A 54,194-nucleotide genomic window follows, 5' to 3' on the forward strand; every position below is an offset into this window, starting at 1 on the left:
CCGGATTCGACCAGTTTGAGGATATTCGCCTTGGCGGCGGCGGTGACGACGGGGCCGTAATCGACATCGTTGCCAGCGGTATAGGGGCCGACCTTCAGCTTTTCGATGCGCGGGATCAGCTTTTCGATCAGCCGGTCGGCGGTTTCATCCCCAACCGGAACCGCGACCGAAATCGCCATGCACCGCTCGCCCGCAGCGCCGTAACCGGCACCGACCAGCGCATCGGCGGCAAGGTCCATATCGGCATCGGGCATGATGATCATATGGTTCTTGGCACCGCCGAAGCACTGCACGCGCTTGCCGTTGGCACAGCCACGACCGTAGATGTATTCGGCAATCGGGGTCGAGCCGACGAAGCCGATGCCCGAAATGATCGGGTTGTCGAGGATGGCGTCGACCGCGTCCTTGTCGCCGTTGATGACCTGCAAAACGCCATCGGGAAGGCCTGCTTCCTGGAACAGTTCGGCCAGCATCAGGGGAACGGACGGATCACGTTCCGAGGGTTTCAGGATAAAGGCGTTGCCGCAGGCAAGGGCGGGGCCCATTTTCCACAAGGGGATCATGGCGGGGAAGTTGAACGGCGTGATTCCGGCTGCAACGCCAATGGGTTGGCGCATGGAATACATGTCGATTCCGGGGCCCGCGCTGTCGGTGAATTCACCCTTCAGCAGATGTGGTGCGCCGATGCAGAATTCGATGACTTCCAGCCCGCGCTGGATGTCGCCCTTGGCGTCCGGCACGGTCTTGCCATGTTCGCTTGACAGCGCCTCGGCCAGTTTCTGCATGTCGCGGTTCAACAGGCGGACGAATTCCATCATCACGCGGGCGCGGCGCTGCGGGTTGGTGGCACCCCATTTGATTTGCGCTTGGGCGGCATCTGCCGTGGCGGCGTCAAGTTCGGCCTTGGTCGCAAGTGCGACGCGGGCCTGCACTTCGCCGGTGGCGGGGTTGAACACATCGGCAAAGCGGCCCGAAGTGCCTGCGACGTGCTTGCCGTTGATCCAGTGACCGATCTCTTTCATGGCGTCCTCCATTTGTCTGGCTGCACAATAGCCTTGCGGAAATGCTGGTAACAGGGGCAAGATTTCAAAAGGGCTTTGCAGAAATGCAGTGTGTGGCGGTAGGTGCGCGCCCGACCTGCGGGGTGGGTGCACGTATACGTGCGCCCGCCCCGGGGGGCGGGTCGGGCGCGCACCGTGGCTTTGGGCCACGGCGCAAGACAAGTCGTGGCGCGATGAGAGGAACGACAATGGACTGGGACGACCTGCGTATCTTCCTTGCCGTGGCCCGCAGCGAAAGCCTGTCGGCGGCGGGCAAGCGGCTCAAGATCGACCCCGCCACGGTGGGCCGCCGCATCGCCCGCCTTGAAGAGGCCATGGGCGCACGGCTTTTCGCCAAATCACCGCAAGGTTACGCCCTGACCGAGGAAGGCACCCGCCTGCTGTCCCACGCCGAACGTGCCGAGGCGGCGATGGAGGGCGCGCGCGAGGCTTTGAGCGGACCCGAGGGGCTGTCAGGCCAGATCCGCATCGGTGCGCCGGACGGTTGCGCCAACTACCTGCTGCCGCAGGTTCTGGCGGCTATCTGCGATGCAAATCCGGGGCTGGAAGTGCAGATCGTCGCCCTGCCGCGCGTGATCAACCTGTCAAAGCGCGAGGCCGATATGGCCATCGCGGTCAGCCGCCCCACGGCGGGCCGCCTGACCGTGCAGAAGCTGACCGATTACCACCTGCACCTTGCCGCGCACCCCGACTATCTGGCCCGTCATACCAGAATCGCAAAGCCCGAAGATCTGCGGTCGCACCGCATGGTCGGCTATATCCCCGATATGATCTTCGACAAGGAACTGGATTACCTGTCGGAAATCGGGGCGGCCAGCGTGCCCTTGGCGTCGAACTCGGTTTCGGTCCAGCTCAATTGGCTGCGCTGCGGGGCAGGGGTCGGGATCGTGCATGACTTTGCCCTTCCTGCCGCGCCGGGGTTGGTCAAGATCATTCCTGAACAGGTCAGCCTGACCCGCGCTTTCTGGTTGGTCCGCCATGCCGATGACGGGCGGGTAGAGCGGTTGAACCGCTTTGCCGATCTGCTCGTCAGCGGTATCCGGGCTGAAATGGCGCGGCTGGAGCTTTTGGCCTGACTTCCCGTTTTGACAATCGTTTCTTGACAGACTCGGGGCAGCGGGCCGACCCTGATGCGGCAGCACATGGAACGGGAGGTCGATGATGCACGTCCAGCAGATCCTGAAATCGAAATCCGATGACGGTGTCGTCACGGTCCCGCCGGGCACCAGCCTTGCCAAGGCCGCCGAGATACTGTCGACGCGCCGGATCGGGGCGCTGATCGTCTCGCCCGATGGCAAGCGCGTGCATGGCATCCTGTCGGAACGCGACATCGTACGCGAGTTGGGGCGGCGCGGCGTGGCCTGCATGGCCGACACCGTCGATTCGGTGATGACGGCCAGCATCACCAGCTGTCGCCGCGACGACAAGGCGGACGAGGTGCTGCAGAAGATGACCGACGGGCGCTTTCGCCACATGCCGGTTCTCGAGGGTGACCAGATGGTCGGGCTGATCTCGATCGGGGATGTGGTCAAGGCGCGGCTGATGGAGCTTTCGATGGAAAAGGATGCGTTGGAGGGGATGATCAAGGGGTTCTGACCGGCGCTTTGGCCTTGCCTTCGCGGGCGCAATAATGTTGCGTGCAAGCCGACAGACAGGGCAGGGGGACCCATGCGTATCGGCCTTTATCCGGGAACCTTCGATCCGATCACGCTGGGTCATGTCGATATCATCCAGCGGGCGATGGCGCTGGTCGACCGTCTGGTGATCGGGGTTGCGATCAACCGCGACAAGGGGCCGATGTTCACGCTGGAAGAGCGGGTGGCGATGGTCGAAGCCGAATGTGCCGCGATTGTCGCCAAGACGGGCGGCGAGATCGTCGTGCATCCGTTCGAGAACCTGCTGATCGATTGCGCCCGCGACGTCGGGGCAAGCGTTATCGTGCGCGGTCTGCGCGCGGTGGCGGATTTCGAATATGAATTCCAGATGGTTGGCATGAACCGCGCATTGGATGCCAGCATCGAGACCGTCTTCATGATGGCCGATGCGCGGCGTCAGGCGATAGCATCCAAACTGGTCAAAGAGATTGCGCGGCTTGGGGGGGATGTGTCGAAATTCGTCACGCCGCCGGTGGTGGATGCGCTGAAGAAGAAGCTGGGATAAACGAAAAAAGCGGAGGGTTTTTACCCTCCGCTTCGGCAGCCTGTGCCGGTATTCCTCATTTACCGTAGACGGTCGCCCAAGCGATCCGGCTCGCATCTTCGGGGAAAATCCCGAGGTCGAGCGCCACGTCGCGCGGCAGGCGGGCGATCTCGTCGCGGGTGCGCCGATAGGCAGCCCGATTGGCGGCGGCGGCTTTCAGCGTTTCGATCATGGTCAGCATTTTGTCATTCCTTTGCATCGCCAAGGGCTTTTCGGTTGTCCCTTCGGCTTGCTCAATAGATGGGCTGGAATGGTGGCGCTAACAACGCACAAGGCGCGGATGCCGTTATGCGCTTGGCGCATGGCTGTAGCTGAAAACGCAAAGCGGAATTTGACGCAAATTCCGCGACGAAATCTGACGCAGATTTCGGTTCGCACCGGTTGCAAGCGGAGTTTGCGTCAAACTCCGCCGCGTTTTCTGCGTCAGAAAACGCCCCGCCGCGGAACGGCGGGGTTCTTTCGTCAGATCAGCTTGCCCATCGCTACGGCCGTATCTGCCATGCGGTTGGAAAAGCCCCATTCATTGTCATACCACGTCAGGATCGACACGAAGGTTCCGTCCATCACCTTGGTCTGGTCCATGTGGAACACCGACGAATGCGGGTCGTGGTTGAAGTCGGACGAGACGTTCTTGAATTCGGTATAGCCGAGGATGCCTTTCAGCGGGCCGGACGTTGCCGCAGCCTTGATCGCGGCATTCACCTCTTCCACGCTGGTGGCGCGTTTGGCGATGAACTTGAGGTCGACCACCGAAACGTTCGGCGTCGGCACGCGGATCGCGAAACCGTCAAGCTTTCCCTTCAACTCGGGCAGCACCAGACCCACGGCTTTGGCCGCACCGGTCGAGGTCGGGATCATCGACAGGGCCGCCGCGCGACCGCGATACAGGTCCTTGTGCATCGTATCCAGCGTCGGCTGGTCGCCGGTGTAGCTGTGGATCGTGGTCATCATGCCCTTTTCGATGCCGATCACGTCGTTCAGCACCTTGGCGACCGGCGACAGGCAGTTCGTGGTGCAGGACGCGTTCGACACGACCAGATCGGCGGCGGTCAGCGTTTCATGGTTGACGCCGTAGACGATGGTCTTGTCGGCGCCGTCACCGGGGGCCGAGATCAGCACGCGCTTGGAGCCGTTCTCCAGATGCGCCATGCATTTTTCCTTGCTCGTGAAGATGCCGGTGCATTCCATCACGATATCGACATGGCCCCAGGGCAGTTCGGCGGGGTTCTTGATCGCCGTCACCTTCATCGGCCCGCGTCCGGCGTCGATCCAGTCTTCGCCGGTGGTCACGGTGCCGGGGAAACGGCCATGCACCGAATCAAAGCGCAAAAGATGCGCGTTGGTTTCGACCGGACCCAGATCGTTGATCGCCACGACCTCGATATCGGTGCGGCCCGATTCGATGATGCCGCGCAGAACGTTACGCCCGATGCGGCCGAAACCGTTTATGGCAACCTTGACGGTCATGGCTTTCCCTTTCGTCTGGCTTCATGGCGAATCCCGCCACCTGCGATAGCGCTAACATCGCGAAACGGTGTCGGATTTCAACCCGAGTCTGTCGTTAATGCCGCCAGAATGACAGGAAATAAATCAGTTCAGCCAGCTTTCGCACCAGGAAGAACGAAGCCGCCCCGCCGTTCAGGGCCAGATCAAGCAAAAGGGCGCCGATCACCATGGCGCCCAGTATCACTGCGTTGCGGTCGCTCATGACCCCTCCGGTTACTGGAGGAGCCGCCCCATCACACCGGCCACGTCGGCCATGCGGCAGGAAAAGCCCCACTCGTTGTCATACCACGCCAGCACACGGACGGTGCGGCCGCCGACCACCTTGGTCTGGTCAGGCGCGAAGATAGACGATTGCGGCGTGTGGTTGAAGTCGATCGACACTTTGGGTTCGGGATCATAGGCCAGCACCATGCCCATGTAGCCCGCTGCCGCCTCGCGCACGATTTCGTTCACGTCATGGGCGGTCACGGTCTTGCCGGCGACAAAGGTCAGATCGACCGCGCTGACATTCGGCGTTGGCACGCGGATCGCCGACCCGTCGAGCTTTCCGGCAAGTTCGGGCAGCACCTCTCCCAGCGCCTTGGCAGCCCCCGTGCTGGTGGGGATCATCGCCATGGCGGCGGCGCGGGCGCGGTAAAGGTCGTCGTGGCGGCGGTCGAGCGTGGGCTGGTCGCCGGTATAGCTGTGGATCGTGGTCATGATGCCGCTTTCGATGCCGATGGCGTCGTTCAGCACCTTGGCAAGCGGGGCGAGGCAGTTCGTGGTGCAAGACCCGTTCGAGACGACCAGATGATCGGGCGTAAGCTGGCGATGGTTCACGCCGTAGACCACGGTCTTGTCGGCCTGTTTGGCGGGGGCCGATACCAAGACCCGTTTCGCCCCGCGCCCCAGATGCACGGCTGCCTTGTCGCGGGCATTGAACTTGCCCGAACATTCCAGCACCACGTCCACCCCCTCCCAGTCGAGGGTTGCGGGGTCATAGGAAGACATCACGCGGATCGGCCCGCGACCGAGGTCGAGCGCGCCATTGCTGACCTTTACCACGCCCGGAAACCGGCCATGCACGCTATCGTATTTCAAGAGATGCGCGTTGGTCTCGAGCGGCCCCGTGGCGTTGATTGCCACCACCTGCACATCGTTGCGCCCCGATTCCGCGATATGCGCCAGCGTGCAGCGCCCGATGCGTCCGAAGCCGTTGATCCCGATGGTGATGGTCATGCCGATGCCCTCTGCGCGTGTTGTCACGTTTCGTCATAGTCGCGCCTTGCTGTGCTGCAAGTACAAAAGCGACATGATTTCAACATGTTACCGCAAACACCGACGGTTTGCGCTAACAGCGGCGAACCTTTGCAAAAGCTGCGCGCTGTTCTAGGTAGAAGCGGTATAGCAAGGGAACGGCAGCATGAGCGGACTTCTGGCACTTCTCGACGATGTGGCGGCCATCGCCAAGGTCGCCGCAGCCTCGGTCGACGATATCGCCGGAGCGGCTGCCAAGGCGGGGGCCAAGGCGGCGGGGGTGGTGATCGACGACGCCGCCGTGACGCCGAAATACGTGCACGGGTTTGAAGCCGACCGCGAATTGCCGATCATCTGGCGCATCGCGCGCGGGTCGTTGAAGAACAAGCTGGTCATCCTGTTGCCCGTGGCGCTGCTCTTGGCCAATTTCGCGCCTTGGGCAGTCACGCCCTTGCTGATGATCGGGGGTGCCTACCTTTGTTTCGAGGGGGCCGAGAAACTGTATCACGCGCTGGTGCCGGCCAAGGACCACGCGGTCGAGGCGGATTTCGACACCAAAGACCCGGCGCATCTGGAAGAGGAAAAGGTGGCGGGTGCGATCAAGACCGATTTCATCCTGTCGGCCGAGATCATGACCATCGCGCTGGCCGCTATCCCCGATTCCAATTTCTGGACCGAGGCGATCACGCTGGCCATCGTCGGGACCGTGATCACCGTCGGTGTCTATGGCGCGGTGGCGCTGATCGTGAAGATGGATGATCTGGGGCTGCACATGGCCGCGACCGGTCGCACGGGGGCGGGGCGGGCCTTTGGCCGTGGCCTTGTCAAGGCGATGCCGGGGTTCATGTCTGTGCTGTCGACCATCGGCACGGCGGCGATGCTGTGGGTGGGTGGCAATATCATCACCCACGGGCTGGACGTGCTGGGCTGGCCGTGGATTTACGACAGCATCCACCATCTGGCCGAGGTTGCGGCCCATGCGACGCCGGTGCTGCCGGGCGTGCTGGCCTGGGCGGTGACCGCCACATTTGACGGAGCCTTCGGCGTGATCCTGGGGCTGTTGCTGATTCCTGTTGCAACGCGGGTGATCGGCCCCGCAATCGCAGCGGTCACGGGAAAGAAAAAGGCCGCGCATTAAGCGCGGCCTTTGGGTCGATTTCAGGCAAAGCCCTAGAGCATCGATTTCGCCATTGCCACGGTGTGTTCTGCCGTGATGCCGAATTCCTTGTACAGCCGCTCCATCGGGGCGGATGCGCCAAAGGAGGACATACCGATGAAACCGGATTTGGCCTCGCGCCCGCCTTGGCCCAGAAGCCAGCGGTCCCAGCCCATGCGGACGCCTGCCTCGATTGCCACGCGCACCGGACCGGGCGGCAGCACCTTGCGGCGGTAAGCGTCATCCTGCGCGGCGAACAACTCCATGCAGGGCATGGATACCACGCGGGTGCCGATGCCTTCGGCTTCCAGCGCATCTTTGGCTTTCAGCGCAATCTCGATTTCCGAACCGGTCGCCATCAGGATCACCTGACGCTTCGCCACGGCTTCGGCCAGCACATAGGCGCCTTTGGCGACCATGTTGGTGTTGGTGTGGGTTTTACGCACCGCAGGCAGGTTCTGACGCGACAGGGCCAGCACCGTCGGGCGCTTGGTTTCGGTCAGCGCGACCTCCCATGCCTCGGCGGTTTCCACCATATCGGCGGGGCGGATCACCAGCGTGTTCGGCGTTGCGCGTGACATCGCCAGATGTTCGACCGGCTGGTGGGTCGGGCCGTCTTCGCCCAGACCGATAGAGTCGTGGGTCATGACGTAAACCACCGGCACGCCCATCAGCGCCGAAAGCCGCATCGAGGGGCGGGCATAATCGGTAAAGCACATGAAGGTGCCGGCATAGGGGCGCACGCCGCCATGCAGCGCCATGCCGTTCATCGCCGCCGCCATGCCATGTTCGCGGATGCCGTAATAGACGTAGCGGCCCTTGCGGTCCTCGGGGCTGAACACGCCCAGATCGGCGGTCTTGGTGTTGTTCGAACCGGTCAGGTCGGCCGACCCGCCGAGCGTTTCGGTCATCACCGGATTGATCGCCGCCAGCACCTTTTCCGATGCCGCACGGGTGGCGAGCTTCGGGGCGGTTTCGGCGGCGGTTTTCTTCACCGAACGGATCGCCGCCGCCAGCTTGGCCGGAGCGGTGCCTGCGAAGATACGGGCGAATTCCGCCTGCTTGGCCGTCGAAAGTGCGGCAAGACGTGTGTTCCATTCGGCATGGGCAGCCGCGCCACGCTTGCCCATCGCTTCCCACGCCGCTTTCACATCGGCGGGGATTTCGAAGGGGCCATACTCCCAGCCGTAAGCCGCTTTTGCCGCCGCCATCTGCGCGGCATCGGTCAGTGCGCCATGGCCCTTTGACGTGTCCTGCGCGGCATGGCCAAGCGCGATATGCGTCTTGCAGGCAATCATCGTCGGCTTGTCTGACCGCTTGGCCGCCGTCAGGGCGCGGTCGATGTCTTCGGGGTCGTGACCGTCGCAGGACAGCACGTTCCAGCCCGACGCCGCAAAGCGCGCTTTCTGGTCGGTCACATCCGACAGCGACACCTTGCCGTCGATGGTGATGCCGTTGTCATCCCACAGCACGATCAGGCGGCTCAGTTGCTGCTTGCCGGCCAGCGCAATCGCTTCCTGCGACACGCCCTCCATCAGGCAGCCGTCACCGGCGATCACATAGGTCCAATGGTCGACGATCTTCGACCCCCAGCGCGCGCGCAGGTTTTCTTCGGCAATCGCAAAGCCCACCGAATTGGCGATGCCTTGGCCCAAAGGGCCGGTCGTGGTTTCGACACCCGCGACATGGCCATATTCCGGATGGCCCGCCGTAATGGCACCCCATTGGCGGAAATTCTTGATCTGCTCGAGCGTCACATCTTCATACCCTGTCAGGTAGAGCAGCGCATAGATCAGCATCGACCCGTGGCCCGCCGACAGGATGAATCGGTCACGGTTGGCCCAGCGGGGCGCTTTGGGATCAAAGCTCAGATGCTTGTCGAAAAGCACCGTCGCCACATCCGCCATGCCCATCGGCATGCCCGAATGGCCCGAATTCGCGGCTGCCACCGCATCGAGCGTCAGCGTGCGGATGGCGCAGGCGCGCTTCCAATGATCGGGATGCCGGTCGCGAAGGGTTTGGATGTCCAAGGCCATGATCCTGTCTTCTAGCTTTCGGAAAACTTGAATGCTGCATAGCAGCCCAAGCGGCGAGTTCAAGCAATCTGGCCAAGTCTTTCAAGTGTAAGGACAAGCTTTGAAAGGGAAAGGGATGAGTCTGCGGCAACCTTTCGGTTAATATCTTTTGAACGGGGTAGTTCCGCCGATTCGCAAGTTGCCTCTGGCATGGCGCGGGCGGCTTGGTGATAAGACCGAAAAGAACCATGACGACAGGCAAAGACGAAAGGGCATTCCATGCAGGACCTGGCCGAACTTGAACGCCGGATCAACGCCGCCCTCCAGCGCATCGGCGCGGGGCTTGACGCATCGCCCGGCCCGTCGGAGGTGGCCCCTGCGGCGGCGCCCGGAACGGTGGAAATCGACCGGCTGACTGCCGAGCTTGAAGCGGCACGTGCCGAAACCGCGGCTTTGCGGCTGCAACTGTCGGCCGCGGCGCAACCGGCCCCCCGCAGCGTTCCGGCCACAGAGCTGGAGGCGCGGGTCGAACAGGTAACGCGCCAGCTTGACGTGCAGGGGCTAGAGTTGCAGCGACTTCGCAAGAACGTCGTGCAACTGCGTGAAAACCTTCGCACTTTGCGCCGTGCTGCGACCGAACGGCTGGCCGACCCTGAACAGATCAACCGCGCCATGCTGGCCGAGCTTGAATCGATCCGCGTCACGCGTTTTGCCGAAATCGCCGAGCTTGACGAAATCATCGCCGAGCTTGACCCCCTGATCGCGCCCGAGGTGCCTGAACATGCCTGAACTGACCATCACCATCGGTGGCCGCAATTTCACCGTCGCCTGTCAGGCCGGCGAAGAACATTTCCTGCAAACCGCCGCCGCGATGCTGGATGCCGAAGCGCAGCCGCTGACGGCGTCACTCGGGCGTCTGCCGGAAGCGCGGCTGTTGCTGATGGCGGGGCTGATGCTGGCTGACCGGACGGCGGCGGTCGAGGATGAAAACCGCAGCCTCAGGGCGCGTCTGGCCGAGGCGGAGGGGCGCGGCGCGCCTGAACCGCACCGGATCGAAGTGCCGGTGATTCCGCCGCAAGTCACCGAGACGCTTGCCGAAATCGCCGCAAGGGCCGAGGCGCTTGCCGACCGGATCGAAGACAGGCGGTCGGGGCAGGCGTGATTTTTCGCAGAAAAATCGTGCGCCTATATGGAAAAGGCCCGCGTCACAGCGCGGGCCTTTTGCCGTAAAGCCAACAGTATCAGCCGTTTGCGGCGCGAATCTTTTCGGCGGCGTCCTTGTCGAAGGTCACGCCCTTCGCCTCGAACAGCGCGTCCAACTCGCCCGACAGCGTCATCTCGGTGACGATGTCGCAACCGCCGACGAATTCGCCCTTGACGTAAAGCTGGGGGATAGTCGGCCAGTCGCTGAAATCCTTGATGCCCTGGCGCACTTCGGCGTCCGCCAGCACGTTCACATCGGCAAAATTCACGCCCATGTAGTTCAGCACCCCCGCCACACGGGACGAGAACCCGCATTGCGGCATCATCTTGGTGCCCTTCATGAACAGAACGACATCGTTCTTTTCGATCGTCTCGCGGATCTGGTCGGTAGCGGTGGTCATGGCGCGTCCTTGGACTTACGTTTCATCAAACGGATATATGGCCAAAGGCGGGCCAAAACAACCAAGGGAAAAGCGATCAGCATCGCCGCAATTCCCAAATTCTCACCGATCAGGCGCAACAGCTCCGAATAGAACACGGTGCGCTCGGACACTTTTTCAATCCGGCGCCTTGGTCGTCAGCGCCAGCGCATGCAATTCGCCATGCGCGCCATCCATCTTGCCCTTGAGCGCGGCATAGACCGCACGCTGCTGCTGGACACGGTTCATGCCCTTGAAGCTTGCGTCGATCACTTCCGCCGCGAAATGCTGCCCGTCGTCGCCTTCGACCGTGATCTTGGCGTCGGGAAAACTTTGCCGGATCAGGTTTTCGATATCGCGTGCGTCAACGGCCATTCCGGTCTCCTGTGCTTGGGCCAAATTTAGGCGTGCGGGGCAGGGGCTGCAAGGGTCATTGCGGCCCATTCCGCCCGCAGCATCCCGTAAAGCATCACATCCACCGTGCGGCCAAGCACAGGGCGGAACCAGTGCTGCAAAAGGCGGCCTTCCAGCCGGAAGCCCGCGCGGGTGTATATGGTCTGCGCCCGCAGGTTCTCGCCCGATGCATCGAGCCAGAGTTTCGCGGCCTGCAACTCGGTAAAGGCATGGTCCACCAGCACCTTCACGAAAGCCGACCCCTCACCTTTGCCCGCGCGGGCGAGCGCGAGGCGGCGCAACTCGACCCGCCCCGAAAGATCGCCGATCTCGCAAAACAGCGCATATCCGGCGGGGCCTGCGGTGTCTTCCCAGATGAGCAACCGCGTTGCGGGGTCCGGCAGGTAACGGGCGAGGGCGGCCTCGTCCTCGTCAGTGATGAAGGGCGCGTAATCCGGCCGCTGCGCGAGCGACCGGATAAAGGCGAAGTCGTCAGGCGTGGCGGGGCGCAGCCTCACGCCACCGCTTTCGCAAAGGCGCTGCGGTAGAGGTTGGACAGCTCCGCCAGCGCGGCGCTTTCCGCGCCGAAGGCCACGGCGTCGCCGCCGAAGCTGCCGACCACGGCCACGGGAACGCCCGCCGCCTTGCCCGCTGCGACAAGCTTTTCGGCGTTGGTCGGGTCACAGGCGACCAGATAGCGCGCCTGATCCTCGCCGAACAGGAAGCCTGCTTCGGAGACGGGCAGGGTGACACCCAAGCCCGCGCCTTCGGCCATTTCAAAGGCGGCAAGTCCGAGGCCGCCATCGGCCAGATCGGTTGCCGCCCGCAGCAGGGCGCGGTTGGCCCGCAGGAATTCGCCGTGCTTGCGCTCGTCGTCCAGATCGACCGGTGGCGCATCGCCCGCCTCGATGCCGAACATCTCGGCCAGCACTGCCGACTGGCCCAGATGGCCATGCGTCATGCCGATCAGTACGGCGGCATCGCCTGCCACGGGACGCCCCGCGATCAGCTCGTCAAGGCTGGTCAGGATACCGACCGCGCCGATGGTGGGCGTGGGCATGATGCCCGACCCGTCGGTTTCGTTGTACAAGGACACGTTGCCAGACACGATGGGCATGTCCAAAGCCGCGACCGCAGCGCCGATGCCTTTGATTGCACCGACGAACTGGCCCATGATCTCGGGCTTTTCGGGGTTGCCGAAGTTCAGGTTGTCGGTGGTGGCAAGCGGTGTCGCACCCACGGCGCAAAGGTTGCGATAGGCTTCCGCCACCGCCTGCTTGCCGCCCTCGAACGGGTTGGCCTTGACATAGCGCGGGGTCACGTCGCTGGTAAAGGCAAGCGCCTTGCCGGTGCCGTGCACCCGCACCACACCCGCGCCAGCGCCGGGTGCTACGACAGTATCGGCCATCACCATGCTGTCATATTGTTCGTAGACCCACGCCTTGTGGGCATAGCTGGGCGACCCGATCAAAGCGCGCAACCCGTCGATCGCGCCGATCTTCGGCACGTTTTCCAGCGGTGCGGCGGCAGGGGTTTCCACCCATGGGCGGTCATATTCCGGGGCGGAAGACGACAGTTTCGACAGGGGCAGGTCTGCCTTGATCTCGTTTCCATGCAAGATCAGGAAGCGGTCTTCGGGGATCGTCTCGCCCACGATGGCGAAATCGAGGTCCCATTTGACAAAGATCGCCCGCGCCACGGCTTCGAGTTCGGGCTTAAGGACCATCAGCATCCGCTCTTGGCTTTCCGACAGCATCATCTCGTAGGCGGTCATGTTCGGCTCGCGCTGCGGCACGTCATCCAGTTGCAGCTTGATGCCCAAGCCGCCCTTGTCGCCCATCTCCACCGCCGAACAGGTCAGGCCCGCGGCCCCCATGTCCTGAATGGAAATGACGGCACCTGACGCCATGAGTTCCAGACAGGCTTCCAGCAGGCGCTTTTCGGTGAAGGGGTCGCCGACCTGCACGGTGGGGCGCTTTTCCTCGATCGTGTCGTCGAATTCGGCGCTTGCCATCGTGGCCCCGCCGACCCCGTCACGCCCGGTCTTGGCACCCAGATAGACGACCGGCATGCCCACGCCGCTGGCGACCGAGTAGAAGATCTTGTCGGCATCGGCCAGACCGGCGGCAAAGGCGTTGACCAGACAGTTGCCGTTGTAGCTGCGGTGAAAGCGCACCTCGCCCCCGACGGTGGGCACGCCGAAGGCGTTGCCGTAGGATCCCACGCCTTCGACCACGCCCTTGACCAGATGGCTGGTCTTGGGGTGTTCGGGCACACCGAAGGACAGCGAGTTCATCGCCGCGATGGGCCGCGCGCCCATGGTGAAGACATCGCGCAGGATGCCGCCCACGCCGGTCGCAGCCCCCTGATGCGGTTCGATGTAGCTGGGGTGGTTGTGGCTCTCCATCTTGAAGATCACCGCCTGACCGTCGCCGATATCGACCACGCCCGCATTCTCGCCCGGTCCGCAAATCACCTGCGGGCCGGTGGTGGGCAGGGTGCGAAGCCAGCGTTTCGACGACTTGTAGGAGCAATGCTCGTTCCACATCGCGCTGAAGATGCCAAGCTCGGTAAAGGTCGGCTCGCGCCCGATGATCGCGAGGATGCGCTGATACTCGTCGGGCTTCAGCCCGTGGGATGCAATCAACTCGGGTGTGAGGCTGGGTTCGGTCATGCTGGCATCCCCTGCAAAGATCGTCGTCCTGCGTCGCGCTTTAGCGCCAAGCCCCCGAAAGGGAAAGGGGCCAAGCCGCCCGAGGTGGAAATTGCGACTTGTGGGTTGCCGCGCCACCGCTTTGCCCGTTGCCGGATTTTTCACCATCCGCCAGTGGTTGTGCCGCCGTGCCGGGCAAATCCGGGCCTTGGCTGCGAAAGCAAAAAAAAGGCCGAGCATAAAGCTCGGCCGAAGTCCAACAGGGAGGTATGAGGCAGCAAGAGAAGTCTCAATCACTGCCTCGCCGATGCAGATAGGGGTTCGGGGCATTTGCTGCAAGCTTAACAATGCTGCAATCGCAGCATTGCCGCTATGCGTTTGCTGCATGGCTGGGCGCGCTGCCTGAATTCTTGGCAGAAAAAGAACGGCTTAGGCTCCTTCGCGCTTGCGAAGGAAACGCTTACGCCTGCTCGCGCTTGCGGTATTTGAAGATTTCCTCGGTCACGAATTCGCGGAAGGCCGCGACGCGCTTGGAATGGCGCAGCTCTTCTGGGTAGGCGAGGAACACCGGCACCTCGCCGCTTTCCACCTCGGGGAGCACCCGCACCAGATGCGGCAGGTCTTCGGTGATGTAATCGGGCAAAACGCCGATGCCGATATGGTTGATCACACCCTGCAAGACGCCGAAATAGTTGTTCACCGTCAGCATCGACGGGATGTCATTCGACATCAGTTGCTGCACAAGGTTGGCCCCCGCCGCGACCTGCGCGGTTCCGGGGTGCTGGCAGATCAGGCGGTGGCTGTGGAAATCGGCCATCGTCGCGGGGGTGCCGTTTTCGGCCAGATATTCGACCGTCGCATAAAGCCGCATCTTGATGTTCATCAGCCGCTTCCTGATCAGGTCGGCCTGCGACGGTTCTTTCATCCGGATCGCCACATCGGCCTCGCGCATCGGCAGGTCGAGCACGCGCTCTTCCAGCATCAGGTCGATCTTGAGGCCGGGGTATTTGCGGTACAGCGCGGTCAGCCGCGGGGCGAGCCAGAGCGTGCCGAAACCCGTGGTCGTGGTCACGCGCAACTCTCCGAACACCTCGTCCTCGCTGTCGCGGATGCGGGCGGCGGTGGCGTCAAGCCGTTTGACCATCTGTTGCGTGGCGTCGAACAGCAATTCGCCCTGTTCGGTCAGGATCAACCCGCGGGCGTGGCGGTGGAACAGCGTGACGTTCAGGCTTTCTTCCAGGGCGCGGATTTGGCGGCTGACCGCCGATTGCGACAGGTGCAGCACATCCCCCGCATGGGTAAGCGACCCTTTGTCCGCCACCGCGTGGAAAATCCGTAACTTGTCCCAATCCATCGACATCGCTTGCCCTTACCTGAACTGCCCCCACCGACACCCGAGCCCCATGTAAGCAGTATAGCAGCCATGTAAATCCTGCATAGGTCCGGCGTGGGCGCAAAGCCGCCGATGCGCTTAGTTTGTGCAGTTCCGTACCAGTCCGCCGCGATGCGCGCCGCAACCCGCTTTCGCAGGGCGGGCAAACTGCCTATGGTTTCACCCAAGGGCAACACGGCGGGCAGGGGGCAGACATGGCGGTAGGGGTTTTCGACAGCGGGCTTGGCGGTCTGACCGTCTATGATGCCGTCACGCGGCGCCTGCCCGATGTGCCATTCGTCTATTTCGGCGACAACGCCCACGCGCCCTACGGTGTGCGGACGCATGACGACATCTTCAACCTGACCTGCGCCGCCGTGACGCGCCTCTGGGATGAAGGCTGCGATCTGGTGATCCTTGCCTGCAACACGGCTTCCGCCGCCGCCTTGAAGCGGATGCAGGAGACTTGGGTGCCCAAGGACAAGCGCGTGCTGGGCGTCTTCGTCCCGCTGATCGAGGCGCTGACCGAACGGCAATGGGGCGACAACAGCCCCCCGCGCGAGGTTGCGGTGAAACACGTGGCGCTTTTCGCCACACCCGCCACGGTCGCCTCGCGCGCCTTCCAGCGCGAACTGGCCTTTCGCGCGATCGGGGTCGACGTCGAAGCCCAACCCTGCGGCGGCGTGGTCGATGCCATCGAACAGGGCGACGAGATCTTGGCCGAGGCGCTGGTGCGGTCCCACGTCGAGGCATTGAAGCGCCGAATGCCGACGCCCGAGGCAGCGATTCTGGGCTGCACGCATTACCCGCTGATGCAAAAGGTGTTTCAGGAGGCCTTGGGCGAGGGGGTCAAGGTCTACTCGCAGGCGAATCTGGTGGCCGAGTCGCTGGCAGATTATCTGGAGCGGAGGCCCGAGTTTCTGGGGGCAGGGCGCGAGTCGAAGTTCCTGACCACGGGGGATGCGCGGGCGGTATCGGATCGGGCGACGCAGTTCCTGCGGAAGAATGTGGCGTTCGAGAGGGCCTGATGCGCTAACCCCGCTTTAACCATCCGTGCTGCACGGTGACGGGGAGCCGTCATTTATTGTAGTAACAAAAATGCAGATCGAGTATGATGCCGCCAAGCGTCAGGAAACGTTGGCACTGCGCGGAATCGACATGGCCGACGCTCGGGTGGTGTTTGCTGGCCCATGCGTAACGGCCGAGGACGGGCGTTTCGAATATGGCGAACCGCGCTTCCTGACCGTCGGCTTCCTGCGGCAGCGCATGGTGATCGTCGCATGGACCCCGCGCGGAGATAACTGCCGTGTGATCAGTATGAGGAAAGCAAATGACCGCGAAATTTCCCGATACGCCGTTGCGCTCCGAGCCATTTACGGATGATTACGATCCCGCTTCGAAGCCGGATGACGATATTCCCGATCTGTCCACCCCCTATTGGGTAGAGCAATTCGCCAAGGCAACTGTCCAGCGCGGACGGCCAAAGGAGCTTGCGCCCAAGGTTTCCACGACCATCCGGCTCGACCCCGATGTGCTGGCGGCGTTCAAGGCCGAGGGGCCCGGCTGGCAATCACGGATCAATGAAGCCCTGCGCCGCGCGGCTGGCCTCTGACCCCTTGCCCTTTCCTCCCCTTTCCCGCATCACACGGCCATGCCTTTCGAGGGGAGCATCCCATGACCGCCAACATCGCAATCCTTGGCGCTTCCGGCTATACGGGGGCAGAGCTTGTCCGGCTGATCGCCACCCATCCTTCGATGCGCATCACGGCGCTGAGCGCGGACCGCAAGGCGGGGATGGAGATGGCCGAGGTGTTTCCCTTTCTGCGCCACCTGACCCTGCCGCGCTTGCAAAAGATCGACGAGATCGACTTTTCCGGCATCGATCTGTGCTTTTGCGCGCTGCCGCATGCCACCACGCAAGCCGTGGTCAGCAAGCTTCCGCGCGACCTCAAGATCGTAGACCTGTCCGCCGATTTCCGGCTGCGCGATGCGGCGGAATACGAGAAATGGTATGGCCAGCCCCACACCGCGCCCGATCTGCAAAAGGAAGCGGTTTACGGGCTGACCGAGTTTTACCGCGACGATATCCGCAGCGGGCGCCTGATCGCGGGCACGGGATGCAATGCGGCCACGGGGCAATATGCGCTGCGCCCGTTGATCGCGGCGGGGGTGATCGATCTTGACGACATCCTGATCGACCTGAAAGCCGGGGTCAGCGGGGCAGGGCGGTCGCTCAAGGAAAACCTGCTGCATGCCGAATTGTCGGGTGGAACGCACAGCTATTCGGCGGGCGGCAAGCACCGGCATCTGGGCGAGTTCGATCAGGAATTCTCGAAAATCGCCGGTCGCCCCGTGCTGGTGCAGTTCACCCCGCATCTGTTGCCGATGAACCGCGGCATCCTTGCCACCACCTATGTCAGGGGCGACCCTGCCACGGTTCACGCCACGCTGGCGCAGGCTTACGCTGACGAACCTTTTCTTCGGGTGCTACCCTTTGGCGCACTCCCCTCGACACGCGACATCGCAGGGAGCAACTTTTGCCATATCGGCGTGATCGGGGACCGTATCGCGGGTCGCGCCGTGGTGATAGCAGTCTTGGACAATCTGACCAAAGGCTCGTCCGGTCAGGCGATCCAGAACGCGAACCTGATGTTGGGTATCGAGGAAACGGCGGGGCTGATGCTGGCGCCGGTGTTTCCGTAAGCAAGGGCTTTGGCCCGAAGGGTGTGACATGGCCGGAATGAAAGGTCTGAAGAAGCAGCGCCGCATCCAGATCATCGCCCTTGCGGCGGTGCTGCTGGTGGGGTCAACCGCCCTGATCGGCTATGCCATGCAAGACGGGATCAACTTCTTCCGCTCGCCCAGTCAGGTGTTTGAAAATCCGCCCGGCGATGGCGAGGTGTTCCGCATCGGCGGTCTGGTCGAGGAAGGCTCGCTGCAACGCGGGCAGGGCGAGACGATCACCTTCAAGGTGACCGATACGAAATCGTCGGTTCCCGTCGCCTATACCGGGGTTTTGCCCGATCTCTTTGCCGAGGGGCAAGGCATGGTGGGCACGGGCCGCATGGTTGCAGGCACCTTCGAGGCGAGCGAGATCCTGGCCAAGCACGATGAAACCTATATGCCGTCCGAAGTCGTGGATGCGCTCAAAGAACAGGGCGTCTACGTCGATCCGAACCCCGGAAGCTGACCGCCCCACCTGACCGCTCGCTCGGCTAGGCCTGCATTAACCGGCGCGTTGCATGCTGCCCTTCCTGACCGGAGAGGCACATGGACATCATCCAGATCGCTTTGGACATCGCCCGCAGCGAAGGCGGCTATGTCAACGACCCCGCCGATCCGGGCGGGCCGACCAACCGTGGTGTCACGCTTGGCACGCTGCGCCGTCTGCGGCTTGACCTGAACGGCGACGGACGGTCCGATATGGCCGATCTGCACGCGCTGACGCTGGAACAGGCCGCCGATGTGTTCCTGCGCGACTATTACCGCCGCCCGCAGATCGACCGCCTGCCCGAAACCCTTCAGGCGCAGGTGTTTGACATGCAGGTGAACGCAGGCGCGCAAGCGGTTCGGATTCTTCAGAAATTGCTGGTCCGTATGGGCTTTGCCTGCGCCGCCGATGGCCGTATCGGGGCGCAGACGGTGCAGCAGGCTTTCGCCGCCGCTGCCGCTGCACCCGACCATCTGGCCGATGCCTACGGCGTTGCCCGCCGGAATTTCTATTATGCCTTGGCCGATGCCCGCCCGAGTTTACGCAAATTCGCCCGCCGCAGCGAGGGCGGCAAGGGTGGCTGGATCACCCGCGCCGAGGGCTTCTTTGCGCCCCGCTATCACCTGACCGAAGCACAACACCGCGAAAGGACCGCCAAATGGGCGTGATCGACCGACTGCTTTCCTCTGGCGAAGCCACCGCCGCGCTAAAGGTGCTGACCGATGCGCTGTCCGCCGAGATGCCGCCCGCCGCCCGAAAGGCAGGGCGTTACAACAGCATGGTCGATGCGATGAACCGCCTGCCGCGCCCGCTGCTGGCGCTTGGCTCGCTGCTGCTGGTGGCCTATGCGATGGTCGATCCTGCGGGGTTTTCGCAGCGCATGACCGCGCTGGCAGGCATGCCCGAGGCGCTGTGGTGGCTGATCGGGGCGGTCATAACCTTTACCTTTGGCGCCCGCGAAACCCATTACCTGCGGGCGGGCAAGGCGGTGGAACCGCCCGAAACCACCGCAATCGACGCAAATCCGGCGCTGGACGACTGGCAAAGCACCCGACCCTGACGCGCTGTCCTTGACCTGTCTGGTGGGCTCTGGCATTGCCAAAGGCAACCAGACAGGACTTGATCAAATGAATCTCTTCTCGGATATCCGGGACCTCGTGATCGCCTCGCTTCACGCGATGGCGCAGGATGGCCAGCTTCCCGCGGGCCTCGATTTCGCCAATGTTGCGGTCGAACCGCCGCGCGATGCGGCGCATGGCGACATGGCGACCAATGCTGCGATGGTGTTGGCAAAACCCGCCGCGATGCAGCCCCGCGCGATTGCCGAGGCCTTGGCGGCGCGGCTGATGGCCGATCCGCGCGTTGCGGGGGCCGACGTGGCGGGGCCGGGGTTCCTGAACCTGCGGCTCAATCCGGTGATCTGGCAGGGGCTGGTGCGGTCTGTGCTGACGCAAGGCACGGCTTATGGCCGCTCGACGCTGGGCGCGGGGCTCAAGGTCAACGTCGAATTCGTCTCGGCCAATCCGACGGGGCCGATGCATGTGGGCCACACGCGCGGCGCGGTGTTCGGCGATGCGCTGGCGCGTCTGCTCGCCTATTCCGGTTGGAACGTCACGCGCGAATATTACATCAACGACGGCGGCGCGCAGGTCGATGTGCTGGCGCGGTCGGCTTTTGAACGCTACCGCGAGGCGAACGGCCTTTCGCCCGAAATCCGCGAGGGGCTGTATCCGGGCGATTACCTCATTCCGGTGGGCGAGGCGCTCAAGGCGAAATACGGCACCAGCCTGCTCGACCAGCCTGAATCGGTCTGGCTGCATGACGTGCGCGATTTTGCATCCGCCATGATGATGGAGGAAATCCGCGGCGACCTCGCGCTTCTGGGCGTGCGGATGGATGTCTATTCGTCGGAAAAGGCGCTGTATGGCACGGGCGAGATCGAAGCGGCGATTGACACCTTGCGCGGGCTGGGGCTGATCTACGAAGGCGTGCTTGAACCGCCAAAGGGCAAAGAGCCCGACGATTGGGAACCCCGCGTGCAGACGCTGTTCCGGTCAACGGCGCATGGCGACGATGTCGACCGTCCGGTGCAGAAATCGGATGGCGCATGGACCTATTTCGCGCCCGATATCGCCTATCATTACAACAAGGTGCGGCGCGGCTTTGATGCGCTGATCGACATTTTCGGCGCCGATCATGGCGGTTACGTCAAGCGCATGAAGGCCGCCGTTTCGGCGCTGTCGAATGGCCGCGTGCCCTTGGATATCAAGCTGATCCAGTTGGTGAAGCTGTACAAGAACGGCGAGCCGTTCAAGATGTCCAAACGCGCGGGCACCTTTGTGACGCTGCGCGATGTGGTCGAACAGGCGGGGGCCGATGTCACCCGTTTCGTCATGCTGACCCGCAAGAACGACGCGCCGTTGGATTTCGACTTTGCCAAGGTGTTGGAACAGTCAAAGGACAATCCGGTCTTTTACGTGCAATACGCCAATGCCCGCATCAATTCGGTGCTGCGAAAGGCGCGCGAGGCTGGCATCGCGGTCGATGACGCAACGCTTTGCGCCGCCGATCTGGCAGGGCTGACGCATGAGGCCGAGCTGAAAATGGCCAAGCAACTGGCCGAATGGCCCCGTCTGGTCGAGATCGCGGCGCGCAACAACGAACCGCATCGCGTGGCGTTCTACCTTTACGAACTGGCGTCCGATTTCCACGGGCTGTGGAACCGCGGCAATGACGACACCAGCTTGCGCTTCATCCAAGAGGGCGAAACGGCCACGTCACAGGCGAAAATTGCCCTTGCAAGGGCCGTTTCGGTTGTGATTTGCGCCGGTCTTGGTATTCTCGGCGTTACTCCGGTCGAGGAAATGCGCTGAAAAACAAGCGTCCGACCAGCGTGAACGGGCAAGCGTGGCAGCAAGAGCTGGCGCGCAAAGGGCAGGGCATGGCGGACGTGGACTTCGAAGACTTCGATGATGGCTACGGCGCAACCGAAGGGCAGGCGGCTGCCCGGTCGGCGCGGTTTTCCCATCTGGTCAATCTTGCCGGTGCGGTATCTTCTGTCGCTCTGGTGATCGGGCTTGGAGTCTGGGGCTACCAACTGGCGGTGCGCGATGTGACCGGCATTCCGGTGATCCGCGCGATCGAGGGGCCGATGCGCGTGGCCCCCGATAATCCGGGGGGTGAGGTGGCCGCGCATCAGGGCCTTGCCGTCAATGACGTAGCCGCGATCGGAACGGCGGCGCCTCCGCCGGAAACGTTGATCCTTGCCCCGCGCCCTGTCGAGCTGACCGAAGAGGACGAAGCCGCCGAAGAGCTGAACGGTGCCGCCCCTGCCGCCCCTGTGGCCGATACCGCCCTTGCGCCGGTGGCCGATCCCGCCCTTGCGCCGGTGGTCGTGCCCGTCGCTCCGCTTGTTGCCGACGAACGGCAAGGGGCCGATCCCGATGCGGTGGCCAAGGCGCTTGCCGAAGCGCTGGCCACCGACCCCGAAGCCGCGCTGACCGAGGATGAAGCCGCGGGCGAAACTTTGGTCGAAGATATCGCCGTAGCCGACCCGGCAGCGGACGCCGCGTCCGAGGCGCCGGTATCCGCACCTGCCACTGTAAGGCCACGCGCACGGCCTGCCACCCTGATGGCTGCAGCACCTGCGCTTGATGCCGCACCCGCGCTGGGAGAGGTGCCCGCTTCGGCTGCACCCGCTGCCGAGGTCGATCCCGCGATGATCAGCGCAGGCACCCGCCTCGTGCAACTTGGCGCCTTCGACACGGCCGATCAGGCCCGCGCCGAATGGGTAAAACTGGGCAGCCAGTTCGGCGCTTCCTTTGCAGGCAAGGCGCTTGTCGTGCAATCGGCCGAAAGCGGGGGGCGCACCTTTTACCGCCTGCGCGCCCATGGTTTCGCCGACGAGACCGAGACCCGCAGTTTCTGCATGACCCTGCTCGAGCAGAACGTGGCCTGTATTCCGGTCGAACAGCGATGACTGCCCCCGCCACCGGCGCCACGATCTTCGGCTGTTCCGGCACGGCGCTGACGCCCGCCGAACGTGCGTTCTTTCGCGATGCCGACCCGTTCGGCTTCATCCTCTTTGCCCGTAACGTCGACACCCCCGACCAGTTGCGCCGCCTGACTGCCGACCTGCGCGATGCGGTTGGTCGCGATGCGCCGATCCTCGTCGATCAGGAGGGTGGGCGCGTCCAGCGCCTGCGCGCGCCCCATTGGCGCGAGTGGCTGCCGCCGCTCGATCAGGTGCAAGCCGCCGGTGCGATGGCGGGGCAGATCATGGCGCTGCGCTCGCGGATTATGGCTGCGGAACTTCGCGCCGTGGGGATCGATGCCAATTGTGCGCCATGTGCCGATCTTGCGTTGCCCGAAACCCACCCCTTCCTGCAAAATCGCTGCTATGCTGGCGATCCGGCGCGCGTGGCCGAAATTGCCCGCGCCGTGGCCGACGGGTTGCTTGCGGGCGGCGTCTTGCCGGTGATCAAGCATCTTCCCGGCCATGGCCGCTCGACCGCCGACACGCACCATGACCTGCCCACAGTGACGGTCAGCGCCGAAACCCTGCGCGATACCGATTTCGCGCCGTTCCGCGCCTTGAACGACCTGCCGATGGCGATGACCGCGCATATCGTCTTTGCCGCGCATGACGCCGACCACCCCGCCACGCAAAGTGCCGCGATGATCCGTGTGATCCGCGACGAGATCGGGTTTTCCGGTCTTCTCATGACTGATGATCTGAACATGCAGGCGCTTGCCGGAACGCTTTCCGACCGCACCGCCCGTTCGATTGCGGCAGGTTGCGATATCGCGCTGCACTGCAAGGGCGACATGGCCGAGATGCAGGCCGTGGCTGCCGCGGCTGGTCGCATGGGCCCCGCCACCGCCGACCGCGCCGCGAGCGCCCTGTTGCGCCGCCGCGATCCTGCACCTGCCGACCTTGCAGCCCTTGCCGCCGAATTCGCCGCCCTGACAGGCCTTGCCGCATGACCGAGGATTGGACCGCAGCCGAACGCCAGTCACCGGCCGAACGCCTCGCCTCCGAGGCGCTGATCGTCGATGTCGACGGCTTCGAAGGGCCGCTTGATCTGCTGTTGACGCTGTCGCGCACGCAAAAGGTCGATCTGCGCCGCATCTCGGTTCTGCAATTGGCCGAGCAGTATATGGTGTTCGTCGAGCGCGCCCGCGCCCTGCGGATCGAACTTGCCGCCGATTATCTGGTGATGGCCGCATGGCTGGCCTATCTCAAGTCGCGCCTGCTGTTGCCCCCCGAACCCGGCGATGATGGCCCGACCGCCGAGGAGTTGGCCGCGCACCTCGCCTTTCAGCTCGAACGGCTTGAAGCGATGCGCGAAGCCGCCGCCCGCCTGATGGCGCGTGACCAGTTGGGGCGCGATATCTTTGCCCGTGGCATCCCCGAAGATGTCACCCGCAATCGTGTCGTCACCTATGAGGCGACGCTGATCGACCTGATGCGTGCCTATGCCCGCATCCGCACCAAAGACGAATTCCGCCCCTTTGTCATGGACCGCGACCAAGTGTTCACGATGGAACAGGCGCTTGACCGGATGCGCGGGCTGATCGGCTATGTCGGGGATTGGTCCGACCTTACCTCGTTCCTGCCCGAAGGTTGGGACGCAACGCCGATGCGCCGCCGCTCCAGCACCGCCGCGCATTTCGCGGCGATCCTCGAAATGGCCAAACGCGGTCAGGTCGAATTGCGGCAAGGCGAAACCTTCGCCCCGATCCAGCTGCGCCGGAGGGATGGCGCATGACCGAACCTGTCGAGAAGTCGCTGTTCGAAGCCCCGCCGATGGGCGAGCAGGAACGCATGGTCGAAGCGATCCTGTTTGCCAGCGCCGACCCCGTGACGATTGCCGAATTGCAATCGCGCATGCCGCATGGCTGCGATCCGGCTGAAGCCTTGGCCTATCTTCGCAAACGCTACGAAGGGCGCGGCGTGCATCTGGTGCGGGTGGGCGATGCCTATGCGTTCCGCACGGCAGCCGACCTTGGCTATCTGATGCAAAAGGAAAGCGTCGAGACGCGCAAACTGTCGCGTGCGGCCATCGAAACGCTGGCCATCGTCGCCTATCACCAGCCCGTCACCCGCACCGAGATCGAAGAAATCCGTGGTGTCGCCGTATCGCGCGGCACCATTGACCAGTTGCTCGAGCTTGACTGGATCCGCCTTGGCCGCCGCCGCATGACACCGGGGCGGCCCGTCACATTCGTCGTAACCGAACATTTCCTTGACCACTTCGGCCTGGAATCCGCCCGCGACCTGCCGGGCGTCAAGGAACTGCGCGCAGCGGGGTTGCTGGATAACCGCCCGCTGCCCGGATCGATGCAAAAACCCGATGACGAGGAAGATGCCACCACCGGCCAGAGTGAATTGTTCGAGGATTGAGCCAATGACCCTGCAACGCCTGCTGATGATGATCATCAACCCCATCCTGCGCCGCCTGGTCACGCGGGGCGTCGATGCCGGTTTCAACCGTTTCGGCGGGCCTGATAGCCGCACACCGGGCCAAAAGGCGCAGGGCAAGGACGCGGCAAAGCGCCTGCGCCAGACCATGCGGATCGGCCGCAAGCTGTGGTAATCGGTCGGGCTGGTCGGCCTATCTGAACTGTTTGGCCAGTTTCAGGCCTTGGCCCTGATAGTTCGATTTGATCTCGCGCCCGTATAACGTGTCGGGGCGTGCCGCCATGTGTTCGTAAACCAGCCGCCCCACGATCTGCCCGTGTTCCAGCACGAAGGGCGCTTCGTGGCAGCGCACTTCCAGCACCCCGCGCGATCCGGCGCCGCCCGCCTCGGCATGGCCGAAACCGGGGTCGAAGAAGCCTGCATAATGCACGCGGAATTCGCCCACCATCGCCAGATAGGGCGCCATTTCGGCGGCGTAATCGGGCGGGATCGTCACGGCCTCGCGGCTGACCAGAATGTAGAACGCGCCGGGGTCGAGGATGATGCGCCCTTCGGTGGTGCGGATTTCCTCCCAGAACTCGGGCGCCGCGTAATGGCCGATCCGGTCAAGGTCGATCACCCCGGTATGCGGTTTGGCGCGGTAGCCGACCAGATCACCGCTTTCGGGCCGCAGATCGACCGAAAAGCCCAAGCCGTCGGAAATCACCGCCTCGCCCGACACCAGTCTTTCGCGCGCATGGAGTGCGGCCAGTTCTGCGTCGGTGACCACCGCTTGCCCTTTGCGGAAGCGGATCTGGTTCAGCCGCATGCCCGGGCGCACCAGCACCGAAAAACTGCGCGGGCAGACCTCGGCATAAAGCGGGCCGGTGTAGCCCGCCGCGATCCGGTCGAATTCCGTGCCGCCATCGGTGATCGTGCGGGTCAAGAGGTCAAGCCGTCCGGTCGAGGATTTGGCATTGGCGACCGCTGTGATGCCTTGGGGCAGGGCCAACCCTTCCATCAGCGGAATCACATAGACGCAGCCCTTTTCCAGCACCGCGCCTTGGGTCAGATCGACCCTGTGCATCTCGAATTCGGCAAGCCGTTCGGCCACCGTGCGCCCCTGTCCGGCAAGGAAGGACGCCCGCACACGGTAGGCGATGGTTCCAAGACGCAGATCGAGGCTGGCAGGCTGCACCTGCGCTTCGGTCACCGGTTGGGCAGAGGTGATCGAGCCCGCCGCCACCATAGCGCGGATCGCTTGACCCGGAAGCACGCCAGTCGTCACCATGTCACACTCCAAGGTCTGAAAACGGAACCGCCCGCGCTGCCGGTTGGCAGGCGGGCGGTTTCGGTGTTGGTCGGGCCGGAGAGATTCGAACTCTCGACCTTCCGCCCCCCAGACGGACGCGCTAACCAGGCTGCGCCACGGCCCGACACGGCGTCTTCATACCGCTTTTCCGGGCAGGGGCAAGCGGGAAAGCGCATGGCAAAGACAATCACCGCGACCTGCGGCGTACGCCCTTTGCAAGCCGTGCCCGCAGGTCGAGCATCCGCTCGCGCAGGGCGGCAAGCTCGGCGCTGCGATGGGCCACATCCTGCGGGGCGACCATGCGGAGCCGCATCATGACGCTGCTTTCGCCATGACTTTCAAGGGTATGGCCCGGTTCGTCAGGTGACTCGTCTGCGGTGTCATCGCCCGATTCGTCATAGCGGTCCGATGCCGTGTTTCCGGCTGCAGTGCTGCCGTCATCTTCTCGCGGGGCGTCTTGGCCGGCAATTGCGCCACGATCGGGGCCATGCAGCATCACCGGTTCGGGCAGGGGGGCTTCGTCGGCTTCGACAAAGGGGGCTTCGGGCGCATCTTCCTCTACGGCCCCCAGATCGAGCGGAATCTGCGCCGACCGCCCCTCGGCGCGGGCAAGGGCCGCTTCCAGCGAAATCACCTGTGCGGTCTGAACTTCGGCCACCTCGGCCACCGGTTCGGGGTCTGTCGCAGGGCCGAGCGCGCGCGCAAGCACGGCTTCGATATCAGCCTCGGGCTGGGGCAGGGCGGTCAAGCCGCCCAGTGTCGCAACATGCCGGACGCCCTGTTCGCGCAAGATCTTCTGAACGCCACGGATCGTGACCCCTTCGTCATGCAAAAGCCGCTTGATCCCCGCGAGCAGGGCCACATCGGCGGGCCGGTAATACCGCCGTCCGCCCGCCCGTTTCACCGGCCGGACCTGCGGAAACCGGCTTTCCCAGAACCGCAGCACATGGGCGGGCGTGTCGAGTTGCTCGGCCACCTCGCTGATGGTGCGGAAGGCGTCGGCTGACTTTTCCATCCGCGCGTTCGTTCCTTACTTCTTCGACCCGGCTGCCACCCGGTCCTTCATCAGATGCGACGGGCGAAAGCTCAGCACGCGGCGCGGGCTGATCGGCACCTCGTCCCCCGTCTTGGGGTTGCGGCCGACCCGGGCCGTCTTGTCACGCACCGAAAAGGTGCCGAACGAGGAAATCTTGACCGTGTCGCCCGAAGCCAGTGCCTCGGACATGTGTTGCAGCACGCTTTCCACCAGCGCCGCACTTTCGTTGCGCGACAGACCGACCTCGCGGAACACCGCTTCGCTCAGATCCATCCGCGTCAGAGTCTTCTCGCTCATCACCGCCACTCCCCGAGGTTAAGACCAAAGGATGTGCGGTTTCATTTCTCAAGTCAATATCAACCACTTGGCGGGCTGTTTTCAGCCAAGGCTTACCAGCGGATAACGACCGATCCCCAGGCCAGTCCGCCACCGATGGCTTCGGTTACCAACAGATCGCCGCGCTTGATCTGGCCACGCTGCTTGCCCACCGAAAGCGCCAGCGGGATCGATGCGGCTGACGTGTTGCCGTGGTCCTGCACCGTCACAACCACGCGGTCCATCGGCACCTGCATGCGTTTTGCGGTGCCTTCGATGATGCGGATATTGGCCTGATGCGGCACGATCCAGTCGACATCGCCCCCCGTAAGCCCGATCTTGTCGAGCGCGGCATGGGCAGTTTCTGCAAGCTTTTCAACGGCATGGCGGAAAACTTCCTTGCCCTGCATCCGCAAGTGCCCGGTCGTGCCGGTCGACACGCCACCATCGACGTAAAGGATGTCCTTTTGCCGTCCGTCGGAATGCAGGTCGGTCGCAAGAATGCCGCGGTCTGCGGTCGTGCCGTCTCCGACAGCCTTTTCCAGCACAACCGCACCGGCCCCGTCACCGAACAGCACGCAGGTGGAACGGTCGCTCCAATCCATCAGCTTCGAGAAGGTTTCGGCGCCGATCACCAGCACCCGTTCCGCCTGACCCGACAGGATCAGCGCATTCGCATTGGCCATGGCGAAAACGAATCCGGCGCAAACCGCCTGCACGTCAAAGGCAAAACCCCGCGTCATGCCGATATTGGCCTGAATCATCGTGGCCGCCGAAGGAAACGTCAGGTCGGCGGTCGAGGTGGCAAGGATGATCGCGTCGATATCGTCGGCCACCAGCCCCGCATCCGCCAAAGCCGCCTGCGCCGCCCGTGTGCCGAGGTCGGATGTCGTCTGGCCTTCGGCTGCGAAATGCCGCCGCTCGATTCCCGACCGCGACCGGATCCATTCGTCGGTGGTTTCGACCAGTGATTCCAGTTCGGAATTCGGAACCAGCCTTTCGGGCAGATAATGCCCGACGCCTGCGACAACGGCGCGTATCGTCATTCGGTGGTCCCGCCCTCTGCCCCCGCAGGGGCGCCCTTTGCGGCGGCATCCTGCCCCGCCTGTTCGGCCGACGCAACCCGCGCCGCCAACCGTTCCAGAAAGCCCGACTCGGCCAGTTGATAGGCCAGCCGGATCGCTGCCGCCACGCCCGTCGCATCGGCCGAACCGTGCGATTTCACCACCGTGCCGTTCAGGCCAAGGAACACCCCGCCATTGGCGCGGCGCGGATCGATCCGCTTTTGCAGCCGTTTCAGGGTTCCCAGTGCCATAATCGCCGCCAGCTTCGACCAGAGCGAGGCGTTGAACTCCTGCCGCAGGAAATCGGCCACAAGTTTGGCCACGCCCTCGCCGGTTTTCAGCGCGATATTGCCTGTAAAGCCGTCGGTCACGATCACATCGACCCGGTCCGACGGAATATCGCTGCCTTCGACAAAGCCGACATATTCGAAATCGCCGGTGTGCTGGAACGCGACCAGCCGGTCATGCGCCTCTTTCAACTCGGCGCCGCCTTTATGTTCTTCGGTGCCGACGTTCAGCAATCCCACGCGCGGGCGGGCCAGTTTCAGCCCGTTGCGGGCATAGCTTGCCCCCATCGTTGCGTATTGCACCAGATCGTCGGTGTCGGCCTTTATGTCGGCCCCCATGTCGAGCATGACATTAAAGCCCGTGGGGTTGCGGCTGGGCCAGAAACTGGCGATCGCCGGGCGTTTGATGCCCGGCAGACGGCGCAGCCGGATCATCGAAACCGCCATGAGCGCGCCGGTATTGCCGCAAGACACCGCCACGGTCGCATCGCCGCGCTTGACGCTTTCGATGGTCGACCACATCGACGTGCCTTCGCCGTTGCGCATCACCTGCGCGGGCTTGTCGTGCATCGTCACAACGCGCGCGGCATGGCACAACGTCACACGACCCGCCAAGGCAGGTTCGCGCGCGATCATCGGGCCAAGTTCGGACTCGTTGCCATGCAAAAGGAAGGCAATCTTGGGAAAGGCCGCAACAGACAGAACAAGACCGGCAACCACCGCTGCCGGTCCGCGATCTCCGCCCATGGCATCGACCGAAATGACAATAGAAGCCATCTGCGCCGCAGTATCGGTTTCCGGAAGGTGTCCGTTGGCCATAATGCGACGCGGGGTCAGAGGCGGCTTACGCCGCGTCCTCGTCCAGATCGACGTCTTTCGTCACGGCGACGATTTCGCGGGCATCGTAATGACCGCACGCCGGGCAAACGTGGTGCGGGCGCTTCAGATCGCCACAGTTCGAGCATTCCTGCGGATTGCCGGCGACCAAAGAGTCGTGCGAGCGGCGCATGTTGCGGCGCGAACGGGTGACTCGGTTCTGAGGGACAGCCATGTCTCAACCTCGGGTAGCGGGGACATGCCCCTGGATTTTACTTTGCGATCAGTGGTTTGCCGGGCAAATCCCCAGCGTGTTCCAGCCATCGAACGAGGCGCGGAAAATAGCGGGATTTGGCACGGGCGCAAGCCCCTTTATTGCCTTCCTGCGCGATGGGCTCAAACGGCCATCACGCATCGGTGTCGCCGCCGCCAAGACGGTCCTTCAACGCCGCCAGACCGGCAAAGGGGCGAAGATCCTCGTCGCGCAAGGGTGCTGCACCGGGGGCGGTGAAGACCGCCTCGCCCAGTTCCACGCCCGGCGCACGCGGATAAAGCGGCAGCGCCAGCGCCAGCGCCTCCATCGCCACAAGCCCAAGGTCGATCACCTCGGGCAGGGGTTCTTTGGTGTCATCTTCGGGCATCTCGGCCTCTTCGGCGTCGGGATAGATGAAATCGGCATCGTAATGGCGCTTCACCGCATCGCGCAGCGGTGTCACCACGGGGACCAGCGTGATCGAACAGGGCTGGTCTACCGTCGCCTCCATCTCGGCTTCGAGCGTGAAGTTGCTGCGCCCTGCGGCCCGCAACTCGCCCCGGAAACGAAACGCGGGGATGGCGTTTATCCCCAGTTCCACCGCCATCGCCGCCCGCACCGCCGCATCGGGGCGCAGATCGAACCGCGTCGGCTTGCGGTTCGGCAGGGCCGCCACGCGCAAGGGATGCGACAGCGCGGGGGCCGGTGTCTGTGCTGCGTCTGTCATGTCCATATCCTTTTTGCCTTCGGGCGTGGCGTGCAACTCTGCCCCTTGGGCCCCGTTCCATTCTTGAACAGCGGGCTTGTTGTCTGTAAGCCAAGAGCAAGCGCTGCTTGGGCCTCCTTGGGTTGGGCAATAGCGTGTCTTTCGGGCGCGTGACAAGTCGGGGCGAAAAAGCGATGGGGATGGGGATGGGTTTCAATTCGGCAAAGCGGGGCCTGCGGGTCGCACTGGTCGGCCTTGTGCTGGTTGTCGTAACCGCCTGCACCACGCTTTACCGCAACCACGGCTACGTTCCGACCGACGAGGAGCTTGCCGCCGTCAGCATCGGCGACACCCGCGATCAGGTCGACGCAAAGATCGGCCGCCCCACAACTTCGGGCCTGCTGAACGATGTGGGCTGGTTCTACGTGCAAAGTCGTTTCTCCTATCGCGGCGCTTTCGAGCCGAAAGAGATCGACCGTCAGGTCGTGGCCGTGACCTTTACGGAAAGCGGCACCGTCGCGAATGTCGAGCGATTCGGGCTGGAACGCGGCAAGGTCGTGCCTTTGTCGCGCCGTGTCACCGAATCCAACATCAAGGGCATCGGGTTCATCAGCCAGCTTCTGGGCAGTTTCGGTCGCATCGGGCCGGGCATCATCGGCGCTCAATAAGCGGAACCCTCGCCCGCCCCGCGCCGTTTGGCAGGGCAGGGGCATCGTTACCCCGGATTTCAAACGGGGTGCGGATGACCCGCTCGCAGGTTTCCTTGACGGTGTTGGGTATTGCAACGCTTGTCCTGCTTATCGTCGCGCCGACGGTCCTGTTTGTGCTGGTCGCAGCCGTGCTGCTTGCGCTTTTCCTGCGCGGGGGCGGCAGCTTGCTTTCGCGTCATCTGCCGGTCGGTGACAAGGCGGCTGTCGGTCTGTTCATCCTTGCCCTGCTTGTGACCATGGTTGCCCTGTCGCTGGCCTTTGCCCCCGCCATTTCCGACCAGATCGACGAGCTGTCCACCAAACTGCCCGAGGCGTTCCAATCGCTGCGCCAACGCATCGAATCCGTGGGCTGGCTGAACCGGGCGCTTGACGCCGTTGTTCCGTCAGAGCTTCCCGGAGGCACGGCCGCAAGCACGGTTTCGACCGGCCTTGCCAGCGGGCTTGCGGCAATCGGCGGCTTCGTCGTCCTTGGCTTCGTCGGCCTTTACGCGGCCCTGGACCCGCAGCTTTATCGCAACGGCCTTGTCAGCCTGCTTTCCCCCGAAATCCGCCCCCGCGCAAATCAGGTGCTGGACGAATTGGCGCAAACGCTGCGGGGCTGGATTCTGGCGCGGCTGTTTTCGATGGCCGTGGTCGGGGTTCTGACCACGCTTGGCCTGTGGGCGGCGGGCATTCCGCTTGCCCCGGCGCTTGGTTTCATCTCGGCGCTTCTGGGGTTCATTCCCAACCTTGGCCCCGTGCTGGCCGCCGTGCCTGCGATGATGCTGGCGGCGGTGCAGGGCGGCCATTCGGTCGCCATCGTCGCGGGCATCTACATCGCCGTCCAGACGATCGAGACCTATGGCCTGACCCCCATCGTCGAACAAAAACAGGTGTCGCTGCCGCCCGCGCTGGTGCTGGGCGCGCAGCTTTTGATGGGCAGCCTTTATGGCGTCTTCGGCCTTGCCATCGCCTCGCCCCTTGCCGCGATCACGCTTGTGTTGCTGCGCGAGGTCTATGTGGGCGATTATCTGGAAGGCGGGGCTTAGAACGGGGGGCCTAGGCTTCGGGTTCGAACTTCAGCGCGACCCCGTTGATGCAATAGCGCAGTCCGGTCGGGGCAGGGCCGTCGGGGAACACGTGGCCCAGATGCGCCTCGCAGCGGTTGCAATGCACTTCGGTGCGGCGCATCCAGAGCGTGCGGTCTTCCTGCTCGGCCACCATCTCGGGGTCGAGTGGGGCGTAAAAGCTGGGCCAGCCGGTGCCGCTGTCGAATTTGGTGCGGCTTTCGAACAGGGGCGCACCACAGCAGACGCAAAAGAACGTCCCTGCCTCCTTGGGGAAGTTGTCATGGGTAAAGGCCCGCTCGGTCGCATGCTTGCGCGTGACCTTATAGGCGAGTTCCGGCAATTCGGCGCGCCATTCGGCATCCGATTTGATCACCTTGTCCATCGTGGTCCGTTCCTTGTCCTGCGGCGACACCCCTTGCAGGCATCACCGTCTCGCCGTCATATCTAATCCCCGAGACCCCGAACGCCAAGTGACGAGAGGCGCTTTTCCGTGCCACAGACCGCGCCCCCGATCCAGTCCCCCCCGATCCCCTCCTCCCCGATCCTTTCGCCCCCGATCCTTTCGCCGCTGCGTCTGGGCCGGTTCGTCCTGTCGGAATGTGCCGGTGAACGCGACGGCCCTGCACAATCGCTTCGCGCGCTGTGTTTTCGCGACGGCAGAAGCGACCGCGACGATCTCGACCCCGCCTGCCGGCATTTCATCGTGACCCATGGCGCGGATACGGTCGCGGCCTTCCGCGTCCTTCTCTTGCCCGACATGGCAGGGATCGAGGCCAGCTATTCCGCCCGCTTCTACGACCTGTCGCGCCTTGCCGGGCTGACCGGCCCCGCGATGGAGCTTGGCCGCTTCTGCCTGCATCCCGACTGGCATGACCCCGACATCCTGCGCCTTGCATGGGCGGGGCTGACGCGGCTTGTCGATGCGGGCGGTGTCTCGGTCCTGTTCGGCTGTTCGTCGTTTTCCGGCACCGACCCGACACCGCATCTGGATGCCTTCGCCCGCCTTGCCCGCCACCACCTTGCCCCAGAGGCCAGCGCCCCCCTTCGCAAAGGCGAGGTGCTTGATTACCCCGCTCTGACGCAAGATCACCCCGACGATCCCAAGGCCGCGCTTGCCGCCCTGCCACCGCTTCTGCGGACCTATCTGGCCATGGGTGGATGGGTCAGCGACCATGCGGTGATAGACCGCGACCTGCAAACCCTGCATGTCTTTACCGGCGTCGAGATCGCCCGCATCCCGCCCGCCCGCGCCCGCCTGCTGCGCGCCCTTGCCGACAGCGTCACCGACACTGTGATTGACCTTCCCGCCGCGCCAGACTAACCCCCCGCCATGGCACGCGCACCCCTTCTCCAGCTTTCCGGCATCACGCTGACCTTCGGCGGCAATCCGGTGTTCGACAACCTCGACCTTGTGGTCCAGCCCGGCGACCGAGTCGCCTTGGTCGGGCGTAACGGGTCGGGCAAATCCACCCTGATGAAGGTGATGGCGGGTCTTGTCGAACCTGACCAAGGCGTGCGCGTCGTGCCACCCGGCGTGACCGTTGGCTATATGGAGCAAGACCCGGATCTGTCGGGCTTTGAAACCTTGGGCGATTACGCCGCCAGCCAGTTGCCGGACGGCGAGGCGTACCGCGTCCCTATGGTGGCCGAGGGGCTGAAATTCACCCCCGAAACGCCCGTCGCCACCGCATCGGGCGGCGAACGCCGCCGCGCGGCGCTTGCCAAACTGCTGGCCGAAGCGCCCGAGTTGATGCTGCTGGACGAACCGACCAACCACCTCGACATTCAGGCCATCGAATGGCTGGAAGCCGAGTTGAAGGGCACGCGCACCGCATTTGTCCTGATATCGCACGACCGCGCCTTCCTGCGCGCGCTCACCCGCGCCACGCTCTGGATCGACCGCGGCGAAGTGCGGCGGCGCGAATCGGGCTTCGACGGGTTCGAGGAATGGCGCGAAACCGTCTGGGCCGAAGAAGACGACGCCCGCCACAAGCTGGAGCGCAAGATCAAGGCCGAGGCGAAATGGGCCGTCGAAGGCATCTCTGCCCGCCGCAAGCGAAATCAGGGCCGCGTGCGGGCGCTGGCCGTGCTGCGTGAAGAACGCGGCTCGATGATCCGCCGCCAAGGCACGGCTGCAATGGAGTTCGAATCGGGCACCACGTCGGGCAAGCGCGTGATCGAGGCCAAGGGCCTGTTCAAGACATTCGGTGAAAAGACCATCGTGCAGGGCTTTGATCTGCGCGTGCTGCGCGGCGACCGCGTGGCCTTTGTCGGTCCGAACGGCGTGGGCAAGACCACACTGCTAAAAATGCTGGTGGGCGAGGTCGCACCCGACCAAGGCACCGTGACGCTTGGCACCAACCTTGAAATCGCGGTTTTCGACCAGAGCCGCGCGCAGCTCGACCCCGAGGCGACGCTTTGGGACAACCTGACCGGCGATCCGACGATGCGGGTTTCGGGCGCTTCGGATCAGGTGATGGTGCGCGGCGTGCCCAAGCATGTCGTGGCTTACCTGAAAGATTTCCTGTTCGACGAACGGCAAGCCCGCGCGCCGGTGCGGTCGCTTTCCGGCGGTGAAAAGGCGCGGCTTTTGCTGGCCAAGCTGATGGCGCGGCCGTCGAACCTGCTGATCCTCGACGAACCGACCAACGATCTCGACGTCGAAACGCTCGACCTTTTGCAAGACATCCTTGGCGATTACGATGGCACCGTGCTTCTGGTCAGCCACGACCGCGATTTCATCGACCGCGTGGCGACTGCCACGGTAGCACTCGAAGGCAACGGCCATGCCACTGTCTATCCGGGTGGCTGGTCGGACTATGCCCAGCAACGCCCTACCGCGATGGCCGAAGCCCGCGAAGGGCTGAAAACGTCGCCCCAAGCCAAGCCCGCCGAAAAGCCTGCCGCCCCGAAGGCAGATGCGCTGACCTTTACCGAACGCAAGCGGCTTGACGAATTGCCCGCCCTGATCGAACGCACCGAGGCCGAGATCGCAAAGCTGAACGATTACCTTTCAGCCCCCGATCTGTTCACCAAGGAACCCGCAAAGTTTCGCAAAGCGACAGAGGCGCTGGCCGAACGCCAGACCGCACTCGCCGCCGCCGAAGCCGAATGGTTGAACCTTGCCGAACGTGCATAGGTTCCGCGCCATCACGAAAACCTGACCTTCATCAGAGTGTTAGGCGAAACCTTGCCGGATCGCCCGCCACGCCATGCGCGTTTCCGCGCAAAATCCCCATCCCTGCGCGCGTAGGGAAATGCCCCCATTGTTTCCCGATCCGGTAACGGACAGGTCTGTGTCATCTGGTAGCTCCACCTCCTTTATGAGGGCTGCCGATGGAACAAATGGAGACAGGTATGATGAAACTCGCAATCCTTTCGGTGGCCGTTCTTGGCGCCGCACCCGCCTTTGCCGGTGGTCCGGTGATCGTTGCCGATGAAGCTGTCGTGGCGACCCCTGCACCGATGATGCAGCCCGCACAGGGTGGCGAATGGGGCGGCTTTTACGGCGGTGCCCAGCTTGGCTACGGCAGCGTCAATGGCGACAGCGTCATCGACAACACGCTCGACCTTGGCGGTGACGGTCTGCTTGGCGGTGTCCACGCCGGTTACCGCATGGACTTTGGCACCTTTGTTGCCGGTGCGGAACTGGCCTATGACCTGACCGACATCAGCACCGATGACCCGATCGGCAATGCCAATTTCGACAACATGGCAAGCCTGAAACTGATGGGCGGCATCGACCTCGGCCAGTGGCTGGCTTACGGCACCGTTGGCATGACGCGCGTCGGGGCCGATTTCGGCGGCACCCTGTCGGGCGATGAAACGCTCGACGGCCGCTTCGCCGGTCTGGGCGCGGAATACGCGCTGTCCGACAGCCTGAGCGTAGGTGGCGAAGTGCTCCAGCACAACTTCGACAACGACGGTGCGGACTTCGACATGACCACGGTTCAGGCGCGGGTCAACTTTCGCTTCTGATCCTGCGGGGTGTTTCGGGGAACGGGCGGGGCGAAAGCTCCGCCCGTTTCACATCAATTCAGCCACCACCTGCGGAATCATCATCACATCGTCGCGCGTGCAATCGAACTGCCCGACCTGAACACGGATGACGTAGCGCCCCTGATGCCGCGTCTGGGTCAGGTAAATCCGCCCGTCATCGTTGATCCGCGCCAGCAACGCCTCGGTCGCGGCATCGGTTTCCAGCGCAAAGGTGAACAGCGACAGCGACGGTTCGGTGACAATCTCGACCCCGTTTATCGCCGCCAGCGCATCGCGCGCGTCAAGCGCCCAAGCCACATGGTTGCGGATACGCCCGCGCAAGCCGTCCATCCCGTAAGCCCGCAGCGTGAACCAAAGTTTCAGGGCCCGGAACCGCCGACCAAGCGGCACGGTCCATTCGTTGAAATTGGTGATCTCCTCGCGCCCCGCCGTTTCCAGATAGGTGGGCCGCAAGCCCAGCGTCCGGATCTGCGGCGCGGGGTCGGCCAGAAACTGCACCGCGCAATCGAACTGCGCGCCCAGCCATTTATGCGGGTTGAACACGATGGAATCCGCGCCCTCGATCCCTAGCCAAAGCGCGCGAAACTCGGGGCAGATCATCGCCGACCCCGCCCAAGCCGCATCGACATGCACCGGCAGGTCATTGGCCCGCGCCACCGCGATGCAATCGGCGATCCGGTCGAATGCGCCCACCGATGTTCCGCCTGCACAAAGCACCACACCGGCAGGCAGGAACCCCGCCGCACGGTCCGCCGCAATCGCCCCCGCCAAGGCACCGGGTTTCATCGACAAGCGCCCGTCGGTCGGCACCTTCACAAGGTTTTCCTGCCCGATCCCTGCGATCCGCACCGCCTTGTCCACGCTCGAATGGGTCTCGGCGCTGGCATAGATCCGCAGGCGCGGCTGGCCCGACAGGCCCGCTTGCAGGCCAGCCCAGCCCAAAGCCGCCTCGCGCAGTGTCAGCACCGCCGAAAGCGTTGCCGTTGTCGCGCTGTCATGGATCGTGCCGGTAAACGTCTCGGGCAGGCCCAGGCCCTGCGCCAGCCAGCGCACCATCACCTGTTCCACCTCGGTCGCCGCCGGAGAGGTTTGCCACAGCATCCCCTGTGCCGCGATGGCATTGGCCAGTTGCTCGGCCAGCATCGAGGCGGGCGAGGCATTGGCAGGGAAATAGGCAAAGAAGCGCGGATGCTGCCAATGGGTCATGCCGTCGGGGATGATCCGCTCGAAATCGGCGAAGATCGTCTCCATCGGCTCGGGCTGTTCCGGCGGGGTAGGGGGAAGCTGCGCTGCAATCGCACCGGGCACCAGTGCCGCACGCACCGGCCGGTCGCGCAGGCCCGCATGGTACCCATGCGCCCAATCCGCCGCCCGCTTCGACCAGTCGCGCAGATCATCGTGGTTCATCGCAGCCTCCCGTTTCGGGCGCGAGAAGGCCACGCCGGCCACGGCAGCGCAAGCCTTGCCAACGGATAGCATTTCCAACCCGCACCGAAGTTGCTAGACCGCGCGCATGACTGCAAAGGGGCCAGCCATGCCGACGATCCGCCCGACGATCCGCCTGTACAATTCCAAGACCCGCCGGAAGGAAGATTTCCGCCCGCTGGATGACCAGAACGTGCGCCTGTATGTCTGCGGCCCCACCGTCTATGACCGCGCCCACCTTGGCAATGCCCGCCCCGTGGTGGTGTTCGACACGCTTTTCCGCCTGCTGCGCCATGTCTATGGCGCGGATCACGTGACCTATGTTCGCAACTTTACCGACGTCGATGACAAGATCAACGCCACCGCCCTTGCGCGGCAAAAGGCGGGGGCGAAGGGCACGCTGGAAGAGCTGATCGCCGAACGGACCGAAGAAACCATCGGCTGGTATCACGCCGACATGGACGCGCTCGGGGCGCTGCGCCCGACCCACGAACCCTGCGCGACCGCCTATATCGGGCCGATGATCGCGATGATCGAGACGCTGATCGCGCGCGGCCACGCCTATGCGAAAGACGGCCATGTGCTGTTCCGCGTGCGGTCCTATGCCGCCTATGGCGCGCTGTCGGGCCGGTCGGTCGACGACATGATCGCAGGCGCGAGGGTCGAAGTCGCCCCCTTCAAGGAAGACCCGATGGACTTCGTGCTGTGGAAGCCTTCGGACGCCGAAACCCCGGGATGGGACAGCCCTTGGGGCAGGGGCCGCCCCGGCTGGCATATCGAATGCTCGGCCATGAGCTATGAATTGCTCGGGGCATCCTTCGACATCCACGGCGGCGGGATCGACCTGCAATTCCCGCATCACGAAAACGAACTGGCGCAAAGCTGCTGCGCCCACCCCGAGGCCGGTTTCGCATCGGTCTGGATGCACAACGAGATGTTGCAGGTCGAGGGCAAGAAGATGTCCAAGAGCCTTGGCAACTTCTTTACCGTGCGGGATCTGCTTAAGTCGACTTCGGAATCGATGGAGTTTCATCCGCGAAATGGAAGTGAAGTTCGCCTAGCTTTGCTCCTTTCTCACTATAGGGAGCCGATGGATTACAGCGTTTCTCGCAGAAATCAAGCTCGAACAATTCTTAATGGTTTCTGCAATTTTATCGGTCAGGATGGCGTGGAAGGGTTATCCATTAAAACACGCGGCGTTGCGCCGTTTAAGGAAGTCGTCGACGCGCTGGCTGACGACCTTGATACGCCGAAGGCTATTGAGTTTCTAAACTCGAAAGAATTGATGTTGCGCTACTCTTATCTTTCGAGAGACGAATTAAGGGCGCGCATCTATGTTTCTCAACGCCTGTTGGGGTTTGATGTTAAGAAGTTGAAGCGCACTTGGGATATCGCTTTTAATCGAAGCGACCTGAGTCAAGCAGAAACAGTGAAGTATATGATTCGGCGAAAGAAAATGAGTGCGTATTTGCCGAAAGTAAGGATGCTATTGGCGAAAAGTCGAGCCGAGGCGATTGAAAAAAAGGATTTCAGGAAGATTGACTCGTTCAAGGAATACTTGGAAAAAATTGGCGTGGAGGTGCGGTTTTCTGGAAAGGATGCAGAGTTAATTCGTGCAACAACCCGACCTGTTCGATTAAAAAGATTCCTCCAATTTGTCAAAGAGTTGGAGGAGAAGCATGACTGAACGCCTCTACCTTTTCGACACCACGCTGCGCGATGGCCAGCAGACCCAAGGCGTGCAGTTTTCCACACCGGAAAAGCACCTGATCGCCAAGGCGCTGGATGCTTTGGGGGTGGATTACATCGAAGGCGGCTGGCCGGGGGCGAACCCGACCGATAGCGAGTTCTTCGGCACCCGTGCCAGCACCCGCGCCACGATGACCGCCTTTGGCATGACCAAGCGGGTCGGGCGGTCGGCCGAGAATGACGATGTGCTGGCCGCCGTGCTGGATGCCGGAACGCCTGCGGTCTGTCTGGTGGGCAAGGCGCATGAATTCCATGTCCGCACCGCCCTTGGCTGCACGCTTGATGAAAACGTCGAAGCCATCCGCGCGAGTGTGGCCCATTGCGTGGCCAAGGGGCGCGAGACGCTGTTCGACGCCGAACACTTCTTCGACGGCTACCGCGCCGATCCCGCCTATGCGCTGACCTGCCTGAGCGCGGCGCTCGATGCCGGTGCCCGTTGGATTGTCTTGTGCGACACCAATGGCGGCACCTTGCCCGCCGAGGTGGGCCGCGTGGTGGCCGAGGTGGTGGCCGCTGGCATCCCCGGGAGCAGATTGGGCATCCATTGCCATGACGACACCGGCAATGCGGTGGCCAACTCGCTTGCTGCCGTGGATGCTGGTTGCCGCCAGATCCAGGGCACGCTGAACGGCTTGGGCGAGCGGTGCGGCAATGCCAACCTCACGACGATCATCCCGACGCTTCTGCTGAAAGACCCCTATGCCAGCCGTTTTGCGACCGGAATCGATCGTGCAGCCCTGTCCAGCCTGTTGCGCGTGTCGCGCCAGCTTGACGACATCCTGAACCGCGTGCCGCTGCGGTCGGCGCCTTACGTCGGCGCTTCGGCCTTTGCCCATAAGGCGGGGCTGCATGCCTCGGCGATCCTGAAAGACCCGACCACCTATGAACACATCGACCCCGCGCTGGTCGGTAACGAACGCATCATCCCGATGAGCAATCAGGCGGGCCAGTCGAACCTGCGCGCCCGTCTGGCCGCCGCCGGTATCACGGTCGATGCGAAGGACCCGCGCCTTGGCCGCATCCTCGACGTGGTGAAAGAACGCGAGGATCAGGGCTATGCCTATGACGGCGCGCAGGCCAGTTTCGAACTGGTCGCCCGCGCCGAACTGGGGCTGTTGCCAAACTTTTTCGAGGTCAAGCGTTACCGCGTCACGGTCGAGCGGCGCAAAAACAAGTACAACCAGACCGTCAGCCTTTCGGAAGCCGTGGTTGTGGTGAAGATCGGCGAGACGAAGATGCTGTCGGTGAGCGAGTCGATGGATGAGACCGGCACCGACCGTGGCCCCGTCAACGCGCTGGCCAAGGCGCTGTCCAAAGACCTCGGCCCCTATCAGGCCTGCATCGACGACATGCATCTGGTCGATTTCAAGGTCCGCATCACCCAAGGCGGCACCGAAGCCGTCACCCGCGTGATCATCGACTCCGAGGACAGCCAAGGCCGCCGCTGGTCGACCGTGGGGGTCAGCGCCAACATCGTCGACGCGTCTTTCGAGGCGCTGCTCGATGCGATCACGTGGAAGCTGATCCGCGACCACGGGCAGCCTGCATGAGTATCGACGCCTGCGCCGCCCTTGTAGAACGCGGCGATCCCGACCGTTTCGCCGCGACCATGGCAGCGCCCGTGGCCGCGCGGCCTGCGCTTTTCGTGCTTTACGCCTTCAACCTCGAAGTTGCCCGTGCGCCTTGGGTGACCAAGGAAGCGATGATCGCCGAGATGCGCCTGCAATGGTGGCGCGACATCGTCGAACAGGCGGGGCAGGGCGTCACGCGGGCGCATGAGGTGGCAGGCCCGCTTGCCGTGCTGATCCGCGAAAAGGGATTGCCCTTGGATGTGCTCGACCGTCTGGTCGAGGCGCGGCGCTGGGATGTCTATTCCGACCCGTTCGAGGATGAAGCGGCCCTTGACGCCTATCTGGATGACACCGCAGGGGGGCTGATGTGGTGCGCCGCCGTTGCCCTTGGCGCTTCCGCCGCCGCCGAGGCGCCCGTGCGCGCGCTTGGCTATGCTGCTGGCCTTGCGGCCTACTTGCGTGCCGTGCCTGCGCTGGAAGAGCGGGGTCGCCTGCCAATGGTCGATGGTCGTCCCGCCGCGATTGCCGGCTTGGCACGCAAAGGGCTTGCCCGTTACGCAGACTACCGCGCCAAGCGGCATCTGGTCCCGATCACCGCAAGACCTGCGCTTTTTGCCGGATATCAGGCGCGGGCGCTGTTGGAACAGGCGGCACGCCAGCCGCAGCGCGTGGCCGAGGGCACGCTTGCGCTTTCGGAATTCAAGCGCCGTTTCAGCCTGTTACGCGCGGCTTTCACCAAACAGGTTTAAGCTTGGCGCGCCGCAGGGCGCAGGGCCAGCCAGATCAGCGCACCGCCCGCCAGCACAAGGAAGGGCAGCATGGCAAGGTTCACCATCTGCCAGCCCGCATGCACCGTGCCGCCCGCGCAATTCATCAGCCCGCCCGACGAGAACGAGGCCATCGTCACCCCGCCGAACACCACCAGATCGTTCAACCCCTGCAAACGCCCCTTTTCCGCGGGCGTCTGCTCGGCGGTCAGCATTGTCGTGGCCCCGATGAAGCCAAAGTTCCAGCCCAGACCCAAAAGCGCCAGAGAAACGAAGAAATTGGTCAACTCGAACCCGCTCATCGCGACCGCTCCGGCCCCTGCCAGAATGGTCAGGCCCACTGCCACGATCTTCTCGGCCCCGAAACGGGCGATCAGATGGCCGGTAAAGAACGACGGCGCATACATCGCCAGCACATGGGCCGTGACCACATCGGCGGCATTGCCCTTGGTGAAACCGCAGCCCACCACCGCCAAGGGCGAGGAGGTCATCACAAGATTCATCAACGCATAGGACACGGTCGCGCAGATCATCGCCACCGCGATACGCGGAGTGCGGATCATCTGGCTGCGCGTGCGCCCCGTCGATTCGCCAAAGATCGGTGGCTTTGGCTTGGGAATCTTGAGCAGCGCGAAGAGGAAAATACCTCCGAGATTGAGCGCCATCACCGCAAGATAGGTGCCAAGGAACGGCACCACCATCGCGTCGGCCGTCACCTTGACCAGTTGCGGGCCGACCACGGCCGATAGCAGCCCCCCCGCCATGACCCATGAAATTGCCTTCGGGCGAAAGCTGTCCGATGCCGTATCGGCAGCAGCAAAGCGGTAGAACCCTTGGGCAGACATGTAGATGCCGGTGAACAAGGCGGCGATCACGAAAAGCCAGAAGTTTTGTGTGAGCAGCCCGTAAGCCCCGATCGCCCCGCCCGCAGCCCCGCCCAAGGCACCGATAGCAAAGCCCACGCGCCGCCCGTATCTTTGCATGATCGCCGAAAGCGGTGTTGCCGTCAGCATCGAGCCGATCACCGCAAAGCTGATTGGCAGCGTGGCCCAACAGGCATTGGGCGCAAGGCTCTGCCCCGCAAGACCCGCGATGGTAAAGATCATCGGCATCTGTGCGCCCATCACGGCCTGCGCCGCGACAAGGACCAGAACGTTTTGCTTGGCGAGCGTATCGGAGGGGGAATTTTGTTCTGACATGATCGCCATGTTTAGGCGCGTATCCCCGCACAGGGCAAGCCCCGGACTTGCACCCGTAACAAAGTCGACCCATGCTGCCGCCATGACCGGACGCATCCTGAAATCGACAGATTGCCTTGCCGAAGGCGCCGCATGGCTGGCCCGGCGCGAGCCGCGTTTTGCACTGGCCTTGCCTGAAACCGGCCTGCCGTGGCGGCAGCGCGAACAGGGGTTTCAGGCGCTGCTGGGCGCGATCGTCAGCCAGCAAGTCTCGGTCGCCTCGGCCCGCGCGATCTGGGCGCGGCTGGAAGCGGCGGGCATGTGCGACCCCGCCCGCCTTGCCCATGCCTCCGACGAAGACCTGCGCGCCTTGGGTCTCAGCCGCCAGAAGGCCCGCTACGGGCGCGAACTTGCCCGCGCAGGGCTAGACTTCGATGCGCTTAACGGTTTGCCGACCGACGATGTGATCGACACCCTTACCGCCGTGCCGGGCATCGGGCGCTGGACGGCGGAAATCTACGCCATGTTCGCCATGGGCCGCGCCGATGTCTTTGCCCCCGCCGACCTCGCCTTGCAGGAAGCCGCGCGCCTCCTGTTCGACCTGCCCGCCCGCCCCACGGAACGCCAATTCCGCACAATGGCTGTGGAGTGGAGCCCGTGGCGGTCGGTTGCGGCGCAACTGCTCTGGGCCTATTACCACAGCGTCAAATCACGCGAGGGCATCTGATGGCACGGGAATTGGGGTTCAAAAGCGCGGGCGCGGCAGCGGGCAAGGCGACATCGCTGGTCGTGCTGGTGCATGGCTACGGGGCGAATGGCGACGACCTGCTGGGTTTGTCCGATCCGCTGGCCCCGCATCTGCCCCGCACCGCCTTTGTCGCCCCCGATGCGCCCGAACCGGTTTCGGGCCACGGGTTCGGCTACCAGTGGTTTCCCATCCCGCGCTTTGACGGGTCAACCGAAGCGCAGGCGCGGGCAGGGGTCTTGGCCGCGACCGACGATCTGAACGCCTTTCTCGATGCCCGTCTGGCAGATTACGGCCTTGGCCCCGAGGCGCTTGCGTTGTTCGGCTTTTCCCAAGGTGCCATGATGTCGCTGCACGTGGCCCCGCGCCGCGCCAAACCCGTGGCGGGGGTGGTTGCCTGTTCGGGCCGCCTGCTCGCCCCAGAGTCGCTGCAAGCCGATATGCGGGCCAAACCGCCCGTGCTGCTGATGCATGGCGATCAGGATCCGGTGGTGCCCTTTGGCCATATGTCCGAAGCGGGCGACGCGCTGGTGACGGCGGGGTTCGACGTCTACGGCCACGTGATGGAGGGCGCAGGCCACGGCATCGCGCCCGACGGGCTGGGCGTGGCTTTGCAGTTTCTCAGCGAGAAACTGCCCGCCTAGCTTTGCGAGGTCGCCGCCAGATAGGTCGCGCATCCCGTAAGGGCGGCGAAATCATCCTCGACCACGGTGACGGAAAACGCGGTTTGCAGCAGATCGACGCGCCGTTCCTCGCGGAAGCTGCGGGTCAGGCCGAAGCGGTCGAAATGCGGGGTCATCGCCCGCGACATGCCGCCGATCAGGTAGATCCCGCCATAGGGCAGGTGGATCAGCGCAAGGTCGGCCAGCGTCTGGGCAAGGATATGGGTGTAAAGCCTTGCTGCATCTTCTGCCGTGGCGTTGCCTTGTGTCAGTCCGGCCAGCACCGCCGCCGAATCCATCGGCACGGCCCCTTGGGTATCACGCGCCGCGAAGGCCGCGAGATTGCCAAGGCCGCGGCCTGCAAGCACCTCTTCCACACCGCAATGCGCGACTTCGCCCCGCTGGCGCAGCAACCCCTCGACAAAGCGCAGCAGCGCAAGGTCTTCTTCCGTCCGGACGGGCATGTTCACATGGCCACATTCCGAAGGCGGCACCACACGCGCCGCTCCCGTGCCATGCACGGGCGCCGCATTGACCCCCGTGCCCAGCCCCACGACCAGCATCGACGCCCCCGCTTTTTGCGGCCCGTCGATCACCACGCGCAGCTTGCCCGCCGCGATATGGCGCAAGGCATGGCCCTGCGCCTGCAAGTCGTTCAGGATCGCCACATGGCGCGCGCCCGTGGCCCCGCCCAGCTTTTCGGCGTCCATCGACCAATCGAGGTTGGTCATCACAGCCACACCGTCCTGCACCGGCCCTGCCGCCGCCACGCAAACCCCCGACACCGTTGCCCCCGTTTGGTCAAGGTAATCGCGCAGGATATGGGCAATGTCCTTGCCCGCCGCCTTATACTCGGCATTGGGAAAACGCCGGATCGAGGCCTGATCCACAACGCCGCCTTGCGCCAGCGCCACGCGGGTGTTTGTGCCGCCAAGGTCGGCAAGGATGGCCAGTGTCATGCGCGTCTCCGGTCAGTCGTTGCGGGCCAGCGCCCGTGCCAGCGCGTGATACGAGGATTTGGGAACCCTTGCCAAGCTGTCGAAATCCACATGCACCAGACCGAAGCGTTTTTCATACCCCTCGGCCCATTCGTAATTGTCCAGAAGCGACCAGTAGAAAAAGCCCTGCACATTCGCCCCGTCTGCAATCGCCCGCTTGGTGGCGGCCAGATGGGCGAACAGGAAATCGGTCCGCACTTGGTCGGTCACCTCTGCGCCGTTGATCACATCGGCATTGGCCATGCCGTTCTCGGTCACAAAGATCGGCAGATCGCCCACGTAATCGCGGGCCATCCGCGTCAGGAAATGGTGCAGGCCGTCGGGGAAAATCTCCCAGCCCATCTGGGTCTTGTCGAGCGGTCCCGCCACATCGCGCGTCGCGGGCCAAGCGGTTCCGGGCGCATCGGCGTGGATGTGGCGTGTGTAGTAATTCACCCCCAGCCAGTCGAGTTTCTGGCCGATCACGGCCATATCGTCCTGCCAATTTTCCGGCATATGCGGGGCCAGACCCTCCAGCGCCTCGGCGGGGTAGGTGCCTTTGGTGATGCCTTCGATGAACCAGCGGTTGAAGATCGCATCCTGCACGCCTGCCGCCCGCCTGTCGCCCGCGCTGTCGGTGGCGGGTTGGCAATAGTCGAAGTTCAGCACGATCCCCAGATTGTCCTGCCCCATGCCGCGCAGCCGTTCCACCGCCAGCCCGTGCGCCAGCAGGATATGGTGCATCGCCCGCGACGCGGCGCGGATGTCGCGCAATCCCGGCGCGTGGACGCCCAGAAAATGCGACAGCCACGCCACGCACCACGGCTCGTTTATCGTGGCGATGGATGCCACACGGTCGCCCAGAACTTCGGTGATCTTCCCCGCAAAATCGGCAAAGCGGTGGCAGGTGTCGCGGTTGGTCCAGCCGCCCTTGTCGGCCAAGGCCGAGGGCATTTCCCAGTGATACAGCGTCTGGAACGGCTTTAGCCCGCGCTCGAGCATGCCGTCGACCAAGCGGTCATAGAACGCCATGCCTTCGGGGTTCACCGTCACCCCGTCGGGCATCACCCGCGCCCAACTGGTGGAAAAGCGGTAGCCGTCCATGTTGGCGGCCCGCAGCAGGTCAAGGTCATTACCCCAGCGGTGGTAATGGTCGCAAGCCCGCGACCCGTCCTCGGCCCGCACCACGTTTCCGGGGGTGGCGGCGAATGTATCCCAATGGCAGGGCCCGCAGCCGCCAAAGCCCGACCCTTCGATCTGGTAGGCCGCCGTGGCCGCGCCGAACACGAAACCTTCGGGAAAGTCGAAACGTGACAGCATGGCGTCAGCCCTTTGCGGGGGCCGGTCCGGTGGACTGCCCGATGATCAATTCTGCCTCGAGCAGGCGTTGCTGCGGCGCAGAGCCGGGATTGGCGATGATGTCGAGCAACATCTCTGCAGCCAGCCGCCCCGCCTCGCGCACGCTCGACCGCGTGGCGGTAAAGATCGGCACATCCTCGCCATTCTTCATGTAGGACAGGTCGTCGTCATGGATAATGATCGACACGTCGCGCCCCAGCACAAGCCCGCGCTCCTCGCAGGCCCGCCGCACGCCCATGCCCGAGATCATCGAGGCCGCCAGAAACGCCGTCGGTGGCTCGGCCACATCCAGCATCGCCCGACCCGCGCGGTAGCCCGATACTTCGGTCATCTCGTCCGATGACATCAACGCCGGATCGACCGCCACCGCCCTTGCGGCCATCGCATCGGTAAATCCGGTGCGGCGACGGATGGCGAAATCCATGTTCTCAAGCCCGTTGACCAAGGCGATCCGCCGATGGCCAAGGTCGAGCAGGAATTCGGTCGCCCGCTGAAAGGCGCGGCGGTTGTTCACATCGACCCATGAATAGGGCAGGGCGGCGCCGGTCGCGCGGCCATGCACCACAAAAGGCGTGTCGATCCCGACCAGCAGCGGAATCCGCGCATCGTCCATCTGCGGCGCGTGCAGGATCATCCCGTCCACCGTGCCGCGCGAATGCAGGTCGCGGTAGGTCTGCTCCTCGCTTTCGTCGGCCACGACCGACAGCACCATGTCATAGCCGTTCTTGGAATAGGTCTCGCCCGCGCCTGCGATGAAATCGGCGAAGATCGGGTTCATGATCTCGTGCCGGGTGGCAAGCGGGATGACATGGCCGATCGCATAGGCCCGCCCCGTCGCCAGCCGGATCGCCCGCGTGTTGGGCCGGTAATGGTGCCGCTTGGCCGCCGCCATCACCCGCTCGCGCGTCGTCTCGTTCACTTCCGGATAGCCGTTCAACGCCCGGCTCACGGTCGTGGGCGACAGGCCGAGTTGCTGGGCCAGCTCCTTGAGGTTCATGGCGATAAAACATCCAAACCGATTTCAATCGCGCCGACAGTAGACAGGTATGGCTGCGCCGTCAAAGGTTTACCAAAGCGCCACGTAAACGTTTTCACGGCAGGCTGCCGCTCGATTCGTCCAAAAACCCCTCGTTCAATGCGCTTTGGATTGACAGAACCATGGCAATCGGCAAGTGTTTGCCATCCAAAGCGGTTTGATGTTCGATTCTGCCGCGCCTTGGTCACATGCCCCGCAAGAGGGCGGGGTATTCTGGGAGGAATAACCAATGACGTCGAAGTTTCTCGCAAGCGCAGCCGCGCTGGCGCTTCTGTCGGGTGCTGCCACCGCGCAAGACCTGAAATTCCCTGTGGGCGAAGGCCCGTTCAACTGGGACAGCTACAAAGCCTATGACGAGGCGACCAATCTCGATGGCCAGACCATCAAGATGTTCGGCCCGTGGCGCGGCGAAGACCAGGTTCTGGTCGAAACCATGCTGGCCTATTTCACCGCCGCATCGGGCGTAAAGGTGGAATATTCCTCGTCGGAAAACTACGAGCAGCAGATCGTCATCGACACCGAAGCGGGCAGCCCGCCGGATATCGCGATCCTGCCGCAGCCCGGCCTGATCGCCGATCTGGCGTCCAAAGGCTTCATTGCGCCGCTGGGCGACGAAACCAAGACCTGGCTGAACGACAATTACGCCGCAGGCCCGTCCTGGGTCAGCCTCGGCACGTATAAGGGCAAGGACGGCGCCGACGCGCTTTACGCCTTTCCCTACAAGATCGACGTGAAATCGCTGGTCTGGTATTCGCCCGACACCTTCGCCGATGCGGGCTACGAAGTGCCGCAGACGATGGAAGAGCTGAAAGCCCTGACCGACAAGATCGTTGCAGACGGCGGCACGCCGTGGTGCATCGGGCTGGGTTCGGGCGGTGCGACCGGCTGGCCCGCGACCGACTGGGTCGAAGACATGATGCTGCGGACCCAATCGCCGGAAACCTATGACCAGTGGATCACCCATGCGATCCCGTTCAACGACGCGGCGGTCGTCGGTGCGATCGACGAATTCGGCGCTTTCGCCAAGAATGACGCCTATGTCGCCGGTGGCGCTGCCGCCGTCGCCTCGACCGACTTCCGCGACAGCCCCAAGGGCCTGTTTACCTCGCCCCCGCAGTGCTACATGCACAAGCAGGCGTCGTTCATCCCGTCCTTCTTCCCCGAAGGCACCGAACTCGGCACCGATGCCGACTTCTTCTACTTCCCGGCCTATGCGGGCAAAGACCTCGGCAAGCCGGTTCTGGGTGCAGGCACGCTCGCCTTCATCACCAAGGACGGCGAGGGCGCACGCGCCTTTATCGAATGGCTGAAAACCCCGATCGCGCATGAGATCTGGATGGCTGGTTCGGGCTTCCTGACCCCGCTGAAATCGGCCAACACCGAAGCCTATGCCAATGCGGCGCTGAAAAAGCAGGGCGAAATCCTGCTCAACGCCACCACCTTCCGCTTCGACGGTTCCGACCTGATGCCGGGCGCGGTTGGCGCAGGCACCTTCTGGACCGGCATGGTCGATTACACCGGCGGCAAGTCGGCGCAGGAAGTGGCCGACGGCATCGAAGCCTCGTGGCCCAAGTGATCTGACATCACTGGCAGGTCCGGCGCGTCCGGGCCTGCCGCTTTGTCGAAAGCCGGAAAATTCGGGGAGGGAAGGCCATGAATCCTGCCGTGCAGGCGCTGTTCGTGATCGTTATCGGTGTCGGTGGCTGTGTCGGTTACTTCTACTTCTCGAACCTGTTCCTCGACAAAGTGCTTTTCCCCGCCCGTGGCCCCAATGCCGGCCGCAACATCAGCCGCGCCAACATGATCCGCCCGTGGCTGTTCCTCGCCCCTGCGTTGATCGCGCTTGGCACCTACCTTGCCTATCCCGTCTTCGCCACCGCCTGGCTTTCCCTCCACCGCAACGGCGATTTCGTGGGGCTCGAGAATTACAGCCGCATGGCCTCGGAAGCCAAGTTCTGGGAATCGATGCGAAACAACATGCTCTGGCTGATCGTGGTGCCCGCACTTTCCACCGCATTCGGCCTGCTTGCCGCCCAACTTTCAGACCGCATCCGCTGGGGCAGCATCGCCAAGTCGCTGATCTTCATGCCCATGGCGATTTCCTTCGTCGGCGCCTCGGTCATCTGGAAACTGATCTACGACACCCGCCCCGAAGGTCAGGCGCAGATCGGTCTGCTCAACGCGCTCTGGATGCGGTTCGACGGTGGCATCGGCTCGACCTTGTTGCTACAGGTTCTGCCCGCCGCCTTCCTGCTCTCGCTGATCGCGGCCTTTGCCTATGTCGGCTGGCTCGTCACTCGGCCAATGGTCGCCGCTTTGCGTCGTGAAGGGGCTTCGAGCACGCTAATTCAAATGATCATCGCGTTTGCTACGCTGGTCGTTACGCTTGCGCTTGGGGCGCGCTTCATTCGGGTTATTGGAACAGGTGCGCCCCTTGTTCTGGAAAAGATTTCTCAATCTGGCACGTTTTGGTTCATGTTTGACGGTGGTGTTTGGTCAGTCTTTTTCAACAGTGTACTTCCAAGTGTGATTGTTATTGGCGTCTTGGCGGCGATGCTAAAGTTTGCTTTGTCAATTTTGATTCCGATGTTTTTTGGTATCAGCCCATTAGCGAGGGTCATGCTGGGCCGCGCGCTCGGCATCGCCGTGGTGATCTTCCTGATCTGGGAGCTTGTCACATGGCTTACCGGCCTGGTCACCGGCGTGATGCCCTATGGCAAACCGCAAACTTGGCTGACGCTGGGCTATTGGAACAGCTATTTCCTGATGATCGTTCTGGTCTGGATCCAGACGGGTTTCGCCATGGTCATCCTGTCGGCAGCCCTGCGCGGCGTGCCGGAAGACACGGTCGAAGCCGCGATCATCGACGGCGCGAACCCGTTTCAGATTTTCTTCCAGATCAAGGTGCCGCAGATCATGTCGACCATCGTCGTGGTCTGGACCACCATCACCATCGTCGTGCTCAAGGTCTTTGACATCGTGCTCGCCATGACCAACGGCCAGTGGGAGACGCAGGTTCTGGCCAATTACATGTATGACAAACTGTTCCGCTCGCTCGACTGGGGCGTCGGCTCGGCCTCGGCCATGGTCATCATGCTGCTGGTCACGCCCATCCTGATCTGGAACGTCTACAACGCCCGTAAGGAAATGCGCTGATGGACAGTATTGCCGGAAAGAAATCTACCCTCGTCTGGGCCGTCCATCTGTCTTGCGCGCTGCTGGTCGCGCTTTGGGTGCTGCCGACCTTTGGCCTGTTGATGTCGTCGTTCCGCACGGGTGACCAGATCAGCACCTCGGGCTGGTGGCGTGCGCTTTCGGCGCAGCAAAGCCAGCTGCCCGCAATCCGTCTGGCGGGTGAGGAGACACCGGCCGATGGCGGCTATGTCATCGACGGCCAGTTGTTCGACGGGGCAGGGGCCGCGATCAGCAAATGGGGCACGTCGTCGCGCGAACCCGAGGCTTATGCCGCTGGCGACACGGCGACGCTGAACGATGGTGTGACCCTGACCGTCACCACCGAGGGTGCCTATAGCCTGAAATCGCCCGCCAGCATGGCCGGGATGCGGATGCCCCGCGTCTTCGTCACCGCAACCACTCCGCCCGAATTCACCACCGACAACTACTCGACAGTGCTGTTCAGCCCGCTTGCGGGGCAAACCATCGGGCAAGCCTTCCTCAACACCCTCACCGTGTCGATCCCGGCCACCGTCATCCCGATCCTGATCGCCGCCTTCGCCGCCTATGCGCTGGCGTGGATGGAGTTTCCGGGCCGCGCGCTTCTGGTCGCGGTGGTGGTGGGGCTGCTGGTTGTGCCGCTGCAACTTGCGCTTATCCCGCTGTTGCAACTGCACAACCAGCTTGGCATCGGCAAAAGCTACCTTGGCATCTGGATGGCCCATACCGGCTTTGGCCTGCCGCTGGCGATTTACCTGCTCAGGAACTACATGGCCGGCCTTCCCCGCGACATCATCGAAAACGCCCGCGTCGATGGCGCGACCGATTTCCAGATTTTCGTCAAGATCATCCTGCCGCTGTCGTTCCCCGCCCTCGCCTCGTTCGCCATCTTCCAGTTCCTCTGGACATGGAACGACCTGCTCGTCGCGCTGGTGTTCCTTGGCACCGGCAATGACCAGCAGGTGCTGACCGGCAACCTCGTGAACCTGATGGGGTCACGCGGTGGCGACTGGGAGATCCTGTCGGCCTCGGCCTTCATCTCGATCGCGGTGCCGCTGATGGTGTTCTTTGCCATGCAGAAGTATCTGGTGCGCGGCCTGTTGGCCGGTTCCGTGAAATAAGAAAGACCAGACTATGCAAGATGGTATCGGCAAAGACGCCGATTGGTGGCGCGGCGCGGTGATCTACCAGATCTATCCGCGCAGCTATCAGGACAGCAATGGCGACGGCATTGGCGACCTGAAAGGGATCGCCGACCGCCTGCCGCATATCGCCGCCCTTGGCGCGGATGCGATCTGGATCAGCCCGTTCTTCACCTCGCCGATGAAGGATTTCGGCTACGACGTTTCCGATTATTGCGACGTCGACCCGATGTTCGGCAGCCTCGCCGATTTCGACCTCGTCGTCGAAACCGCGCATAGCTACGGGCTGAAGGTGATGATCGACCTCGTGCTGTCGCACACCGCCGAGTCGCATCCGTGGTTCGCGACCAGCCGCCAGAACCGCAGCAACGACAAATCCGGTTGGTATGTCTGGGCCGACCCCAAACCCGATGGCACGCCACCGAACAACTGGCTTTCGGTCTTTGGCGGGTCCGCATGGCAATGGGACGCGCGGCGCGAGCAGTATTACCTGCACAACTTCCTGACCAGCCAGCCCGACCTGAACCTGCACCACGCCCCCGTGCAGGACGCGCTTCTGGATGTGGCGCGTTTCTGGCTGAAGCGGGGGGTAAACGGCTTCCGTCTGGATACGATCAACTTTTACTTCCACGACAAGCACCTGCGCGACAATCCTTCGCTACCGCCCGAGCTGCGGAACGATTCCATCGCGCCTTCGGTCAACCCCTACAACCACCAGCTACACCTGTTCTCGAAGAACCAGCCGGAAAACCTTGAATTTCTTAGGAAATTCCGCGCAGTTCTCGACCCCTACGCCGCCGCCGCAGTGGGCGAGGTGGGCGATGCCCAGCGCGGGCTCGAAATCATGGCCGAATATACCTCGGGCGGGGACAAGGTGCAGATGTGCTACCCGTTCGAGATGCTGCAACCCGCCCGCCTGACGGCAGATCTTGCCGCAACGACCTTTGACCGCTTGGCGAAAGCCGCGCCCGACGCTTGGCCCTGCTGGGCCTATTCCAACCACGACACGGTGCGCCACATCACCCGCTGGAACCTTTCCGACACCGCAGCAAGGACTTACGCGGCGATGCTCATGTGCCTGCGCGGGTCGGTTTGCCTGTATCAGGGCGAAGAAATTGGTCTGCCCGAAGCCGAGATCGGTCTTGACGAATTGCAAGATCCCTACGGCATCCAGTTCTGGCCCGAATTCAAGGGCCGCGACGGCTGCCGCACCCCGATGATCTGGACGACCGACAACGCGCTTTGCGGGTTTTCCAGCGCGCCCAAGGCGTGGCTTCCCGTCACAGCCCCGCACCGCCCGCTTTCGGTCGCGGCACAAACGGGGCGGGCGGGCTCGATGCTGGAACATTACCGCGCGGCGCTCACCTTCCGCCGCCAGCACCCCACTCTGCGCGATGGCACCATGACCGGCTGGCACAGTGACGGGCAGGTGTTCAGCTTCCTTCGCACAGGGGGCGAGACGCTGTTTTGCGCCTTCAACCTGACCGAAGCCGAAACCAGCGTCAGCCTGCCAGAGGGCGATTGGACTGGCCTTGCCGATGCAATTCACGGCGCCCCCGTGACAGGCCGCACAGCGCGCCTTTCGGGCTGGGGCTTCGTCGTAGCGAAAAGATCATAGGGGAAAACGATGGCGAACCTGAAGCTGGCAAACGTCGAAAAAGCCTATGGCGAGGTCAAGGTGTTGAAAGACATCAACCTCGACATCAAAACCGGCGAGTTGATCGTCTTCGTCGGCCCCTCGGGTTGCGGCAAATCCACCCTGCTGCGGATGATCGCGGGGCTGGAACGCATCACTGGTGGCGATTTCACCATCGACGGCGCGCGGATGAACGACATCCCGCCTGCCCAGCGCGGCATCGCCATGGTGTTCCAAAGCTACGCGCTTTACCCGCACATGACCGTGCGCGACAACATGGCCTTTGCGCTGAAGATCGCCAAGAAGACCGCCGCCGAGATCGAAGCGGCGGTGTCCAAGGCGGCGCGCATCCTGCAACTCGGCCCCTATCTTGACCGTTTGCCCAAGGCGCTGTCGGGT

Annotated in this window: 60 protein-coding genes and 1 tRNA gene (2 of these 61 running past the window's edge); 34 read left to right on the forward strand and 27 right to left on the reverse strand. The window is 63.4% G+C overall.

The genetic code is table 11. The features are described from left to right. Window positions 1-1,022, reverse strand: partial view of a CoA-acylating methylmalonate-semialdehyde dehydrogenase gene (locus tag HYN69_RS07800; RefSeq protein ID WP_108437087.1) — the 5' portion only. 478 nt of this gene lie to the left of the window's left edge; only the first 1,022 of its 1,500 coding nucleotides appear in the window; it begins with the start codon at window positions 1,020-1,022; the stop codon falls past the left edge of the window. A 227-nt stretch (window positions 1,023-1,249) separates the two neighbouring features. On the opposite strand from HYN69_RS07800, the gene HYN69_RS07805 reads away from it, so the two are divergent. The 3 genes from HYN69_RS07805 to coaD all read left to right on the forward strand — a co-directional run bounded on the left by HYN69_RS07805 (window position 1,250) and on the right by coaD (window position 3,221). Then, window positions 1,250-2,137 (forward strand): LysR family transcriptional regulator, encoded by an 888-nt coding sequence (locus HYN69_RS07805; protein WP_108435250.1) that lies wholly within the window; start codon window positions 1,250-1,252, stop codon window positions 2,135-2,137. Between the two features lie 85 nt (window positions 2,138-2,222). Next, a complete protein-coding gene (locus HYN69_RS07810; RefSeq protein ID WP_108437088.1) occupies window positions 2,223-2,657 on the forward strand; it encodes a CBS domain-containing protein in 435 nt (144 codons plus the stop codon). Window positions 2,658-2,729: 72 nt separating this feature from the next. Further along, the gene (coaD, locus tag HYN69_RS07815; protein ID WP_108435251.1) at window positions 2,730-3,221 is read left to right on the forward strand and encodes a pantetheine-phosphate adenylyltransferase; all 492 of its coding nucleotides are present in this window, start codon (window positions 2,730-2,732) and stop codon (window positions 3,219-3,221) included. A gap of 55 nt (window positions 3,222-3,276) precedes the next feature. Here coaD and HYN69_RS20970 read toward each other — a convergent pair whose 3' ends face one another. The 4 genes from HYN69_RS20970 to gap (HYN69_RS07830) form a co-directional block, all read right to left on the reverse strand. Next, window positions 3,277-3,441, reverse strand: a complete 165-nt coding sequence (locus HYN69_RS20970; protein WP_174213608.1) for a hypothetical protein — start codon at window positions 3,439-3,441, stop codon at window positions 3,277-3,279. 281 nt (window positions 3,442-3,722) lie between these two features. Continuing rightward, window positions 3,723-4,727 (reverse strand): type I glyceraldehyde-3-phosphate dehydrogenase, encoded by a 1,005-nt coding sequence (gap, locus tag HYN69_RS07825; protein WP_108435253.1) that lies wholly within the window; start codon window positions 4,725-4,727, stop codon window positions 3,723-3,725. 94 nt (window positions 4,728-4,821) lie between these two features. Then, a complete protein-coding gene (locus HYN69_RS20545) occupies window positions 4,822-4,968 on the reverse strand; it encodes a hypothetical protein (RefSeq protein WP_159082401.1) in 147 nt (48 codons plus the stop codon). An 11-nt stretch (window positions 4,969-4,979) separates the two neighbouring features. Continuing rightward, a complete protein-coding gene (gap, locus tag HYN69_RS07830) occupies window positions 4,980-5,984 on the reverse strand; it encodes a type I glyceraldehyde-3-phosphate dehydrogenase (RefSeq protein ID WP_108435254.1) in 1,005 nt (334 codons plus the stop codon). A gap of 184 nt (window positions 5,985-6,168) precedes the next feature. Here gap (HYN69_RS07830) and HYN69_RS07835 point away from each other — a divergent pair, with 184 nt between their 5' ends. Further along, a complete protein-coding gene (locus HYN69_RS07835; RefSeq protein ID WP_108435255.1) occupies window positions 6,169-7,140 on the forward strand; it encodes a DUF808 domain-containing protein in 972 nt (323 codons plus the stop codon). 32 nt (window positions 7,141-7,172) lie between these two features. Here HYN69_RS07835 and tkt read toward each other — a convergent pair whose 3' ends face one another. Continuing rightward, window positions 7,173-9,188 (reverse strand): transketolase, encoded by a 2,016-nt coding sequence (gene tkt, locus HYN69_RS07840; RefSeq protein ID WP_108437089.1) that lies wholly within the window; start codon window positions 9,186-9,188, stop codon window positions 7,173-7,175. Window positions 9,189-9,452: 264 nt separating this feature from the next. Between tkt and HYN69_RS07845 the strand changes: the two genes are divergently transcribed. After that, window positions 9,453-9,962 (forward strand): hypothetical protein, encoded by a 510-nt coding sequence (locus HYN69_RS07845; RefSeq protein ID WP_108435256.1) that lies wholly within the window; start codon window positions 9,453-9,455, stop codon window positions 9,960-9,962. Beyond that, the gene (locus HYN69_RS07850) at window positions 9,955-10,335 is read left to right on the forward strand and encodes a cell division protein ZapA (protein ID WP_108435257.1); all 381 of its coding nucleotides are present in this window, start codon (window positions 9,955-9,957) and stop codon (window positions 10,333-10,335) included. Before HYN69_RS07845 ends, HYN69_RS07850 begins: the two co-directional genes overlap by 8 nt. Before the next feature lie 79 nt (window positions 10,336-10,414). On the opposite strand, the gene grxD is transcribed toward HYN69_RS07850, so the two are convergent. The 6 genes from grxD to HYN69_RS07875 form a co-directional block, all read right to left on the reverse strand. After that, window positions 10,415-10,777, reverse strand: coding sequence for a Grx4 family monothiol glutaredoxin (gene grxD, locus HYN69_RS07855; RefSeq protein WP_108435258.1), 363 nt, complete (start codon window positions 10,775-10,777; stop codon window positions 10,415-10,417). After that, a complete protein-coding gene (locus HYN69_RS20550) occupies window positions 10,774-10,914 on the reverse strand; it encodes a hypothetical protein (protein ID WP_216824670.1) in 141 nt (46 codons plus the stop codon). Before HYN69_RS20550 ends, grxD begins: the two co-directional genes overlap by 4 nt. Window positions 10,915-10,933: 19 nt before the next feature. Then, window positions 10,934-11,170 carry a BolA/IbaG family iron-sulfur metabolism protein gene (locus HYN69_RS07860; RefSeq protein WP_108435259.1) on the reverse strand — a complete coding sequence of 79 codons (237 nt, stop codon included), beginning with the start codon at window positions 11,168-11,170 and terminating at the stop codon, window positions 10,934-10,936. Between the two features lie 26 nt (window positions 11,171-11,196). Then, complete coding sequence (locus HYN69_RS07865; RefSeq protein WP_108435260.1) at window positions 11,197-11,706, reverse strand: GNAT family N-acetyltransferase; 510 nt, start codon at window positions 11,704-11,706, stop codon at window positions 11,197-11,199. After that, on the reverse strand, window positions 11,703-13,862 hold the full coding sequence (gene purL / locus HYN69_RS07870) for a phosphoribosylformylglycinamidine synthase subunit PurL (RefSeq protein ID WP_108437090.1): 2,160 nt from the start codon (window positions 13,860-13,862) through the stop codon (window positions 11,703-11,705). The genes HYN69_RS07865 and purL overlap by 4 nt, the downstream gene beginning before the upstream one ends. A gap of 439 nt (window positions 13,863-14,301) precedes the next feature. Next, window positions 14,302-15,195 (reverse strand): LysR family transcriptional regulator, encoded by an 894-nt coding sequence (locus HYN69_RS07875; protein ID WP_108435261.1) that lies wholly within the window; start codon window positions 15,193-15,195, stop codon window positions 14,302-14,304. 233 nt (window positions 15,196-15,428) lie between these two features. Between HYN69_RS07875 and murI the strand changes: the two genes are divergently transcribed. The 13 genes from murI (at window position 15,429) to HYN69_RS07940 (ending at window position 25,023) form a co-directional block, all read left to right on the forward strand. Then, window positions 15,429-16,241, forward strand: a complete 813-nt coding sequence (murI, locus tag HYN69_RS07880; protein ID WP_108435262.1) for a glutamate racemase — start codon at window positions 15,429-15,431, stop codon at window positions 16,239-16,241. Between the two features lie 70 nt (window positions 16,242-16,311). Continuing rightward, window positions 16,312-16,596: a BrnT family toxin gene (locus HYN69_RS07885; RefSeq protein ID WP_108435263.1), complete on the forward strand. Its 285-nt coding sequence runs from the start codon at window positions 16,312-16,314 to the stop codon at window positions 16,594-16,596. After that, the gene (locus tag HYN69_RS07890) at window positions 16,544-16,825 is read left to right on the forward strand and encodes a BrnA antitoxin family protein (protein ID WP_108435264.1); all 282 of its coding nucleotides are present in this window, start codon (window positions 16,544-16,546) and stop codon (window positions 16,823-16,825) included. Before HYN69_RS07885 ends, HYN69_RS07890 begins: the two co-directional genes overlap by 53 nt. Before the next feature lie 62 nt (window positions 16,826-16,887). Further along, the gene (argC, locus tag HYN69_RS07895) at window positions 16,888-17,916 is read left to right on the forward strand and encodes an N-acetyl-gamma-glutamyl-phosphate reductase (protein ID WP_108435265.1); all 1,029 of its coding nucleotides are present in this window, start codon (window positions 16,888-16,890) and stop codon (window positions 17,914-17,916) included. Window positions 17,917-17,953: 37 nt separating this feature from the next. Further along, window positions 17,954-18,403 (forward strand): cytochrome c maturation protein CcmE, encoded by a 450-nt coding sequence (gene ccmE, locus HYN69_RS07900; protein ID WP_108437091.1) that lies wholly within the window; start codon window positions 17,954-17,956, stop codon window positions 18,401-18,403. Window positions 18,404-18,483: 80 nt separating this feature from the next. Beyond that, the gene (locus HYN69_RS07905) at window positions 18,484-19,092 is read left to right on the forward strand and encodes a holin-associated N-acetylmuramidase (protein WP_108435266.1); all 609 of its coding nucleotides are present in this window, start codon (window positions 18,484-18,486) and stop codon (window positions 19,090-19,092) included. After that, the gene (locus HYN69_RS07910) at window positions 19,083-19,484 is read left to right on the forward strand and encodes a 3TM-type holin (protein ID WP_108435267.1); all 402 of its coding nucleotides are present in this window, start codon (window positions 19,083-19,085) and stop codon (window positions 19,482-19,484) included. The genes HYN69_RS07905 and HYN69_RS07910 overlap by 10 nt, the downstream gene beginning before the upstream one ends. Before the next feature lie 67 nt (window positions 19,485-19,551). After that, a complete protein-coding gene (gene argS / locus HYN69_RS07915) occupies window positions 19,552-21,297 on the forward strand; it encodes an arginine--tRNA ligase (RefSeq protein WP_108435268.1) in 1,746 nt (581 codons plus the stop codon). A 68-nt stretch (window positions 21,298-21,365) separates the two neighbouring features. Beyond that, the gene (locus tag HYN69_RS07920; protein WP_108437092.1) at window positions 21,366-22,403 is read left to right on the forward strand and encodes an SPOR domain-containing protein; all 1,038 of its coding nucleotides are present in this window, start codon (window positions 21,366-21,368) and stop codon (window positions 22,401-22,403) included. Continuing rightward, window positions 22,400-23,410 (forward strand): beta-N-acetylhexosaminidase, encoded by a 1,011-nt coding sequence (gene nagZ, locus HYN69_RS07925; RefSeq protein WP_108435269.1) that lies wholly within the window; start codon window positions 22,400-22,402, stop codon window positions 23,408-23,410. Before HYN69_RS07920 ends, nagZ begins: the two co-directional genes overlap by 4 nt. Further along, a complete protein-coding gene (locus HYN69_RS07930; RefSeq protein ID WP_108435270.1) occupies window positions 23,407-24,195 on the forward strand; it encodes a segregation and condensation protein A in 789 nt (262 codons plus the stop codon). The genes nagZ and HYN69_RS07930 overlap by 4 nt, the downstream gene beginning before the upstream one ends. After that, entirely contained in the window at window positions 24,192-24,830 is a 639-nt protein-coding gene (gene scpB, locus HYN69_RS07935) for an SMC-Scp complex subunit ScpB (protein ID WP_108435271.1), read from the forward strand. Before HYN69_RS07930 ends, scpB begins: the two co-directional genes overlap by 4 nt. Window positions 24,831-24,834: 4 nt before the next feature. Beyond that, window positions 24,835-25,023: a hypothetical protein gene (locus tag HYN69_RS07940; RefSeq protein WP_108435272.1), complete on the forward strand. Its 189-nt coding sequence runs from the start codon at window positions 24,835-24,837 to the stop codon at window positions 25,021-25,023. 18 nt (window positions 25,024-25,041) lie between these two features. Here HYN69_RS07940 and HYN69_RS07945 read toward each other — a convergent pair whose 3' ends face one another. From HYN69_RS07945 to HYN69_RS07980, 8 genes are all read right to left on the reverse strand, one after another. Then, window positions 25,042-26,118 (reverse strand): 2'-deoxycytidine 5'-triphosphate deaminase, encoded by a 1,077-nt coding sequence (locus tag HYN69_RS07945; RefSeq protein ID WP_108435273.1) that lies wholly within the window; start codon window positions 26,116-26,118, stop codon window positions 25,042-25,044. A gap of 67 nt (window positions 26,119-26,185) precedes the next feature. Next, window positions 26,186-26,263, reverse strand: a tRNA-Pro gene (locus HYN69_RS07950). A gap of 63 nt (window positions 26,264-26,326) precedes the next feature. Next, window positions 26,327-27,154 carry a MerR family transcriptional regulator gene (locus HYN69_RS07955; RefSeq protein WP_108435274.1) on the reverse strand — a complete coding sequence of 276 codons (828 nt, stop codon included), beginning with the start codon at window positions 27,152-27,154 and terminating at the stop codon, window positions 26,327-26,329. A gap of 15 nt (window positions 27,155-27,169) precedes the next feature. Further along, window positions 27,170-27,472 carry an integration host factor subunit alpha gene (gene ihfA / locus HYN69_RS07960; RefSeq protein ID WP_108437093.1) on the reverse strand — a complete coding sequence of 101 codons (303 nt, stop codon included), beginning with the start codon at window positions 27,470-27,472 and terminating at the stop codon, window positions 27,170-27,172. Window positions 27,473-27,564: 92 nt separating this feature from the next. Beyond that, complete coding sequence (locus HYN69_RS07965; protein WP_108435275.1) at window positions 27,565-28,536, reverse strand: beta-ketoacyl-ACP synthase III; 972 nt, start codon at window positions 28,534-28,536, stop codon at window positions 27,565-27,567. Next, window positions 28,533-29,660: a phosphate acyltransferase PlsX gene (gene plsX, locus HYN69_RS07970; RefSeq protein ID WP_108435276.1), complete on the reverse strand. Its 1,128-nt coding sequence runs from the start codon at window positions 29,658-29,660 to the stop codon at window positions 28,533-28,535. Before plsX ends, HYN69_RS07965 begins: the two co-directional genes overlap by 4 nt. 25 nt (window positions 29,661-29,685) lie before the next feature. Beyond that, window positions 29,686-29,892, reverse strand: a complete 207-nt coding sequence (gene rpmF / locus HYN69_RS07975; RefSeq protein ID WP_108435277.1) for a 50S ribosomal protein L32 — start codon at window positions 29,890-29,892, stop codon at window positions 29,686-29,688. Between the two features lie 172 nt (window positions 29,893-30,064). Continuing rightward, window positions 30,065-30,637 carry a YceD family protein gene (locus tag HYN69_RS07980; protein WP_108437094.1) on the reverse strand — a complete coding sequence of 191 codons (573 nt, stop codon included), beginning with the start codon at window positions 30,635-30,637 and terminating at the stop codon, window positions 30,065-30,067. A 185-nt stretch (window positions 30,638-30,822) separates the two neighbouring features. Here HYN69_RS07980 and HYN69_RS07985 point away from each other — a divergent pair, with 185 nt between their 5' ends. Beyond that, entirely contained in the window at window positions 30,823-31,284 is a 462-nt protein-coding gene (locus tag HYN69_RS07985; protein WP_108437095.1) for an outer membrane protein assembly factor BamE, read from the forward strand. A 74-nt stretch (window positions 31,285-31,358) separates the two neighbouring features. Next, window positions 31,359-32,354: an AI-2E family transporter gene (locus HYN69_RS07990; protein WP_108435278.1), complete on the forward strand. Its 996-nt coding sequence runs from the start codon at window positions 31,359-31,361 to the stop codon at window positions 32,352-32,354. 10 nt (window positions 32,355-32,364) lie between these two features. Here HYN69_RS07990 and msrB read toward each other — a convergent pair whose 3' ends face one another. Beyond that, window positions 32,365-32,757, reverse strand: coding sequence for a peptide-methionine (R)-S-oxide reductase MsrB (msrB, locus tag HYN69_RS07995; RefSeq protein WP_108437096.1), 393 nt, complete (start codon window positions 32,755-32,757; stop codon window positions 32,365-32,367). Between the two features lie 108 nt (window positions 32,758-32,865). Between msrB and HYN69_RS08000 the strand changes: the two genes are divergently transcribed. The 3 genes from HYN69_RS08000 to HYN69_RS08010 all read left to right on the forward strand — a co-directional run bounded on the left by HYN69_RS08000 (window position 32,866) and on the right by HYN69_RS08010 (window position 36,353). Beyond that, window positions 32,866-33,696 (forward strand): GNAT family N-acetyltransferase, encoded by an 831-nt coding sequence (locus tag HYN69_RS08000; RefSeq protein ID WP_230426528.1) that lies wholly within the window; start codon window positions 32,866-32,868, stop codon window positions 33,694-33,696. A gap of 9 nt (window positions 33,697-33,705) precedes the next feature. After that, on the forward strand, window positions 33,706-35,514 hold the full coding sequence (locus HYN69_RS08005) for an ABC-F family ATP-binding cassette domain-containing protein (protein WP_108435279.1): 1,809 nt from the start codon (window positions 33,706-33,708) through the stop codon (window positions 35,512-35,514). A 218-nt stretch (window positions 35,515-35,732) separates the two neighbouring features. After that, the gene (locus HYN69_RS08010; protein WP_108435280.1) at window positions 35,733-36,353 is read left to right on the forward strand and encodes an outer membrane protein; all 621 of its coding nucleotides are present in this window, start codon (window positions 35,733-35,735) and stop codon (window positions 36,351-36,353) included. Between the two features lie 48 nt (window positions 36,354-36,401). On the opposite strand, the gene HYN69_RS08015 is transcribed toward HYN69_RS08010, so the two are convergent. Continuing rightward, complete coding sequence (locus HYN69_RS08015; protein WP_108437098.1) at window positions 36,402-37,781, reverse strand: pyridoxal phosphate-dependent decarboxylase family protein; 1,380 nt, start codon at window positions 37,779-37,781, stop codon at window positions 36,402-36,404. 127 nt (window positions 37,782-37,908) lie between these two features. Between HYN69_RS08015 and cysS the strand changes: the two genes are divergently transcribed. From cysS to HYN69_RS08030, 3 genes are read left to right on the forward strand one after another with little or no spacing between them, the layout of a single operon-like run. Then, window positions 37,909-39,486, forward strand: a complete 1,578-nt coding sequence (gene cysS, locus HYN69_RS08020; protein WP_108435281.1) for a cysteine--tRNA ligase — start codon at window positions 37,909-37,911, stop codon at window positions 39,484-39,486. Further along, window positions 39,479-41,098, forward strand: a complete 1,620-nt coding sequence (gene cimA / locus HYN69_RS08025) for a citramalate synthase (protein ID WP_108435282.1) — start codon at window positions 39,479-39,481, stop codon at window positions 41,096-41,098. The genes cysS and cimA overlap by 8 nt, the downstream gene beginning before the upstream one ends. Continuing rightward, window positions 41,095-41,868 (forward strand): squalene/phytoene synthase family protein, encoded by a 774-nt coding sequence (locus HYN69_RS08030; protein WP_108435283.1) that lies wholly within the window; start codon window positions 41,095-41,097, stop codon window positions 41,866-41,868. Before cimA ends, HYN69_RS08030 begins: the two co-directional genes overlap by 4 nt. On the opposite strand, the gene HYN69_RS08035 is transcribed toward HYN69_RS08030, so the two are convergent. Next, window positions 41,865-43,094 carry an MFS transporter gene (locus tag HYN69_RS08035; RefSeq protein ID WP_407925250.1) on the reverse strand — a complete coding sequence of 410 codons (1,230 nt, stop codon included), beginning with the start codon at window positions 43,092-43,094 and terminating at the stop codon, window positions 41,865-41,867. The genes HYN69_RS08030 and HYN69_RS08035 overlap by 4 nt on opposite strands. A 73-nt stretch (window positions 43,095-43,167) precedes the next feature. On the opposite strand from HYN69_RS08035, the gene HYN69_RS08040 reads away from it, so the two are divergent. Next, window positions 43,168-43,791 carry a DNA-3-methyladenine glycosylase family protein gene (locus HYN69_RS08040; RefSeq protein ID WP_108435284.1) on the forward strand — a complete coding sequence of 208 codons (624 nt, stop codon included), beginning with the start codon at window positions 43,168-43,170 and terminating at the stop codon, window positions 43,789-43,791. Beyond that, window positions 43,791-44,453: an alpha/beta hydrolase gene (locus tag HYN69_RS08045; RefSeq protein WP_108435285.1), complete on the forward strand. Its 663-nt coding sequence runs from the start codon at window positions 43,791-43,793 to the stop codon at window positions 44,451-44,453. Before HYN69_RS08040 ends, HYN69_RS08045 begins: the two co-directional genes overlap by 1 nt. On the opposite strand, the gene HYN69_RS08050 is transcribed toward HYN69_RS08045, so the two are convergent. From HYN69_RS08050 to HYN69_RS21170, 4 genes are read right to left on the reverse strand one after another with little or no spacing between them, the layout of a single operon-like run. Beyond that, window positions 44,450-45,430, reverse strand: coding sequence for a glucokinase (locus tag HYN69_RS08050; RefSeq protein ID WP_108435286.1), 981 nt, complete (start codon window positions 45,428-45,430; stop codon window positions 44,450-44,452). The genes HYN69_RS08045 and HYN69_RS08050 overlap by 4 nt on opposite strands. A 12-nt stretch (window positions 45,431-45,442) precedes the next feature. Beyond that, window positions 45,443-46,768: a GH1 family beta-glucosidase gene (locus HYN69_RS08055; protein ID WP_108435287.1), complete on the reverse strand. Its 1,326-nt coding sequence runs from the start codon at window positions 46,766-46,768 to the stop codon at window positions 45,443-45,445. 4 nt (window positions 46,769-46,772) lie between these two features. Further along, complete coding sequence (locus HYN69_RS08060) at window positions 46,773-47,804, reverse strand: LacI family DNA-binding transcriptional regulator (protein WP_108435288.1); 1,032 nt, start codon at window positions 47,802-47,804, stop codon at window positions 46,773-46,775. Then, on the reverse strand, window positions 47,801-48,031 hold the full coding sequence (locus HYN69_RS21170) for a hypothetical protein (protein ID WP_216824671.1): 231 nt from the start codon (window positions 48,029-48,031) through the stop codon (window positions 47,801-47,803). The genes HYN69_RS08060 and HYN69_RS21170 overlap by 4 nt, the downstream gene beginning before the upstream one ends. A 41-nt stretch (window positions 48,032-48,072) precedes the next feature. Here HYN69_RS21170 and HYN69_RS08065 point away from each other — a divergent pair, with 41 nt between their 5' ends. From HYN69_RS08065 to HYN69_RS08085, 5 genes are all read left to right on the forward strand, one after another. Then, window positions 48,073-49,419, forward strand: coding sequence for an ABC transporter substrate-binding protein (locus HYN69_RS08065; protein WP_108435289.1), 1,347 nt, complete (start codon window positions 48,073-48,075; stop codon window positions 49,417-49,419). A 77-nt stretch (window positions 49,420-49,496) separates the two neighbouring features. Beyond that, window positions 49,497-50,999: a carbohydrate ABC transporter permease gene (locus HYN69_RS21905; protein ID WP_108435290.1), complete on the forward strand. Its 1,503-nt coding sequence runs from the start codon at window positions 49,497-49,499 to the stop codon at window positions 50,997-50,999. Next, the gene (locus tag HYN69_RS08075) at window positions 50,999-52,138 is read left to right on the forward strand and encodes a carbohydrate ABC transporter permease (RefSeq protein ID WP_108435291.1); all 1,140 of its coding nucleotides are present in this window, start codon (window positions 50,999-51,001) and stop codon (window positions 52,136-52,138) included. The genes HYN69_RS21905 and HYN69_RS08075 overlap by 1 nt, the downstream gene beginning before the upstream one ends. 13 nt (window positions 52,139-52,151) lie before the next feature. Then, window positions 52,152-53,777, forward strand: coding sequence for an alpha-glucosidase (locus tag HYN69_RS08080; protein ID WP_108435292.1), 1,626 nt, complete (start codon window positions 52,152-52,154; stop codon window positions 53,775-53,777). Between the two features lie 9 nt (window positions 53,778-53,786). Then, a protein-coding gene (locus HYN69_RS08085) for an ABC transporter ATP-binding protein (protein WP_108435293.1) crosses the window boundary here: on the forward strand, window positions 53,787-54,194 show its start. The gene runs 681 nt beyond the window's last position; 408 of the gene's 1,089 nt are visible here — the first part of the coding sequence; the start codon lies at window positions 53,787-53,789; its stop codon lies off the right edge, out of view.

The organism is Gemmobacter aquarius, from assembly GCF_003060865.1.
In the GTDB taxonomy this organism is placed as follows: Bacteria; Pseudomonadota; Alphaproteobacteria; order Rhodobacterales; family Rhodobacteraceae; genus Paragemmobacter; species Paragemmobacter aquarius.

Excerpts from the sequence above, each read along its gene's own strand:
- HYN69_RS07805 (WP_108435250.1), top strand. The coding sequence starts at position 1,250 with ATGGACTGGGACGACCTGCGTATCTTCCTTGCCGTGGCCCGCAGCGAA.
- HYN69_RS07810 (WP_108437088.1), top strand. The coding sequence starts at position 2,223 with ATGCACGTCCAGCAGATCCTGAAATCGAAATCCGATGACGGTGTCGTC.
- coaD (WP_108435251.1), top strand. The coding sequence starts at position 2,730 with ATGCGTATCGGCCTTTATCCGGGAACCTTCGATCCGATCACGCTGGGT.
- HYN69_RS20970 (WP_174213608.1), bottom strand. The coding sequence starts at position 3,441 with ATGCTGACCATGATCGAAACGCTGAAAGCCGCCGCCGCCAATCGGGCT.
- gap (WP_108435253.1), bottom strand. The coding sequence starts at position 4,727 with ATGACCGTCAAGGTTGCCATAAACGGTTTCGGCCGCATCGGGCGTAAC.
- HYN69_RS20545 (WP_159082401.1), bottom strand. The coding sequence starts at position 4,968 with ATGAGCGACCGCAACGCAGTGATACTGGGCGCCATGGTGATCGGCGCC.
- gap (WP_108435254.1), bottom strand. The coding sequence starts at position 5,984 with ATGACCATCACCATCGGGATCAACGGCTTCGGACGCATCGGGCGCTGC.
- HYN69_RS07835 (WP_108435255.1), top strand. The coding sequence starts at position 6,169 with ATGAGCGGACTTCTGGCACTTCTCGACGATGTGGCGGCCATCGCCAAG.
- HYN69_RS07845 (WP_108435256.1), top strand. The coding sequence starts at position 9,453 with ATGCAGGACCTGGCCGAACTTGAACGCCGGATCAACGCCGCCCTCCAG.
- HYN69_RS07850 (WP_108435257.1), top strand. The coding sequence starts at position 9,955 with ATGCCTGAACTGACCATCACCATCGGTGGCCGCAATTTCACCGTCGCC.
- grxD (WP_108435258.1), bottom strand. The coding sequence starts at position 10,777 with ATGACCACCGCTACCGACCAGATCCGCGAGACGATCGAAAAGAACGAT.
- HYN69_RS07860 (WP_108435259.1), bottom strand. The coding sequence starts at position 11,170 with ATGGCCGTTGACGCACGCGATATCGAAAACCTGATCCGGCAAAGTTTT.
- purL (WP_108437090.1), bottom strand. The coding sequence starts at position 13,862 with ATGACCGAACCCAGCCTCACACCCGAGTTGATTGCATCCCACGGGCTG.
- HYN69_RS07875 (WP_108435261.1), bottom strand. The coding sequence starts at position 15,195 with ATGGATTGGGACAAGTTACGGATTTTCCACGCGGTGGCGGACAAAGGG.
- murI (WP_108435262.1), top strand. The coding sequence starts at position 15,429 with ATGGCGGTAGGGGTTTTCGACAGCGGGCTTGGCGGTCTGACCGTCTAT.
- HYN69_RS07885 (WP_108435263.1), top strand. The coding sequence starts at position 16,312 with ATGCAGATCGAGTATGATGCCGCCAAGCGTCAGGAAACGTTGGCACTG.
- HYN69_RS07890 (WP_108435264.1), top strand. The coding sequence starts at position 16,544 with ATGACCGCGAAATTTCCCGATACGCCGTTGCGCTCCGAGCCATTTACG.
- argC (WP_108435265.1), top strand. The coding sequence starts at position 16,888 with ATGACCGCCAACATCGCAATCCTTGGCGCTTCCGGCTATACGGGGGCA.
- ccmE (WP_108437091.1), top strand. The coding sequence starts at position 17,954 with ATGAAAGGTCTGAAGAAGCAGCGCCGCATCCAGATCATCGCCCTTGCG.
- HYN69_RS07905 (WP_108435266.1), top strand. The coding sequence starts at position 18,484 with ATGGACATCATCCAGATCGCTTTGGACATCGCCCGCAGCGAAGGCGGC.
- HYN69_RS07910 (WP_108435267.1), top strand. The coding sequence starts at position 19,083 with ATGGGCGTGATCGACCGACTGCTTTCCTCTGGCGAAGCCACCGCCGCG.
- argS (WP_108435268.1), top strand. The coding sequence starts at position 19,552 with ATGAATCTCTTCTCGGATATCCGGGACCTCGTGATCGCCTCGCTTCAC.
- HYN69_RS07920 (WP_108437092.1), top strand. The coding sequence starts at position 21,366 with ATGGCGGACGTGGACTTCGAAGACTTCGATGATGGCTACGGCGCAACC.
- nagZ (WP_108435269.1), top strand. The coding sequence starts at position 22,400 with ATGACTGCCCCCGCCACCGGCGCCACGATCTTCGGCTGTTCCGGCACG.
- HYN69_RS07930 (WP_108435270.1), top strand. The coding sequence starts at position 23,407 with ATGACCGAGGATTGGACCGCAGCCGAACGCCAGTCACCGGCCGAACGC.
- scpB (WP_108435271.1), top strand. The coding sequence starts at position 24,192 with ATGACCGAACCTGTCGAGAAGTCGCTGTTCGAAGCCCCGCCGATGGGC.
- HYN69_RS07940 (WP_108435272.1), top strand. The coding sequence starts at position 24,835 with ATGACCCTGCAACGCCTGCTGATGATGATCATCAACCCCATCCTGCGC.
- HYN69_RS07945 (WP_108435273.1), bottom strand. The coding sequence starts at position 26,118 with ATGGTGACGACTGGCGTGCTTCCGGGTCAAGCGATCCGCGCTATGGTG.
- HYN69_RS07955 (WP_108435274.1), bottom strand. The coding sequence starts at position 27,154 with ATGGAAAAGTCAGCCGACGCCTTCCGCACCATCAGCGAGGTGGCCGAG.
- ihfA (WP_108437093.1), bottom strand. The coding sequence starts at position 27,472 with ATGAGCGAGAAGACTCTGACGCGGATGGATCTGAGCGAAGCGGTGTTC.
- HYN69_RS07965 (WP_108435275.1), bottom strand. The coding sequence starts at position 28,536 with ATGACGATACGCGCCGTTGTCGCAGGCGTCGGGCATTATCTGCCCGAA.
- plsX (WP_108435276.1), bottom strand. The coding sequence starts at position 29,660 with ATGGCCAACGGACACCTTCCGGAAACCGATACTGCGGCGCAGATGGCT.
- rpmF (WP_108435277.1), bottom strand. The coding sequence starts at position 29,892 with ATGGCTGTCCCTCAGAACCGAGTCACCCGTTCGCGCCGCAACATGCGC.
- HYN69_RS07980 (WP_108437094.1), bottom strand. The coding sequence starts at position 30,637 with ATGACAGACGCAGCACAGACACCGGCCCCCGCGCTGTCGCATCCCTTG.
- HYN69_RS07985 (WP_108437095.1), top strand. The coding sequence starts at position 30,823 with ATGGGTTTCAATTCGGCAAAGCGGGGCCTGCGGGTCGCACTGGTCGGC.
- HYN69_RS07990 (WP_108435278.1), top strand. The coding sequence starts at position 31,359 with ATGACCCGCTCGCAGGTTTCCTTGACGGTGTTGGGTATTGCAACGCTT.
- msrB (WP_108437096.1), bottom strand. The coding sequence starts at position 32,757 with ATGGACAAGGTGATCAAATCGGATGCCGAATGGCGCGCCGAATTGCCG.
- HYN69_RS08005 (WP_108435279.1), top strand. The coding sequence starts at position 33,706 with ATGGCACGCGCACCCCTTCTCCAGCTTTCCGGCATCACGCTGACCTTC.
- HYN69_RS08010 (WP_108435280.1), top strand. The coding sequence starts at position 35,733 with ATGATGAAACTCGCAATCCTTTCGGTGGCCGTTCTTGGCGCCGCACCC.
- HYN69_RS08015 (WP_108437098.1), bottom strand. The coding sequence starts at position 37,781 with ATGAACCACGATGATCTGCGCGACTGGTCGAAGCGGGCGGCGGATTGG.
- cysS (WP_108435281.1), top strand. The coding sequence starts at position 37,909 with ATGCCGACGATCCGCCCGACGATCCGCCTGTACAATTCCAAGACCCGC.
- cimA (WP_108435282.1), top strand. The coding sequence starts at position 39,479 with ATGACTGAACGCCTCTACCTTTTCGACACCACGCTGCGCGATGGCCAG.
- HYN69_RS08030 (WP_108435283.1), top strand. The coding sequence starts at position 41,095 with ATGAGTATCGACGCCTGCGCCGCCCTTGTAGAACGCGGCGATCCCGAC.
- HYN69_RS08035 (WP_407925250.1), bottom strand. The coding sequence starts at position 43,094 with ATGGCGATCATGTCAGAACAAAATTCCCCCTCCGATACGCTCGCCAAG.
- HYN69_RS08040 (WP_108435284.1), top strand. The coding sequence starts at position 43,168 with ATGACCGGACGCATCCTGAAATCGACAGATTGCCTTGCCGAAGGCGCC.
- HYN69_RS08045 (WP_108435285.1), top strand. The coding sequence starts at position 43,791 with ATGGCACGGGAATTGGGGTTCAAAAGCGCGGGCGCGGCAGCGGGCAAG.
- HYN69_RS08050 (WP_108435286.1), bottom strand. The coding sequence starts at position 45,430 with ATGACACTGGCCATCCTTGCCGACCTTGGCGGCACAAACACCCGCGTG.
- HYN69_RS08055 (WP_108435287.1), bottom strand. The coding sequence starts at position 46,768 with ATGCTGTCACGTTTCGACTTTCCCGAAGGTTTCGTGTTCGGCGCGGCC.
- HYN69_RS08060 (WP_108435288.1), bottom strand. The coding sequence starts at position 47,804 with ATGAACCTCAAGGAGCTGGCCCAGCAACTCGGCCTGTCGCCCACGACC.
- HYN69_RS08065 (WP_108435289.1), top strand. The coding sequence starts at position 48,073 with ATGACGTCGAAGTTTCTCGCAAGCGCAGCCGCGCTGGCGCTTCTGTCG.
- HYN69_RS21905 (WP_108435290.1), top strand. The coding sequence starts at position 49,497 with ATGAATCCTGCCGTGCAGGCGCTGTTCGTGATCGTTATCGGTGTCGGT.
- HYN69_RS08075 (WP_108435291.1), top strand. The coding sequence starts at position 50,999 with ATGGACAGTATTGCCGGAAAGAAATCTACCCTCGTCTGGGCCGTCCAT.
- HYN69_RS08080 (WP_108435292.1), top strand. The coding sequence starts at position 52,152 with ATGCAAGATGGTATCGGCAAAGACGCCGATTGGTGGCGCGGCGCGGTG.